A 56722-nucleotide genomic window follows, 5' to 3' on the forward strand; every position below is an offset into this window, starting at 1 on the left:
GAACCCGGTGGCGGGCCGCTCTTCCACTGCCTGGCCGCCCTGCGGCGGGTCGAATTGCGCGGCCCGTTCCGGCCTGATCGTCGCTTTGCGGTCCCGAGGCTGAACCTACAGTGCAACGAGCCGCTTTCCCCTTGCTGGCCCTCGTCGCCCCCCTTCTTCGCTCCGCTCAAGCCGCCCCATGCCGCCCTCCGCTTCGCCGTCCTCCAACGCCCTGGCCCAGCTGCTGACGCGGGCGCAAACCCTGCTGCAGAACAAGCAATGGCGCGACGGCGCCACGCTGCTGCGCCAGGCTCTGCGCCAGCAGCCCGAAGACGGCGGCCTGTGGCTGACGCTGGCGCGCACCCTGCGCGCCGCGCAGCTGACGCGTGAAGCCATGGAGGCCGCCGAACAGGCCATGCGCCATGCCGCCCGCGTGGACCACGCCCAGGCCGCGACGCTGCTCGCCGCCCAGGCGGCGATGGCCCTGAACGAGCATGCACGCGTCGTCGCGTTCGCCAGCGCGCTGCCCGGAGACCTGTGCGCCAGCGAGCTGGAACTGCTGAAGCTGCACGGCGCGGCGCTGAACCGGCTGGGCCGCTCGCAGGAAGCCATTCCCGTGCTGATGCAGGCGCTGGCGCTGAAGATCGACGAACGCGACGCCTACATCGAGCTCGGCTTCGCCTTCTACAACCTGAAGATGCACGCCGAATCGGCCGAGTGCTTCCGCACCGTGACCGTGCTGCATCCCACCCACCTGGGCGCCCAGGCCTATCTGATCCACCTCGAACAACACGCCTGCCAATGGCAGGACTACGAGCCGCGCCGCCAGGCGCTGCTGGACGCGCAGGCGCGCGCCGCGCAGGACCCGCTGCCGCAGTTCAGCGTGCCCTTCACGCTGGTTTCGCTGCCGCACGAGCCGCAACAGATGCTGGAGGCGGCGCGCATGACCTCGCGCTACCTGAGCCAGAACATCGTGCCGCTGCCCCCCGCCGCGCCACGCGCGCCGCGCGCCACGCGCCGGCTGCGCATCGGCTATCTGTCCAACGACCTGCAATCCCATGCCACCGCGACCCTGATCGCGCAGGTGTTGGAAGAGCACGACCGCGAGCGCTTCGAGATCCTGCTCTTCTCGCACGCGCCGGACGATGGCTCGGCGATGCGCCAGCGCCTGATCGCCGCCTGCGACCGCTTCGAGGACGTGCTGCCGCTGGGCCTGCCCGACACCGCGCGCCGCATCCGCGAGCTGGAGGTGGACCTGCTGGTGGACCTGAAAGGCCATACCGCGGGCAGCCGTCTGCCCGTGCTGGCGTATCGGCCGGCCCCGGTCCAGGTGGGCTGGCTGGGCTTCCCGGGCACCTGCGGGCTGGACGCGGTGGACTATGTGATTGGCGACCCGGAGGTCACGCCGCTGGCGCACGCGCCGTTCTACAGCGAGAAGATCGCGCAGATGCCGATCTGCTACCAGCCCAATGACGGCCGGCGCGCACGCGGCACGCCACCGCCCCGCGCGGCGCTGGGCCTGCCCGAGCAGGCCATCGTGCTGCTGGGCGCCAACCAGGTCTACAAGCTCAACCCGCCGCTGTTCGACGCCTGGATGGAGATCCTGCGCCGCGTGCCCGCGGCCGTGCTGTGGCAGCTGGCCGGCAGCGAGCCGGCCAATGCGGCGCTGCGCGACGAGGTCGCCCGGCGCGGCATCGATCCGCGGCGCCTGGTGCTGATGCCCAAGGCCGACCTGGCCGAGCACGCCGCCCGGCTGGGCGCGGCCGACCTGGCGCTGGACACCTGGCCCTGCAACGGCCACACGACCACCAGCGACGCGCTGTGGGCCGGCGTGCCGGTGATCACGCGGCGCGGCGAAGGCTTCGCCGCGCGCGTCGCGGCCAGCCTGCTGCAGGCCAGCGGCCTGCCCGAACTCATCTGCGACAGCAGCGCCGACTATGTGGCGCTGGCCTGCCGGCTGGCCGACGACGCCGTCGCGCGCAACGCGCTGCGCGAGCGGCTGCTGGCCGCGCGCGACAGCGCCGCGCTGTTCAATGCCCAAGGCTTCGCGCGCGACCTGGAAGCGCTGTACGAGCGCATGTGGGCGCGCCACGAGGCAGGCCTGCCCCCCGAGGCGCTGCCGGCCGCCGCCGCAAGCGCGCACGGCGCATCCGCCTGAACGCCGCGGCGCAAGCGGCGACCCACCATGACAAAAGCCCGCCGGAAGGCGGGCTCGCGGTGCGCGGACGACAGCGCGCCCGCGGGGGAATTCAGTGTCCCTGCAGCCGGGCCAGTTCCGCCTGGGCCAGGGGCTCCAGCTCGGGCGCCTCGGCGCGCAGGCTGGCGCGCGCATCGGGCTGCATCAGGCGCAGCAGCGCGGCGACGGCGCCGGACACATCGCCCAGGCCCGCGCGCGCGAAGCCCAGCGTGTAGAGGCTGGGGCCGTGGGCGGGGCGGGCCTGCAGCGCGCGCATCGCGTAGTCGGCGGCCATCTGCAGCTCGCCGGCGGCCAGCAGCAGCGCGGAGATGTCGGCCATCACCTCATGGCATTGAGGATCCAGCGTCAGCGCGTCGCACAGCAGGTGCAGGCCGTCGCCGAGGCGACCTTGCGCGGCCTGTTCGAACGCGGCCTGGCGCGCGCTGGCCAGCAAGGCCTTCGCCTCGGGCGACAGCTGCGGGCGGCCGGTGTCGGTATCGATGGGCATCACGGCCGGCGACGGAGCACCCTGACCGTGGAGGATGGCGGTTTGCGATGACATGGACGTCTACCTTTCCTGGATGGACGGGTTTGCCTGCTCGGCATGAGTGCTGCTGACTTTAGGCCCCGGACCGTGCCGCAATACGCAGAAAAGCGCCGTTGTGCACGGCCTTCTCGGCCCCTGAGGCGGACACCACCGGTCGAAATCAGCGCTGAGGGCCGCACGCCACGGATCCACCGGACCGGACGGTCGCCCCTTCTGCTCCCCCTTATTCAGACACACAGCGAGGCACGCCCAGAACCCACTCCCCAGTTCCAACCGCCCTACCCGGCCGCGATCCGATGACGTCGAACCGATCGCATGAACAAGGCCAGGACCGGGCCGCTAATCCGACGATCAAGCCTCTTGACAAACAGGGCTCAAGTTTTCTTGAGCGCTGTCCGACAACCATTTCAACGGGTCTGAATTCAGACGCGTGGTCCGGTTAGGAGGCCTGGAGTCGGGACACCCCAAGGGGGGTGGGACTGAAACGGTTGACTAGCGTCGGGCGGGGTCCGCGGACGGTTCGCCGCCCCTGGACCCGGCAAGGGTGCCTACCCGGACACCCGTGTGGTTCGGCGCTTAGCCGGGAGTCTTCAACGCTGAAAGGAGCAGAAAATGCCCGCCATCATCAACACCAACCTGCTGTCGCTGAACGCGCAGCGCAACACCTCGACCTCGCAGCTGTCGCTGGCGACCTCGATGCAGCGCCTGTCCTCGGGTCTGCGAGTGAACTCGGCCAAGGACGACGCCGCCGGCCTCGCCATCGCCGAGCGCATGCAAGCCCAGGTGCGCGGCATGAACGTCGCGGTGCGCAACGCCAACGACGGCATCTCGCTGTCGCAGACCGCGGAAGGCGCGCTGTCCAAGGTCAGCGATTCGCTGCAGCGCATGCGTGAGCTGGCCGTGCAGGCGCGCAACGCCACCAACACCACCACCGACCTGGATTCCATCGGCAAGGAATACACGCAGCTGTCGCAGGAAATCGGCCGCGTGCTGGGCGGCACCACCTTCAACGGCAAGAACATCCTGGCCGGCGATGCGGGCACGCAGACCTTCCAGGTCGGCGCCAACACCACCACCAACGACGTGGTGGACGTGGTGACCACCAACATGGCCACCAACACCGACATCACGACGGTGACCAGCGCGACGATCTCCAACACCTCGGACACCGCGGCACTGAAGGACATCATCGACAACGTCGACAAGGCCATCAACACCGTCAGCGGCGAACGCGCGACGCTGGGCGCCTCGCAGAACCGCTTCGAGGCCATCATCTCCAACCTGCAGATCTCGGTGGAGAACCAGAGCGCCGCACGCAGCCGCATCATGGATGCGGACTTCGCGACGGAAACGGCCAACCTGAGCCGCGCGCAGATCCTGCAACAGGCGGGCAACGCGATGATCGCCCAGGCCAACCAGCAACCGCAGCAAGTGCTGTCGCTTCTTCGATGAAGCCGGGCCAGCCCCGCTGGCCCTAGGCGCAATCGCCGCGACCGCCGCCCAGGCGGTCGCGCCGAGGAGCCAGAGTCCCCCAGCACAAGCCCCCTGAGCGCCGCCCGGCCCACGCCCATCCGGGCCCTGCGGCGGCGCTCTTCTCCCCCTCACGGGAACGGGGTGCGCATCGGCAGCCAAGGCCAAAAGATGCGAGGAGCGGATCAATCCAGCGGATCGGGCTCAAGTCCTTCCAGGTGTCGTCGATAACAAGTCCAACGGGTCCTCCTGGACTGCGTGGTCCGGCAGATGTGATGACCGGACGTCCCTGACACCGAAAGGATTGGATCATGCCCCAGATCATCAACACCAACCTGCAGTCCCTGAACGCGCAGCGCAATCTGTCGACCTCGCAGTCGTCGCTGAGCGTGTCCATGCAGCGCCTGTCCTCGGGTCTGCGCGTGAACTCGGCCAAGGACGATGCCGCCGGCCTCGCCATCGCCGAACGCATGCAAGCCCAGGTGCGCGGCATGAACGTCGCCGTGCGCAACGCCAACGACGGCATCTCCCTGGCGCAGACGGCCGAAGGCGCGCTGTCCAAGGTCGGCGACTCGCTGCAGCGCATGCGTGAGCTGGCCGTGCAGGCGCGCAACGCCACCAACACCACCACCGACCTGGATTCCATCGGCAAGGAATACGCGCAGCTGTCGCAGGAAATCGGCCGCGTGCTGGGCGGCACCACCTTCAACGGCAAGGCCATCCTCGCCGGCGATGCGGGCACGCAGACCTTCCAGATCGGCGCCAACACCACGGCCAACGACGTGGTGGACGTGGTGACCACCAACATGGCCACCAACACCGACATCACGACGGTGACCGCGGCCGCCATCACCAACACCTCCGATACCGCGGCGCTGAAGGACATCATCGACAACATCGACAAGGCCATCACCACGGTCAGCGGCGAGCGCGCGACGCTGGGCGCCTCGCAGAACCGCTTCGAGGCCATCATCTCCAACCTGCAGATCTCGGTGGAGAACCAGAGCGCCGCACGCAGCCGCATCATGGATGCGGACTTCGCGACGGAGACGGCCAACCTGAGTCGCGCGCAGATCCTGCAGCAGGCCGGCAACACCATGGTGGCTCAGGCCAACCAGATGCCGCAGCAGGTGCTGTCGCTGCTGCGCGGCGGCTGAGTCCGCGGCCCGCGAACCGCGATCCAGGCTCCATGCGCACCGCTCCGGCGGTGCGCATGGAGCCTTTCTTTTTGGCCGTGGTTTTCCTGCCTTTTCCGCGCTTCATCGCCATTCGGCACTTCGCACAATGGCCCCATCGGATTCGAGTGCTCGGGTCCGACGTCCGGTCCTACCGACATCGCCGCCGCGGCATGCGCCGCAGCGACAACGCCAGGCAGGCCGCGCCGCTTGATGAAGATCGCCGTAGACCGGATTTCGCGCAGGAGTGCTTATGCCGCAGACCATCAACACCAACATCACGTCGCTGAACGCGCAGCGCAATCTGAACATGTCCCAGTCCTCGCTGGGCATCTCGATGCAGCGACTGTCCTCCGGGCTGCGCGTCAACTCCGCCAAGGATGACGCCGCGGGCCTCGCCATCGCCGAACGCATGAACGCGCAAGCGCGCGGCATGAGTGTCGCGATCCGCAACGCCAACGACGGCATCTCGCTGGCGCAGACCGCCGAAGGCGCGCTGGGCAAGGTCGCCGACGCGCTGCAGCGCATGCGCGAACTGGCCATCCAGGCCCGCAACGCGACCAATGCCAATTCCGACAAGGACTCGCTGGACAAGGAGTTCGGCGAACTGGCCAAGGAAATCCAGCGCGTGCTGGGCGGCACCACCTTCAACGGCAAATATGTGCTGGGCTCCGATGCCGGCCAGCCGCAGGTCTTCCAGGTGGGCCCCAACACCACGGCCAACGACGAGATCGCCGTCACCACGCCCAACCTGACCGCCGACGGGGCGATCACGCCGGTGGCGGGCAACGACATTTCCGGCGCAGGCCGTGCCGTGATCGACAACACGGCCGATGCCACCGCCATCGCCGCGGTGGTGACCAACATCGACGGCGCGCTGAACAAGATCAACGAGGAACGCGCGACGCTGGGCGCCACGCAGAACCGCTTCGACGCGGTGATCTCCAACCTGCAGGTCGCCTACGAGAACCAGACCGCAGCCCGCGCGCGTATCATGGACGCCGACTACGCACAGGAGACCTCCAACCTGTCGCGCGCGCAGATCCTGCAGCAGGCCGGCAATGCGATGGTGGCCCAGGCCAACCAGTTGCCGCAGCAGGTGCTGTCGCTGTTGCGCGGCGGTTGATCGATCGACAACGCTTCTTTCCCGGGCCGGCCCGTTTCCAACGCGCCGGCCTCAAGTTCTGAGGCGAGGGGCCGATAAGCCGGGTATCCGGCGCCCCTGGCGACCCGGAGCGCACTCTTTCGGAGCACTGCCATGGCATCCGTCACCCAAGTCGGCATCGGCAACAACACCAGCTACGAGTCCCTGATCCAGGGCCTGGTCAACGCCGAGCGCACGCCCATCACCCAACTGCAGACGCGGGCCAAGACCATGCAGACGCAGCTGTCGGCCTTCGGCAAGCTGCAAAGCGCGATCAGCGCGGTGCGCGATGCCGCCGCCAAGCTGACGCGGCCCGACACCTGGGGGGCACTGACCGCCACCTCCTCCGACACCAGCGCGCTGACCGTCACCGCCGGCACCGGCACGGCGGGCGGCAACTTCTCGGTGGCGGTGACGCAGATCGCCGCGTCGCAGACCCTGGCCTCGCCGGCCGTCAGCGCCGACACCAAGCTGGGCGCCGGCACACTGACCATCCAGCTGGGCAAGTGGAACGCCGACCAGACCGGCTTCACGCCCAAGAGTGGCGCGACCGCCGTCAACGTGAGCATCGGGGCCGACGATTCGCTGACGACCATACGCGACAAGATCAACAGCGCCGGCGCCGGCGTGGTGGCCTCGGTGGTCAACGACTCGTCCGGCTCGCGCCTGGTGATGCGCTCCAGCCTCACCGGCGAAAGCAGTGCCTTCCGCGTCACCGTGGCCGATGGTGACGGCAACAACAGCGACGCCGCGGGGCTGTCGCGCCTGGCCTTTGACCCCAGCGCGGGCATCAGTTCAATGGGCCAGACCCAGGCGGCGCAGAACGCCAAGGCGGTGATCAACGGCCTGCCTGTCAATTCCGAAAGCAACACCATCGAGTCCGCCATCGACGGCCTGAGCATGACCCTGCTCAAGCCCGCGACGACCACGGTCACGATGAACCAGGACAAGGACAGCATCAAGAAGACGATCAACGAATTCGTCACCGCCTACAACGCCTTCGTCCAGCTCACCCGCGACCAGCTCAAGTACGACGACTCGACCAAGACCGCCGGACCGCTGCAGGGCGACTCCACCGCGATCGGCATGCAGTCGCAGCTGCGCCAGATCATGAGCGGCAGCACCACCTTGGCCGGCAACACCTACAACCGGCTGGCGGCGGTCGGACTGGACATCCAGTCCAACGGCACGATCACGGTCAACGACACCAAGCTCAACACCGCGCTGGGCCATGTCACCGACATGAAGCAGCTCTTCATGGGGCTGGACACCGGCAACAAGGAAAACAGCGGCATCGCGCAGCGCCTGCGCGCCGCCGCCGACGAGATGCTGAGCTTCGACGGCAGCCTGAGCACGCGCCAGAAGGGCCTGCAAAGCCGCATCAAGGACAACGGCGAGCGTCAGGACAAACTCGAGGACCGCGTCGCGCTGATCGAGAAGCGGCTGCGCGCGCAGTACACCGCGCTGGACAAGACCATGGGCAAGATGAACCAGCTGTCCAGCTACGTCAGCCAGCAGATGACGCTGCTGGGCCGCTGAGCCGCTCTCTCCTCTTCCCTCGAAAAGCCCCTGATTCAGGGGCTTTTTCTATGGGGCCGCGCTCGCGGGCGCGCGGCCACTGCACCAAGGACGCGCAACGCACAAAGAGGGCGCCACGGAGCCCTCAAGTTCCTCCCGCCGGGGCCGAAGAATGTCTCAACAGACCTTAGCAACCCCGAGCACCATGTACGGCAACACTTCCCCCTTCGCCTCGCGCGGCCAGCGCGCCAGCCAGATGTACAGCCGGGTCGGTGTCGAGACCGATGTGCTCAACGCCAGCCCGCACCGCCTGGTGACCCTGCTGTTCGATGGCGCGATGGACGCCATGACCCAGGCCCTGGGCGCGCTGCAGACCGGCCAGGGCGAGCTGAAGAACCGCAGCCTGACCCGCGCCGTGCGCATCCTGGACGAAGGCCTGAAGGCCGCGCTGAACCTGGAGTCCGGCTCGCTGGCCGGCGATCTGCGCGACCTCTACGCCTATCTGTGCCTGCGCCTGACCCAGGCCAATCTGCACAGCGATGCCGCCGCGATCGAGGAGTGCCAGCGTCTGCTGCAACCGATACGCGAGGCCTGGATCAGCATCGGCACCCGGGTGGATTCCGCCCAGGCCGCCTGACCCACGCCCTGCCCCCGACAAACCGCTTCCGCACGGATCCCGACATGAACACGCAACTCCTCAGCTACTACGAAGCCATCGAGCAAGCCAGCGCCGACATGCTCAACGCCGCCCGTTCGGGCAACTGGGACGAGGTGGTGAAGCTGGAAGGCGCCTGCGTGCTGCTGATCTCGCAGCTCAAGCATGCCGCCAATCGCGAGCAGCTGGCCCCCGAGGAGGCCCAGCTGAAGACCCGCATCATGCAGCGCATCCTGCTCAACGACGCCGAGATCCGTCACCTGGCCGAACCCTGGCTGGAGGACCTGGACCAGATGCTCAAGGGCAAGTCCAAGATCGTCCACTGAAAGGCCTGCGGCCCCGCGTCCGAGGCCGCCCCGGACAACGAGCCCACGAAGCCATCGCCGAGATGCCTGACACCCGCGCCGCCCGCTCCTCGCCGGCCGAGTTCCGCCTGGACAGCCCGGCCGAGATCCAGGGCTGGTTGCGCGAGTTGCTGGCCCGCCAGCAGCGCATCCAGCTCTGCACGCCGGACGGTCTGGGCGTCCACAGCGTGCTGCTGGCGCTGGATGCAACCCATGGCGCGCTGAGCCTGGAAGTTCCGCCCGAGAACGAAGCGCTGGACGAGCTGCTGCAAAGCCAGGAGGTCCAGGCCACCGCCTATCTGGACCGCATCCGTCTGGAGTTCGAACTGCCGGGACTGTGCCGCGTCGACGGCGCGAGCGGCCGCGTGCTGCGCGCCGCGCTGCCGACCGAGCTCTACCGCTTTCAGCGCCGCCAGGCCTACCGCGTCAGCGCCGGCAGCGGGCTCTACCCGGCGCTGTGCCTGGGTGGCGAAGCCCCGCTGCGGCTGCGGGTGATCAACCTGAGCATGGGAGGGCTGGCGCTGCTGTGGCCCGCCACGCTGGAGCTGCCGGCCGAACAGGCGCTGATCGAAGGGGCCGAGCTGGAGCTGGACCTCGACACCCAGATTGCCCTGTGCCTGCGCGTGCAGCATGTCACGCCCGCCGAAGGCCCCCACCCTGCCCAGCTGGGCTGTGGCTTCGAACAGCTCAGCGCAATGGCGGCACGCGCGCTGCAGCGCTACATCGACCAGGCCCAGAAACGCGAGCGGCTGATGCGCCGCACATCCGGCGCCGACTGAGCGTCGGCGGTCGCGGCCGGACCGGCCGCGGCACTCACACCTGCATGTTCATGATCTCGGAATAGGCCGAGACCAGGCGGTTGCGCACCTGCAGCGTGGCCTGGAAGCCGATCTGCGCCTTCTGCATCGCGATCATGGTCTCTTCCAGGCTCACCGTGGGGTTGTCCAGCTGCACCTCGCGCTGCAGGCGCTGCGCCTCCTGCTGGCTGGCGCTGACCGATTTGAGCGCCTGGCTCATCGCGTCCGCAAAGCTGGCCCCGGCGGCGGCGCGCGTCGAGGCCAGCGGCTGCCCCTGCGGGGTCAGCCCGGCACGGGCGGCGGCTTGCGCGAAATCGAAGGGCTTGAGCTTCAGGTCCATGACGCAGACAGTACGGGTGGATACCCGAGTGCTGCGAATCCTACGCAGCCCCGCCGCCGCCCAAGTGCGGAACAGGGGGCCCTTATTCGGCCTGTTCGCGGCTTTCTTGAGGGCCCGGATCCGAATAATTCATCCAGCAGCGGGCATGGTCGCCCGTCCGAAGTCTTCGCACCGCCCAAAGCCGCCCCATGGACAACGCCCTGAGCCCGAGCAACACCGCCCTGGCGGACCCCGACGCGGCGCCGGCCGCGCCCACCGGTCTGGTCCAGCGGCTCACGGCCCTGCCGCTGCGCAACAAGCTGGGCCTGGGGCTGGGCCTGGCCGCACTGGTCGGCGTGCTGCTGGCGATGGCGCTGTACTCCGGCAAGACCGACTTCCGCCCGGTGTTCACCGGCCTGTCCGACAAGGACGGCGGCGCCATCATCGCCCAGCTGGCGCAGATGAACGTGCCCTACCGCAACGAGCCAGGCGGCACCATCCTGGTGCCCGCCGCGCAGGTGTACGACGTGCGCATGAAGCTGGCCTCCGCCGGCCTGCCCAAGGGCAGCGTGGTCGGCTTCGAGCTGATGGACAAGACCTCCATCGGCCAGACCCAGTTCAACGAACGGCTGAACTTCCAGCGCGCGCTGGAAGGCGAGCTGACCCGCACCATCACCGCGATGGCCGACGTGGCCGACGCCCGCGTGCACCTGGCCATGCCGCAGCAGAACGGCTTCTTCCGCGAACAGCAAAAGCCCAGCGCGTCGGTGATGCTGACGCTGCGCGGCGGACGCACGCTGGACCGCGCCCAGGTGGCCGGCATCGTGCACCTGGTCTCGGCCTCGGTGCCGGAGCTGGCGCCCAAGGCCGTCTCGGTGCTGGACCAGACCGGCGCCCTGCTCTCCAACCCCAGCGACAACGGCAACGGGCTGGACAGCCAGCAGCTGCAGTACAAGCAGCAGGTCGAAGCCAACCTGAACAAGCGCATCTACGAGCTGCTGGAGCCGGTGGTGGGCCGCGAGAACCTGCGCGCCACCGTGACCGCCGACGTCGATTTTTCGCAGGTCGAATCCACCGCCGAGGAATACCGCCCCAACCAGGGCCCCAATGCCCAGGTGGCGGTACGCGCCTCGCAGACCCAGGAATCGATCAACAGCACGCCGCAGCCCCCCACCGGCGTGCCCGGCGCGGCGACCAACCAGCCTCCGGTGCCGGCCACCGCGCCCATCAATGGCGCGTCCGCGCCGCTGCAGACCGCGGGCGGCGCCGCCAACTCGCAGAGCAGCCGCCGCGAGGCGGTGACCAACTACGAGCTGGACAAGACCGTGCGCGTGACCCGCAACGCCATTGGCACGGTGCGCCGGCTCAACGCCGCGGTGGTGGTCAACCACCGCAGCATGACCGACCCCAAGGGCAAGACCAGCACCCAGCCGGTGCCGCAGGAAGAGCTGGACAAGCTCAACGACCTGGTCAAGGAAGCGCTGGGCTTCAGCCAGCAGCGCGGCGATTCGGTCAAGGTCATCAGCGCGCCCTTCGTGACCGAGAAGGTCGAGCCGGTGGACGTGCCGCTGTGGAAGCAGCCCTGGCTGCTCGAGCTGGCGCGCACCGCCGCCATCCCGGCCGCCCTGGTGCTGGTGGCGCTGATCGCGGTGTTCGGCATGGTGCGCCCGGCGATCCGCGCGGCCTACCCGCCGCCCGAGCCCCAGCCCGAGGCCGGTGCCGGCACCCAGCTCAACGCGGTCGAGGACGAGCAGCACGCGCTGCCGGGCGCCGGCGGCCTGCCGGCCCTGGAGGCGCCGATCTCCAACGACAAGCTGGAACGCGTCCGCATCATCGCCAAGGACAACCCGCTCGCGGTGGCCAACATCGTGCGCGCCTGGGTCAATGGCGAAGAGCTGGAAGCGGTGAAGAAAGGTTGATGGGCCATGGACGACAAGGGCGTTGAGGACGCAGCCATCCTGCTGATGTCGCTGGGCGAGGAAGAGGCCTCCGAGGTCTTCAAGCACCTGGCCCCCAAGGAAGTGCAGAAGCTGGGCGAGACCATCGCCAAGCTCAAGGTCGTGCCGCGCGAGCGCGTCGAGAACGTGCTGGACAAGTTCGAGGCCGTCGCCGAAACCCAGAGCATGCTGGTGCAGGACACCGACGAATACGTGCGCACGGTGCTGCGCAAGGCCCTGGGCGAGGACAAGGCCAACCTGCTGCTGGACCGCATCCTGCAGGGCTCCGACGTCTCGTCGATCGAGAGCCTGAAGTGGATGGACCCGGCCTCGGTGGCGGAGCTGCTGCGCAACGAGCACCCGCAGATCGTCGCCGCCATCCTCTCCCACCTGGACTTCGACCAGAGCAGCTCGGTGCTGCGCACCTTCAGCGAGCGCCAGCGCAACGAGGTGCTGATCCGCATCGCGACGCTGGACGGCATCCAGCCGATGGCACTCAAGGACCTCAACGAGGTCATGGGCCAGATCCTGGCCGGCGGCGACCGCATGAAGAAGTCCAACCTGGGCGGCGTCAAGACCGCGGCCGAGATCATCAACATGATGGGCTCCAGCGTCGAGGCCTCAGTGCTGGACTACATCCGCGAGGCGGATGCCGACCTGGCCCAGAAGATCATGGACAACATGTTCACCTTCGAAGATCTGGAAAAGATCGACGACCGCGGCATCCAGTCCGTGCTCAAGGAGGTGCAGTCCGAGTCGCTCATCGTCGCCCTCAAGGGCGCCGGCCCCGACCTGCGCGAGAAGATCTTCCGCAACATGTCCAGCCGCGCCGCCGAGACGCTGCGCGAGGACCTGGACTCGCGCGGCCCGGTGCGGCTGTCCGAGGTCGAGTCGGAGCAGAAGGAAATCCTCAAGATCGTGCGCCGCCTGGTCGACGAGGGCCAGATCGTGCTCGCCGGCGGCGGCGACGACCAGTTCCTGTAAGGCGGCCGGACAGCGACCATGGTCACACGCCCGCCCCGTCAGGTGCCGCCGCCGCAACGCCCCGATGGCGAGCAGCGCACCAGCCACTACAGCCGCTTCATTCCGCGCGAGGAGCTGCAGGGCTTTTCGGCCTGGAACCCGGGCGACCTGGGCGGCCCGCCGCCGCAGCGCCCGCCGGTCAGCGCCCCGATGCCCCCTCAGCCTCCGGCCCCGCCGCCCGAGCCCGAACCGGACCTGGACGAGCTGATGCACCAGGCCCGCCAAGCCGGCTACCAGGACGGCTACCGCGACGGCATGGCGGCGCTGGACGCTTTCAAGCAGAGCTTTGCCAAGCAGATCAGCGCCCAGCTCGGCGCGCTGGTGCAGAGCTTCGACGCGGAGTTCGACGCGCTGGAGCAGCAGATGGCCGACGCGCTGGCGCGCAGCGCCGTGGAACTGGCGCGCCAGGTGGTGCGCGGCGAACTGGTGCAGCGCCCCGAGCTGATCGCCGACGTCGCTCACCAGGCCGTCGAGGCCTTGCTCATCAATGCGCGCCATGTGCGCGTGCGCGTCAACCCCGAGGACCTGCCGCTGGTGCTGGACGGCGCCGGCGAGGAACTGCGTGCCCGCGAGGCCCAGGTCCTGCCCGACCCCACCGTCGCGCGCGGCGGCTGCAAGGTCGACGCCGACATCTGCAGCGTCGACGCGACGCTGCCGGCGCGCTGGCAGCAGGCCATGGCCGCGATCGGCCAGGCCTCGCTGTGGGAAGACCGCCGTGGCAACGGCGCCGCCGAGCCGCCCACCGGAGCCGACGCATGAACACTCGCCTGGGCCGCTGGCAGCAATACCTGGACGACCTGGAGTCCTTCGCCGCCAACCCGGTCGGCCTGGAGCCCCAGGGCAAGCTGGTGCGCGTCGCCGGCCTGGTGCTGGAGGCCACCGGCGTCAAGGTGCCGGTGGGCTCGGTCTGCGAGATCCACATGCCCTCCTCCGCCGCCAACCCGCGCCGCGGCCAGCGCCCGGTGCAGGCCGAGGTGGTGGGCTTCTCGGGCGACCGCGCCTACCTGATGCCCACCGACGAGGTGCACGGCCTGGCCAGCGGCGCGATGGTGCTGCCGCGCCCGGCCGCGCTGCACGGGCCGCAGCTGGGCCAGGCGCGCCACCCCTGGCGGCGCGATGAGGACCGCGGCCTGCACCTGCCCATGGGCGACGGCCTGCTGGGCCGCGTCGTCGACCCGCAGGGCCAGCCGCTGGACCGCCGGGGCCCGCTGGAGCTGGTGCATGGCGAGCCCATGGTGCGCCGCCCGATCAACGCCATGGACCGCGACCCGGTGCGCACCCCGCTGGACACCGGCGTGCGCGCGATCAACGCCATGCTCACCGTGGGCCGCGGCCAGCGCCTGGGCCTGTTCGCCGGCACCGGCGTCGGCAAATCGGTGCTGCTGGGCATGATGGCGCGCTACACCCAGGCGGACGTGATCGTCGTCGGGCTGATCGGCGAGCGCGGCCGCGAAGTGAAGGAATTCATCGAAGACATCCTCGGCGAGGATGGCCTGCAACGCTCGGTCGTCGTCGCCGCGCCGGCCGACGCGCCGCCGCTGCTGCGCATGCAGGGCGCCAGCTACGCCACCGCGATCGCCGAGCACTTCCGCGACCGCGGCCAGCATGTGCTGCTGCTGATGGACTCGCTGACCCGCTACGCGATGGCGCAACGCGAGATCGCGCTGGCCATCGGCGAGCCGCCGGCCACCAAGGGCTATCCGCCCAGCTGCTTCGCCAAGCTGCCCCAACTGGTCGAGCGCAGCGGCAACGGCCTGGCCGGCGAAGGCTCCATCACCGCCTTCTACACCGTGCTGTCCGAGGGCGACGACCAGCAGGACCCGATCGCCGACGCGGCGCGCGGCATCCTGGATGGCCACATCGTGCTCTCGCGCGATCTGGCCGAAGCCGGCCATTACCCGGCGATCGACGTAGAACGCTCGATCTCGCGGGTGATGACCAACGTCGCGTCGCAGCGCCATGTCGAGCAGGCGCGGCGCTTCCGCCAGCTGCTCGCCAAATACAACAAGGCCCGCGACCTGATCCAGCTGGGCGCCTACAGCCCGGGCAGCGACCCGGAGCTGGACCTGGCCGTGCGCCTGCATCCGGACATGGTGCGCCTGCTGCAGCAGGACATGCACCAGCCGGCCAGCCTGGGCGACAGCATCAACCAGCTTGCTGCAGTGGTCAATTTCGCCTGAACGCTGCCGATAACACGAACATGAGGTGAGCCCATGATCAACCAATCCCTGCAGACCCTCCAAGTGCTGTTGGAGCGCGCCGAAGCCGAACGCGACGAAGCGCTGCGCCAGCTCCAGGACGCCCAGTCGCGCGCCCAGGCCGCGCGCTCGCAGCACGATCAGCTGTCCCAATACCGCGGGGAATACCAGCAGCGCTGGACCCAGCAGTTTGCCCAGCGCACCACGACCCAGATCCTGGGCTGCTATCAGAACTTCGGGCTGCGCCTGGACCAGGCGATCCAACAGCAGCAGCATGTGGCCAGCTTTGCCGACCAGCGCCTGGAAGGCGCCCGCGAGCGCCTGCGCGAACGCGAGCTGCGCGTGGCCTCGGTGCGCAAGCTGATCGAGCGCCGCCGCGGCGAGGCGCTGCGCAAGCAACTGCGCCAGGAACAAAAGGCCACCGACGAGCAGGCCGCGCGCGCCGCGCTGCTGGCGATGAACCCGCTGACCCGCCTGGTGGCCTGAGGGGTGTGCACGCGATGAATGCCAGCCCGCCCCTGATCACCGCCGCCGCCACCGGGTCGGCCAGTGCCCATCCGCGCCGCAGCGAGGCCCTGAGCCCGCCCGACAACGGCTTCGCGCAGATGCTGCGCAGCGCGGCGCCAGCGCCGGCGCCAGCCGCGCGTACAGCCCCGCCGCCGCCGCCCGTGCGGAGTGCAGCGCCCGCGGCGCCGCATCAGAACACGGCGCCGGAAAACCGCACGGCGCAGAATGCCGCGCCCAAGTCGCCATCGCGCCCGGCCACGGCGCCCGCCGCGCCGCAAGAGGCCAAGGCCTCATCGGCCGCGGCGTCGAAGCCGCAGAGCGCCGAAGCCACGGCGACGGACGGCGCCCACGGCGAAGACAGCGCCGGCAAGAGCGGCGAGCGCGACAAGGACGACGCCACCGCGCCGGACAGCCCCCTGGCCCGCGAGGTGCTGGCCCAACTGGGCGGCGAGACGGCCCGCGCACGGCCCGAACCGCGTGCGGATGGCGACACCGCCACCCCGCAGGGCGACGCCACGGGCGGCCGCAAGACGTCCGCCATCGGCGACGCTGGCGACGATTCGGCCACGCAGCGCACGGGCGAACGCCAGGCTCGCGCGGCCGCCGATGACGCCGGTGCGACCCGGGGCACGCAGCGCGCCGACGCCGACAAGGCCACGCATGAAGGCGCCGCCGCCGCATCCGGCACCGCCGCGTCCGAACAGGCGGCTCCGGCCGCCAAGGGTGCCGGCGAAGCCGCGCCCGGCAGCTTCCAGGCTCAACTGGCCCAGGCGACCCAGGCCCAGCAGCCCGCCACGCACGCCCACGGGGCGGCCAACACCCCGCAGCGCGAGCTGCAGATGGCCCATCCGCTGCACAGCGATCAGTTCGCGCCGGAGGTGGCGGCGTCGCTGAGCCTGCTGATCAAGGACGGCATCCAACAGGCCCAACTGCAGCTCAACCCGCCCGAGATGGGGCCGGTGGCGGTGCAAATCCAGCTGGACGGCACACTGGCCCAGGTGAATTTCGTCGCCGACCAGGCACAGACCCGCGACGCGCTGGAGCGCGGCCTGCCCGAACTCGCCGCAGCGCTACAGGGCCAGGGCCTGACGCTCAGCGGGGGCGGCGTGTTCGGCCAGAACGCCGGCGGCCAGGCCCGCGAGCAGGCGGGCACGCAGGAACGCTCCGCCGCGGGAGCGACCGGCCCGTCCGGCGCCGCCGACCCCGGCGCACAGGCCCTGAGCGCCCCGCTGCCGCGGGCCCGTCCGCGTGGCGTGCTGGACCTGTATGCCTGAACCTGAACCGCAGTGAACGGTGGCGGGCGCGAAGTCCGACGCCTTTTCCCTGCTATTCCATGCTTGAGGCAGGTCGCGGCGGTCCAATAATGAGGGCATGGAAGGCGAGGTCCGCCTTGCCTGCGCAGGACAAGGAGTTCCCATGGCTGGTGCAGCCGCAGAAGCCCCCGCCGCCGGCGGCGGCGGCAAAAAGAAACTGATCCTCATCATCGTGGCCGTGCTGGTCCTGGTGCTGGTCGGCGTGGCCGCGCTGCTGTTGATGAAGAAGAAGTCACATGCCGAGGACGGCGAGGAGGCCGAGGCCCCGGCCGCGCATGCCACGGTCAAGGCCGGAACCCCGCCCACCTTCGTCCCGCTGGACCCCTTCACGGTCAACCTGGCCGACAAGGAAGTGGACCGCTATGCCCAGATCGGCGTCACGCTGGAGGTCGCCGACCCCAAGGTGGCCGACCAGATCAAGGCCTACATGCCCGCCATCCGCAACAACGTGCTGATGGTGCTGTCGCACAAGACCTCGGCCGACCTGCTCACCCAGGAAGGCAAGGAAAAGCTGGCGCGTGAAATCCGCCGCGAATCGGTGCGCCCCATGGGCGTCGAGCTGGACGACGAGGAAGAGGACGCGGACGCGCCCAAGAAGAAGAAAAAGAAGCGCCGCGCCCCCGACAGCCCTGTGACCCAGGTGCTGTTCTCCACCTTCATCGTCCAGTAATCCCGACCGGGAGACCGCGATGAATCAGCAGATCCTGTCGCAAGACGAAGTCGATGCCCTGTTGCAGGGCATCACCGGCGAGAGCCAGAAGCTGGAGGCCGAGGAGGTCCAGCAGGGCGGCATCCGCGAGTACAACCTCGCGAGCCAGGAACGCATCGTGCGTGGGCGCATGCCCACGATGGAAATCATCAACGAGCGCTTCGCCCGCAACATCCGCGTCGGCCTGTTCAACTTCATCCGCAAGAGCCCCGAGGTCGCGATCGGCGGCATCAAGGTGCAGAAGTACAGCGCCTTCCTGCGCGAGATCGTCGTCCCGACCAACTTCAACATCGTCTCGGTGAAGCCGCTGCGCGGCTCGGGGCTGATCGTCTGCGACCCGACCCTGGTGTTCGCGGTGATCGACTCGCTGTTCGGCGGCATCGGCAAGTTCCACACCCGCATCGAGGGGCGCGACTTCTCCGCAACCGAGCAGCGCGTGATCCTGCGCCTGGTCGAGGTCATCACCACCGAATACATGAAGGCCTGGAAGGGCATCTATCCGCTGGAGCTGGAATACCAGCGCTCGGAGATGCAGCCCCAGTTCGCCAACATCGCCACGCCCAGTGAGATCGTCGTCGCGACCTCGTTCACGCTGGAGATCGGCGAAACCAGCGGCACGGTGTACTTCTGCATCCCCTACTCCACGCTGGAACCCATCCGCGACGTGCTGTACAGCACCACGCAGGGCGACTCCGCGGAGCCGGACCGGCGCTGGGTCAACCTGCTCAAGCACCAGATCCAGTCGGCCGAGGTCGAGCTGGTGGCCGAGCTGGGCCATGCGCCGGCGACGGTGGAGCAGCTGCTGGCCTTCAAGCCCGGCGACTTCATCGAGCTGGACCTCGAACAACTGATCAAGGCCAAGATCGACGGCGTGCCGGTGTTCGACTGCCACTACGGCACGTCCAACGGCAAGTACGCCCTCAAGGTAGACAAGATGCTGACCGGCCCGGACTCGGGCTGGCTGGGAGCACGCAATGTCGGCTGACACCCCCATGGACGAACAGGACGCAATGGCGGCCGAATGGGCCGCAGCCCTGGCCGAGGCCAAGGGCGATACCGCGCCCAGCAACGTGGCCGAAGAGGTCCAGCCCGCCGCGGAGCAGGTGGCGCCGGCCGCCTTCACCAACTTCTCGCCCACGCCCACCAACATGCCGGGCAGCGACATCAACATGATCCTGGACATCCCCGTCCAGCTCACGGTTGAACTCGGCCGCACCCGCATCCCGATCAAAAACATCCTGCAGCTGGCGCAGGGCTCGGTGGTGGAGCTCGACGCGCTGGCCGGCGAGCCCATGGACGTGCTGGTCAACGGCTACCTGATCGCCCAGGGCGAGGTGGTGGTGGTCAACGACAAGTTCGGCATCCGCCTGACCGACATCGTCACGCCGTCGGAGCGCATGCGCCGCCTCAGCAAGTCCTGACCCCCGGCGGCACCGGGGGCCTGACCAGGCGCCGCTCGCGCAGCGGCGACAATCTCGCCCCATGAACACCTCCCTCGCCCCCCTGCTCTGGTTCTTCGCGATCCTGGCGCTGATCCCGCTGGCGCTGTGGCTGCTCAAGCGCAGCCCGCTGGGCGGCGCCGCCGCGGCGGGCCAGCTGCGCAGCGTGGCCCAGTTGCCGCTGGGGCCGGGCCAGCGCCTGCTCATCGTCGAGGTGGGCCAGGACGCCGACCGCCAGTGGCTGGTACTGGGCGTCACGGCGCAGCAGATCCGCACCCTGCATGTGATGCCGCCGCAGCCCGACGTGGCCACGGCGGTGGCCCAGCCGGCCTTCGCGCAGCTGCTCAAGAGCCGCCTGGGCGGCCACACGGAGGGCCCCGATGCGCGCTGAACCGGGCCGCGGCGCAAGCGCCCGCGCGCTGTTGCGCATCGCCGCGCTGACGCTGCTCGCGGCCGGCTCCGCCGCCGCGCTGGCGCAGAGCGCGCCGGCGCCGGCCACGCTGCCGCTGGTGATTGGCCAGGGCGCCGGCGGCAACAGCTACTCGGTGCCCATCCAGACCCTGCTGTTCTTCACCGCGCTGGGCTTTCTGCCCGCGGTGCTGCTGATGATGACGGGCTTCACGCGCATCGTCATCGTGCTGTCGCTGCTGCGCCAGGCGCTGGGCACGCAGGCCGCGCCGCCCAACCAGGTGATCGTGGGCCTGTCGCTGTTCCTCACCTTCTTCGTGATGAGCCCGACGCTGGACAAGGTGTACGCCGAGGCCTGGCAGCCCTATTCCAGCGGCCAGATCGCCTTCGACGAGGCGCTGCGCCGTGCCGAAGTGCCGATGCGCGGCTTCATGCTCAAGCAGACGCGCCAGTCCGACGTCGCGCTGTTCGCCAAGCTCGCCAAGCTGGACCCGGCCACCAAGCCCGAGGCCGTGCCCTTCAAGGTGCTGGTGCCGGCCTTCGTCACCAGCGAACTGAAGACGGCCTTCCAGATCGCCTTCATGATCTTCATCCCCTTCCTGGTGATCGACATGATCGTCTCCAGCGTGCTGATGAGCCTGGGCATGATGATGCTGTCGCCGGTGCTGGTGGCCCTGCCCTTCAAGCTGATGCTGTTTGTGCTGGCGGACGGCTGGAACCTGCTGCTGGGTTCGCTGGCGGCCAGCTTCGCCCAATAGCTTTCGAGGAGCGCGCATGGATGCTCAACAGGTCTTCACCTTCGGCCAGCAGGGCCTGTACATGCTGATGCTGGTCGCCGCGCCGGTGCTGCTGACGGTGCTGCTGGTCGGCGTGGTGGTGAGCGTGTTCCAGGCCGCGACGCAGATCAACGAGGCCACGCTGTCCTTCGTGCCCAAGATCGTCGCGGCGGTGCTGGTGATGGCGGTGGCAGGGCCCTGGATGATGACCACGCTGGTCGAGTACATCCAGCGCACGCTGCAGGCCATTCCGTCCGCGGTGGGCTGACCTTGTTCGGCGTCACCGAGGCTCAGCTGCTGGCGTGGCTGAACCCGCTGCTATGGCCCTTCGTGCGCACGCTGGCGCTGTTCGCCGGCATGCCGGTGTTCAGCCAGCGCAACATGCCCATGCGCGTGCGCGTGGGGCTGTCGCTGTTCGTCGCGCTGGCCATGCAGCCCTCGCTGCCGCCCATCCCGCCGCTGCCGCTGGATGCGCCGCCGCTGCTGCTGGGCCTGGTGGGCCAGCAGCTGCTGATCGGGCTGTGCATGGGCTTCGCGGTGCGCCTGGTGTTCGCTGCGCTGGAGTTCGCCGGCGAGCTGATCGGCCTGCAGATGGGCCTGAACTTCGCCGGCTTCTTCGACCCCGCGACCGGCAGCCAGGGCACGGCCAGCAGCCGCTTCTTCGGCAGCATGGTGGCCTTTCTGTTCATCGCGATCAACGGCCACCTGCTGCTGATCGACGCGCTGGCGCAGAGCTTCCACGCCTTCCCGGTCGGCGAGGAGCCCTTCCGCTTCCTGCGCGTGGCCCAGCCGCAGACCTGGGGCGCCGAGATCTTCCGCATCGGGCTGTGGATCGCGCTGCCGCTGATCACGATGCTGATGTTCGTGAACCTGGTGCTGGGCGTGATCTCGCGCGTGGCGCCGCAGCTCAATGTGTTCTCGGTGGGCTTCCCGCTCACCGTCAGCGTGGGCCTGCTGGGCCTGACCGCGACGCTGCCGCTGATGCAGCAGCCCTTCATGGTGGCGCTGGAGCGGCTGCTGGCGGTGTTCGGCTAGCCCCAGGCTAGCCCTGCACCAGCCCGTTGCGGATCGCGTAGACGGTCAGCTCGGAGTTGTTGGACAGCCCCAGCTTCTCCAGCACGCGGGCGCGGTAGACGCTGACGGTCTTGGGGCTCAGCGTCAGCTCCTCGGCGATGTCGGACAGACGCTTGCCCGACGCGATCATCACCAGGGTCTGCAGCTCGCGGTCGGACAGCTTCTGGTGCGCCTGCTCCTGCGTCGGCGCGGTGAGGCTCTCGACCAGCATCTGCGCGATCTCGGGCGTCACGTACTTGCGCCCCTGGGCCACGGTGCGCACCGCCTGCACCAGCAGCTGCGGATCGCCGCCCTTGTTCACATAGCCGAAGGCGCCGGCGCGCAGCGCGCGGATCGCGTACTGGTCCTCGGGGTACATGGAAACGATCAGCACACGCACCGACGCGCCCTCGTCCTTGAGGACGTGCAGCACATCCAGGCCGCTGCGCCCGGGCATGTTGATGTCCAGCACCAGCACGTCGCAGCCGGGCTCCGGGCCCAGCGTGCGCATCAGGCTGCGCAGCTCGCCGTAGTCGCCGGCCTCGCCGACCACCTCGATGTCCGGCGCGTCGGCCAGCGTGTCGCGGATGCCGCGGCGGATCAGCGCGTGGTCATCACAAAGAATCACCTTGATCATGCTTCGCCCCAGGCGGATGGGTCATGTTCCGGTTCGAAGACCGGTTCGTCATCCTCGTCGGCGGCGATCACCGCGCGCAAGGGGACGGACAGAATGAGGCTGGTGCCACGCGGACCGCTGCTGAGGTCCACCCAGCCGCCCACGGTGGCCGCGCGCTCGTGCAGACCGCGGATGCCGAAGCTGCGCGCCTTGCCCAGCGCGCCGGGGGCCAGGCCCTGGCCGTTGTCCTTGACCTCCAGGGTCAGCACGCCGCCATCCACGCTCAGTTCGATGTCCACGCGGCTGGCGCCGGCATGCTTGGAGACATTGGTCAGCGCCTCCTGCGCGGTGCGGTAGGCCACCAGCGGCACGCCGGCCGGCAGCTGCACGGGCTCGCTGCCGGTACGCACCGTGGTCGTGATGCCGGTGCGGCGCTCGAAGCGCGCCGCCATCCACTGCACGGCCGCCACCAGCCCCTGCTCCAGGATGGCCGGACGCAGGTTGTGCATGATGCGCTGGCTGGCCTCGATCGCGCTGGAGACCGTCTCCAGCGCCGACTGCACGCGCTGCAGGATCACCGGGTCCTGGCTGTGGCGCGCCATCCACGCGAGGTCGAACTTGATCGCCGTCAAGGAACCACCCACATCGTCGTGGATTTCCCGCGCGATCGCGGCGCGTTCCATCTCCACGCTGGTCTGCAGATGGCCGGCCAGCTCGTGCAGTTGCTGCTTGGACTTGAGCAGCTCGCGGTCGGCCTCCTCGCGGGCGCGCTGCGCCTCGGCCGATTCGATCGCGTGCAGCAGTGCCGGCGCCAGCCGCGCCAGGTTGTTTTTCAGCAGGTAGTCCGACGCGCCGGTGCGCATGGCCGCGACGGCCGTGTCCTCGCCGATCTCGCCGGACACCAGCACGAAGGGCACCAGCCGCCGTTCCTGCTTGAGCCGGTCCAGCACCACCAGGCCGGAGAAGCCGGGCAGGTTGTAGTCGGAGATGATGGCGTCCCAGGGCTCCAGCAAGGCTCGTTCGATGTCGGCCAGTGAGTCGACGCGCCTGCATTCGAACTCGAGACCGGCGCGTTGCAGCTGGGCAAGGATGAGCTGATGGTCGAGGTCGGAATCTTCGACATGCAGCAGGCGCAGTCGGCGCTCGGCAACAGGGGCGATGGACATGGCCGCGAGTATGCCAAGTTTGTCTCAGCTTTCCGGCCGGACTGGGCGCGGCGCCGAATCGGCCCTGCACAATGACCAACATGAATCGGGATAACCCTGAAGCAGCCAGCGGCTTTGCCCAACGAATCCGTGAATAGCGCGGGGATTGCCCACATAGTCCTGTCGACAGGGGACACAGAATTACCGAAGATGCCGGGTATTGACGCCGATCAGCCATGCCCCCCATGCGCCAGCCAGGTGGCGCGGCGGGGCCCCATCAGCGTGGAGCCATGATGCAAGTACAAGAGTCCATCCAAGACCCGGGCCCCGGCATGTCGCCACTGCTCGCAGCAGCGGAACTGCAGGACCATCTGATGACGGTCACCAACGATCTCGAACGTCTGCAGCGGCTGCTGGACGACGCCGGGGAGTCGCTGTCCGCGCATTTCTTCAGCGCCTCGGGGCTGGTGGAACAGTTGATGCCCAGCGCCAGCGAGCAGGACCGGCAGCGCCTGCAGACCCTGATGCTGCACCTGGCCGGCGCGATCACCGCCCTGCAGTTCCAGGACATGTCCAACCAGCTGATCGCGCATACCAGCCAAAGACTGCGCAATTGTGCCGATCAATTGGCCCGGGACACCTTCGGCGATGACGAGGACGGGGCCGCCGTCGTCGAAACTGCGCCTATCCGACCCAACCCGGTCACCCAGGACGAGATGGACGCCGGCTCCATCGAGTTGTTCTAAAGAATTTCGGCCCGAAACCGAAAACCGTATGTCATCCGGAGAGAAAACAATGCACTCGATTCTCGCTGTGGACGATTCGGCCTCCATGCGCCAGATGGTCTCCTTCACGCTCAAGAATGCGGGATTCAATGTGGTTGAGGCCGTGGACGGCCAGGACGCCTGGGAAAAGTCGGCGACGCGTGACTTCGACCTGATCCTGACGGATCAGAACATGCCGCGCATGGATGGCATCAGCCTGACCAAGAAGCTCCGCGACAACCCCAAATTCAAGACCACCCCCATCCTGATCCTGACCACCGAGTCCAGCGACCAGATGAAGCAGGCCGGCCGCGCCGCGGGCGCCACCGGCTGGCTGGTCAAACCGTTCGACCCGGCCAAGCTGATCGAGGTCATCGGCAAGGTCATTCGTTGAGAAGGTCGGACAGGAGTACAGCATGGGAGAAATGAGCTCCGAGGGCGCCAACCTGGGCGCAGGCATCGACCTTAGCCAGTTCTATCAGGTCTTCTTCGAGGAAGCCGGCGAGAACCTGGACAACATGGAGCAGCTGCTGCTGAACCTGAATGTCGAGGCGCCGGACGACGAGGAATTGAACGCGATCTTCCGCTGCGCCCACTCCATCAAGGGGGGCGCCGCGACCTTCGGCTTCAATGATGTGGCCGAGCTGACGCACCAGATGGAGACGCTGCTGGACAAGCTGCGCCGCCATGAGCTGAGCCCGACCTCGCCGATGGTGGACGTGCTGCTGCAGTCCGGCGACGCGCTGCGCGCCCAGCTGGCGCGCCACCAGGGCTCCGGCGCCGATGCGCTGGACACCACGGACCTGCTCGCCCGCATCAAGTCCTTCGTCGACGGCGGCTCGCCGGCCGCGGCCCCCGCCGCGGCGGCTCCGGCCCCCGCGCCGGCCGCCGCCGCGCCCGCGCCGGCTCCGGCCGCGCCCACCACCTCGGTGCGCCTGCTGGAGCTGCAGGTCGGCCCGCTGACCGATCCGGCGCAGGCCGACAACCTGCTGGAGCTGTTCAAGGAGATCACCGATCTGGGCACCATCGAGCCGCTGGATGCCGGCGTCTCGGCCGACGGCATGCGCCGCTTCAAGGTCATGACCAGCAGCTCGGACAACGAGCTGCTGGACCTGTTCACCTTCCACGTCGCGCGCGAGCAGGTCAAGATCCTGCCGCTGGGCCCCGGCTATGGCTTCCATGAGGGTGCGCCCGGCGCGCCGCCGGTGGTGGAGAACAAGGACCCTGGCTACGGCTTCTTCGACGACGCCCCGGGCCTGCCCGTGCAGGTGGCCGCCGAGGCCCAGCCGGTCGAGGCGCCCAAGCCCGTCGCCACGGTCGCCAAGCCGGTGCCGGCCAAGGCCGAGGCCGGCCGTGCCGGCGCGGCCAGCATGGACCAGTCCACGCTGCGCGTCTCGGTCGAGAAGGTGGACCAGCTGATCAACCTGGTCGGCGAACTGGTCATCACCCAGGCCATGCTGGCGCAGAACAGCCGCAACCTGGATCCGGCGCTGTACCAGCAGCTGTCCTCGGGCCTGGCCGACCTGGAGCGCAACACGCGCGACCTGCAGGAATCGGTCATGTCCATCCGCATGATTCCGATGTCGGTCGTGTTCAACCGCTTCCCGCGCATGCTGCGCGACCTGGCCGCCAAGCTGGGCAAGAAGGTGGAGCTGGTCACGCAGGGCGAGGCCACCGAGCTGGACAAGGGGCTGGTCGAGAAGATCACCGACCCGCTGACCCACCTGGTGCGCAACAGCTGCGACCACGGCATCGAATTGCCCGCGGAGCGCCTCGCCAAGGGCAAGCCCGAGCAGGGCACGATCACGCTGGTGGCCTCCCACCAGGGCGGCTCCATCGTCATCGAGGTGCGCGACGACGGCCGCGGCCTGAACCGCGAGAAGCTGCTGAAGAAGGCGCGCGAGAAAGGCATCGACGCGCCCGACACCATGTCCGACCAGGAGGTCTGGGGCCTGATCTTCGCCCCGGGCTTCTCGACCGCCGAGCAGGTCACCGACGTGTCCGGCCGCGGCGTGGGCATGGACGTCGTGAAGAAGAACATCACCTCGCTGGGCGGCACGGTGGAGATCGACTCCGCCGAAGGCTATGGCATGAAGGTCTCGGTGCGCCTGCCGCTGACGCTGGCCATCATGGACGGCATGAGCGTGGGCGTCGGCGAAGAGGTGTACATCCTGCCGCTGTCCTCGGTGGTCGAGTCCTTCCAGGTGCAGGCGGACACGATCAAGACCGTGGGCGGCACCGGCCGCGTCGTCGAGGTGCGCGACGAATTCATGCCGGTGGTTGAACTGGAACAAGTCTTCCACGTGCCGCGCTTCGATTTCGAGCACGTCAGCTCCATCATGGTCGTCGTCGAGGCCGAAGGCGGCCGCGTCGCGCTGCTGGTGGATGAGTTGCTGGGCCAGCAGCAGGTGGTGGTCAAGAACCTCGAGGCCAACTACCGCAAGGTCACGGACGTGTCCGGCGCCACCATCATGGGAGACGGCCGCGTGGCCCTGATCCTGGATGTGGGCAGCCTGGTGCGCCGCTCCCGGCACTGATCCCAGCACGCTGGGCCCTCAAGACACAGAAAGTTGGTGAATCGGATGAACCTCAGCGCCCTGCTGCGACAGTTCAGCATCCGCATGCGCATGATCGGCGCGATTGGCGTCGTTCTGGTGCTGCTGCTGATCGTCGGCAGCGTCGGTCTGTTCGGCATGAATTCCATGCGAACGCAGACTCAGCAATTCATGGACATCTCGGTGGCGAGCGGCAAGCTCGTCACGCGCATGGTCGCCGCCCAGGGCGACGTGCGTCGCTACGAGAAAGACATGATCATCGGCTACGAAAAGCCCGAGACGGTCAAGCAACGCCGCGCGCAGTGGGACGAGGCGCGCAAGAGCGTGGAGAGCCTGGGCCGCGAACTCGCGGCGATCAGCCCGGCCGAAGACCGCGTCGTTATCGACCGCTTCAAGACCGCGATGGACAGCTATGCCGAACAGGCCAGCAAGGTCATCAACCAGCTCGAGTCGGGCGGCTATGACAACGCCGCGGTGGCCGACCGCCTGCTGGACGCTGCCAAGCAGCGCGCCGGCGAGGCCGAGAAGCTGCTCGCCGACCTGCGCGGCAAGTTGGACGAGGAAGCCCAGGAGGCCAAGGCCCACGCCGAGACCACGCGCTCGCGCGTGCTGTGGATCTTCGTGCTAGTGCTGGCGGTCGCAGCGCTGATCGTCGTGCCGCTGACGCTGCTGAACATGGTCAGCATCTGCAATCCGCTGGCCGAGGCCGAGGCGCTGGCGACCGCGATCGCCGGTGGCGACCTGAGCCGCCACATCAAGGACATCGAGGGCCGCGACGAAGCCTCCAAGCTGATGCAGTCGCTGCAGCGCATGCAGGAGGTGTTGCAGGGTCTGGTCGGCGAGCTGCGCAGTTCGGCCGATTCCATCCGCACCGCGTCCGCCGAGATCGCCACCGGCAACCAGGACCTGTCGGGCCGCACCGAGCAGACCGCATCCAACCTGCAGCAGGCCGCGTCCTCGCTGACCCAGCTGACCGGCACGGTCAAGCAGACCGCCGATTCCGCACGCACCGCCAACCAGCTGGCCTCCTCCGCGTCCGGCGCGGCGGCCAAGGGCGGCGAGGTCGTGAGCCACGTGGTCTCGACCATGGACGAGATCAACACCAGCTCCAAGCGCATCGGCGACATCATCGGCGTGATTGACGGCATCGCCTTCCAAACCAACATCCTGGCGCTCAACGCCGCGGTGGAAGCCGCGCGGGCCGGCGAACAGGGCCGCGGCTTCGCCGTCGTGGCCGGTGAGGTGCGCAGCCTGGCGCAGCGCAGCGCCGAAGCCGCGCGCGAGATCAAGACGCTGATCGGCGCCAGCGTCGAACGCGTCGAGACCGGCGCGCGCCTGGTGCAGGAAGCGGGCAGCACGATGAGCGACATCGTCAGCAGCGTGCAGCGCGTCAACGACATCATCGGCGAGATCACCGCCGCGGCCAGCGAGCAGAGCGACGGCATCACCAACGTGAACCAGAGCGTGGCCCAGCTGGACCAGATGACGCAGCAGAACGCAGCGCTGGTGGAGGAATCCGCCGCGGCCGCCGAAAGCCTGCGCGACCAGGCCGAGCGCCTGGCGTCTGTGGTCGGCCGCTTCCGCATCCGCGAGGGTGCGAGTGCCGCCATCCAGGCCCGCCCCGTCGTCAAGGCGCCGGCCGCCATCGCACCCGCGCCGGCCGTCCGCGCCACGCCCGTCAAGACGGCCGCGGCGGCGCCCCGCCCCGCCGCGACGCCCAAGCGCCCCGCGCCCGCCACTTCCGCCGCCTCGCCGGCACCGCTCAAGCCCGCGCCCAGCAAGCCCGCGGCCAACCCGGTGGCCGAAGGCGAGTGGGAGAGCTTCTAACCCCCTCACCGTGAGGCTTCCATGGAAATCGTCCAGCAACAGACCCCAAGCACCCCGGTGGCCCAGACCGGCGCCCTGACCCTGCCCTCCGGCAGCGTACATGCGCCCACCAGCGGCGAGTACCTGACCTTCCGCCTCGGCGAGGAGGAATACGGCATCGACATCCTGAAGGTCCAGGAAATCCGCTCTTACGAGCAGCCCACCCGCATCGCCAACGCGCCCGAGTTCATCAAGGGTGTGGTCAATCTGCGCGGCGTGATCGTCCCCATCGTCGACCTGCGCCTGAAGCTGGGCTGCGCGACGGCCGAGTACAACAGCTTCACCGTCGTGATCGTGCTGAACGTGAAGAACCGCGTGGTCGGCGCGGTGGTGGACTCGGTGTCGGACGTGCTGGAACTCAACCGCGAGGCCATCCGCCCCGCGCCGGAGCTCAACGCCAGCGCCGTGGACACCAGCTTCATCATGGGCATCGGCGCGGTCAGCGAGCGCATGCTGATCCTGATCGACATCGAAGGCCTGATGAGCAGCGCCGACATGGGGCTGATGGAAGGTCTCTGATCTCGATGCGCGACCGGGCCTTGCCCGGTCGGCCGCCCGGCGGGGGCGGATGGCCCGGGGAGACCCTCGGGCCATGAACACCGCGGCGGCCGGCGCGCCGCCTCAGCAAAGCGCCACGAATCGAATGAGGGGCAGCATAGCCTCGGGAGGGTTACCGTTGTCTTAGAGCAAGGAAGAACCATGTTCGATTCGATCAAGACCCGTTTGATCGCACTGGGCGTTGGCATCGTGGCCGTCACGCTGCTGGCCGTCACGGTCGCCAACTACATGACGGTTCGCGGCCACTCCATACGCCAGGTCAACGCCAGCCTGGACGAACTGGCCGCGGCGCGCGCCGGCGCCATCCACCAATGGGTGAAGGGCCAGCGCAACATCATCACCGCGCTGCAACCGGCCATCGCCGCCGCGGACCCGGTACCCATGCTGCAGCAGGGCGCGAAGTCCGGCCTGCTGGACGCCGCCTACATCGGCTTTGCCGACAAGCGCATCGTCTTCGACAAGCCGCAGAACCTTCCCGCCGGCTACGACCCCACGTCGCGCCCCTGGTACACCCAGGCGGCCGCGGCCAGCGACACCGTGCTGACCCCGCCCTACATGGACGCCAGCAAGGGCCGGCTGGTCGTCACCTTCGCGCAGGCACAGAAGGCCGGCGGATCGGTGCAGGCGGTGATCGCCAGCGATGTCTTCCTGGACGACGTGATCGCCACCGTGAAGGCGATCAAACCCACGCCGTCCGGCTTCGCCTTCCTGTTGTCCAAGGACGGCAAGATCGTCGCCCACCCCGAGGCCGGGCTGTCGCTGAAGCCGGCCAGCACCCTGTCCGACAAGCTCGATGCGGCCGGCCTGGCCCAGGCCACGCAGGCCGGCGGCCCGTGGCTGGAAGCCGCGATCGGCGAAGGCCAGTACCTGGTGCGCGGCGTGGCCATTCCCGACTCGGACTGGCTGCTCTTCGTCGCCGCTGACCGCCGCGAGGCGCTGGGCTCGCTGAGCTCGCTGCTGAGCAGCGCCGCGATCGCGGCGCTGGTGATGATGGTGCTCGCCGGTCTGCTGATGGCGGGCGCGGTCACCGCGCTGCTGCGGGGCGTGGACCGCGTGCGCGCCGCGCTGGACGAGATCAGCGCCGGCGGCGGCGACCTGACCCAGCGCCTGCCCGTGCATGGCCGCGACGAGGTCGCGCGCATCGCCGGCTCGTTCAATGTGTTCGCCGAGAAGATCCAGCACATCCTGCTGGACGTGCGCTCCGCGTCCAACTCCATCACCACGGCCTCCAGCGAGATCGCGATGGGCGCGCAGGACCTGTCGCAGCGCACCGAGCAGACCGCGTCCAACCTGCAGCAGGCCGCGTCGTCGATGGAAGAGCTGACGGGCACCGTGCGCCAGACCGCCGACGCGGCACAGACCGCCAACCAGCTCGCCTCCTCGGCCTCCAGCGCCGCGGCCAAGGGCGGCGAGGTGGTGAGCCAGGTGGTCTCGACCATGGACGAGATCAATGCCGCGTCCAAAAAGATCAACGACATCATCGGCGTGATCGACGGCATCGCCTTCCAGACCAACATCCTGGCGCTGAACGCCGCGGTGGAGGCGGCGCGCGCCGGCGAACAGGGCCGCGGCTTCGCGGTCGTGGCCGGCGAGGTGCGCACGCTGGCGCAGCGCAGCGCCGAGGCCGCCAAGGAAATCAAGTCCCTGATCGGCGCCAGCGTCGACAAGGTCGAGGCCGGTTCGCGCCTGGTGGAGGCGGCCGGCGCGTCGATGAACGACATCGTCAACAGCGTGCAGCGGGTCACCGACATCATCGGCGAGATCACCGCGGCGGCCAGCGAGCAGAGCTCCGGCATCGCCCAGGTCAACGACGCCGTCGTCCATCTGGATCAGATGACGCAGCAGAACGCCGCGCTGGTGGAGGAGTCCGCCGCCGCCGCGGAAAGCCTGAAGGACCAGGCCCACAAGCTCACCGAGGTGGTGTCGGTCTTCCGCCTGGGTCAGGACACGCCGGCCGCGCAGGCCCGGCCGGTCCACAAGTTCGCGGCCACGCCCGCCGCCGCAGCCCCCAAGGCCGCGGCCGCCAGCCCGAAGCCGGCGCCCTCGCCCGCCGCGCGCAGCGCCCCGCCGACCAAAGCGGTCGTCACGGCCAGCCCCGCGCCGGCGCCGGCCGCGGCCTCGCGCACGAGCACACCGGCCCCCGCCGCCGACGGCGACTGGGAGACCTTCTGAAGCGCGCGCCGACGGGTCGCCCCCAAGCAAGAGCCCCGGAACGGGGCTCTTTTTTCATGCCCTTGCCGCGTGGCGGCCCCGCAGGGTGCGCCGCGCGGTTCAGTTCACATCCGCCTCGCGCAGGGTCTGCGCCACCGGCCGCGTGATCACGCCGCGCAGGCCCCACCAGCCCGCCAGCTGGGCCAGCAGTGCGCCGACGACGACGCAGCCCAGCACCGCCAAGGGCTTGGGCTGCCAGTCGAATTCAAAGACATAGTGCGTCAGGCCCCAGCCCAGGCCCTGCGAGACCAGCCCGGCCAGCAGCCCCGCCAGCGCGCCCACGCCCAGCAGCTCCGCGCGCTGCACCGCGGCCAGCAGCGTGGACGGCGCCCCCAGCGCGCGCATCAGCGCATATTCGCGCGTGCGCGCGTCGCGCGAGCTGGTGGCCGCGATCAGCAACACCACCAGCCCCAGCGCCAGCGCGACCAGGAAGAGCAGCTGCACCGCCAGGATCACCTGCTCCAGCACCTGCTGCACCTGGGTCAGCTGTGCCGACACGTCGATCAGCGTCAGGTTGGGAAAGTCGTGCGACAACTGACGGTCCAGGCCCGCCGGCGAGCGGTAGGCGGCGATGTAGGTGGCCGGCAGCTCGGGCATCGCCGCGCGCGGGAAGAGCACGAAGAAGTTGACCCGCATCGACGCCCAGTCCACCTTGCGCAGGCTGGTGATGCGCGCCTCCACCGGCATGCCGGCGACGTCGAAGCGCAGCTTGTCGCCCAGGCGCAGCCCCAGGTCGCGCGCCAGGCCCTGCTCCACGCTGAGCCCGTCGGCCTCGCCGTCTCGCCACTGCCCGCCGACCACCTGGTTGTGCGCCGGCGCCTGCTCGCTGTGGCTGAGGTTGAATTCGCGCTCCACCAGGCGCTGCGCGCGTTCGTCCTGGAACTGCTCGGGCCGGATATCGCGGCCGTTGATCGCGACCAGGCGGCCGCGGATCATCGGATACCAGTCGTGGTCCTGCACGCCAGCCTTCTTCAGCGCCGCCAGGAAGTCCTGCTGCTGCTCCGGCATGATGTTGATCGCGAAACGGTCCGGCGCCTGCGCCGGCGTGGCCATGCGCCAGCTGGCGATCAGGTCGGTACGCATCAGCACCAGCAGCGCCAGCGCCAGCAGGCCCACCGCCAGCGACGCCACCTGCAGCACCGCGAAGGCCGGACGCGCCGCCACCTGACGCGTCGCCAGACGCAGCCAGCGCGGGCCACCGGCCTGCGGCATCAGCCGGCGCAGCAGCCACACCGCGGCATAAGCCACGATGGCGAACAGCGCCAGCGCCGCGGCAAAGCCCAGCGCCGCCATCAAGCCCAGGCGCAGGTCGCTGGCCAGCGCCACCAGCACGCCGGCAAAGCCCAGCAATCCCGCGGCCAGCACGGCCAGCGAGGTGGCGCGCGGCTGGCCCAGCTCGCGCCGGATCACGCGCAGCGGCGGCACCGCCGCCAGTTGCAGCACCGGCGGCAGCCCGAAGCCCACCAGCAGGCACAGACCCAGGCCCAGCCCCAGCAACAGCGGCCACAGGCTGGGCGCCGGCAACTCCACCAGCAGCAGCCCGCCCAACAGGCCGACAAAGCCCAGGTGCAGCAGCCAGCCCAGCAACACGCCCAGCAGGCTGGCCGCCAGGCCCACGCCGATGAACTCCAGCGCATAGGCCCAGGTCAGGCGGCGCTGCGGCTGGCCCAGCACGCGCAGCATCGCGCAATCGTCCAGATGGCGGTTGGCGAAGTCGCGCGCCGCCAGTGCCACCGCCACCGCGGCCAGCAAGGCCGACAACAGGGCGACGAGGTTGAGGAACTTGGTCGCACGGTCCAGGGTCTGGCGCATCTCGGGCCGGCCCGATTCCAGCGATTCCAGGCGCACGCCGCGCAGGCCCTGGGACTTGATCAGCGCCTCGGCGCGCTCCACGAAGGCCTTGGCCTGCTGAGGCTGCGCGGCCAGCACCGCGAAGCGGTAGTTCACCCGGCTCGCGGGCTGGATCAGCGCGGTCGCCGCCAGGTCGGCCTGCGCCAGCATCACGCGCGGCGCGAAGCCCAGGAAGCCGGCCCCGCGGTCGGGCTCGGTGGCGATCACGCCGGCGATGCGCAGTTGGGCGTCGCCCAGCAGCAGCGGCTGGCCCGGCTGCAGCTGCAGCGCGTCCAGCAGCGCCGGGTCCACCCAGACGCTGCCCGGCGGCGGCGCCCCGACATCGCGGCCGTCGCTGAGGCGGACACGGCCGCGCAGCGGATAGGCCTCGCCGACGGCCTTCACCGAGACCAGGCGGCTGGCGCCGCCCTGCGCGTCCGGCGCCCGCGCCATGCTGGCAAAGGAAACGTTGTCCGCCGCGCGCAGCCCCAGCGCCGCGGCCGCCTCGCGCAGCGCGGCCGGCGTGGGTTGGTCGCTGACCACCACCGCGTCGCCGCCCAACAGCTGCCCGGCATCACGGCGCAGGCCCTGGTCCAAACGGTCGGACAGAAAGGCCACCGCGCAGACCGCCGCCACCGCCAGGCACAGCGCCAGCACCAGCAGCTGCAGCTCGCCGGCGCGCGCATCGCGCCAGGTCTGGCGCCAGGCCATGCGCCAGACGGAGGGGGCCTGCCGTGGCAAGGCCGGTGCCGCGGCGGCGGACGAGGAGGCTGCGGGGGCGGAAGCAAGGTCTTGGTGTGCCATGGCGGGACTTTAACGAAGCGCCCATGGCGGCGTCTCGGGTCATGCAATGGCCTTGAATCCTGCGTACAAGCGCACGCGACGGTCGGCGCAGGCGCGGCTGCTTCAATGAGGGCATGAACACGCCCGACACCCTCCGCACCCCAGGCGTCGCCCAGGCCGCCCAGGCCGGCTTCGCGCCGCTGTTCTTCTCCCACGGTTCGCCGATGATCGCGCTGCATCCCGGCGAGGCCGGGCGCTTCATGCAGGCGCTGGGCCGCCGCCTGGACCGCGCGCGGGGCCGTCCCGACGCGGTGCTGGCCATCTCCGCCCACACGACGGCGCGCCAGCCCGTGCTGCTGGGCGCGGCACGGCACGAGACCATCCACGACTTCGGCGGTTTTCCGGCGCCGCTCTACGCGCTGCGCTACGACGCCCCCGGCGCACCCGCGCTGGCGCAGCGGTTGAGCGAGCAACTGGGCCTGCCGCTGCTGGACCGCGGCGGTCTCGACCATGGCATCTGGACCGTGCTGCGCGCCCTCTATCCCGACGCCGACGTGCCGGTGCTGCCGCTGGCGCTGCCCGTCCAGGCCCCCACGGCCGACTTGTTCGAACTCGGTCGCCGGCTGGCGCAGGCCGTGGGCCCGAGGGTGCTGGTGATGGGCACCGGCAGCATCACCCACAACCTCGGACTGGCGCTGCGCGAGGCGCGCGAGGACGCGCCGGAACTCCCCGAATCGGCGGCCTTCCGGCGCTGGTTTGCCGAACGCAGCGCCGCGCGCGACTGGGCCGCGCTGCGGGACTATCGGCGCCAGGCGCCGCACGCGCAGCTGATGCACCCCACCGACGAGCACCTGCTGCCCTGGTATGTGGCCGCCGGAGCCGGGGGCGAGGCGTTCGCGCCGCAGCGCCTGTACGAGGGCGTGACGCTGGGCAGCCTGGGCATGGACCTGTATGCCTTCGGCCCGCAGGCCGACGCGCTCAAAGCCCCGCCCGGCTTGTCCTGATGTGCCCGATGAGCGGCCGCCAGGCGGCAGGCCGCGTCGCGGTCAGATGAAGATGGCGCCCAGGATGCCCAGAATCAGCACCCACTTCAGCACGTAGTAGCCGGTGCGCGAGCGGGCCTTGAAGGCCTTGGCCTTCAGGCGCACCTGGTAGAAGTGGAAGAAGAACTTGTTCAGCCCGCCGATGGGCTCGCTCTCCAGGTTCTGCGTCGCGGCGGCCGTCATCACGGCCTTGCCGAACCAGCGGTTGAGCCAGCGCACCGGCGCGAACCACAGCGGACGCTCCACGTCGCAGAACAGGATCACGCGCTGCTGGTCGGTGCTGTTCTCGGCGTAGTGGATGTAGGTCTCGTCGAACATCACCGCCTCGCCGTCGCGCCAGTGGTAGCGCTCGCCGTCAACCTCGATGAAGCAGCCCTCGGCATTCGGCGTGGCCAGCCCCAGGTGATAGCGCAGCGAACCGGCATAGGGATCGCGATGGCGCACCAGGCGGGCGCCGGGCGGCAGCGACGCGAACATCGCCGCCTTCACCGACGGGATGCGCTGCAGCAGCTCCACCGTCTTGGGGCACAGCGCCTTGGCCGAGGCCATGTCCACGCCATACCACTTCAGGTAGAAGCGCTTCCAGCCGGTGCGGAAGAAGGAATTGAAGCCGATGTCGTTGTAGCCCGACGCGGCCTTGATGTAGCCCTCGTCATTGAGCCTCAGCGCCTCTTCGCGGATGAGCTGCCAGTTCTCGCGCAGCAGCTCCATCTCCTTGAAGTCGTCCGTCTTCAGGTAGGGCGTGGCCGGGGCCCGCGAGAACAGATACATCAGCGCATTGACCGGCGCGATCAGCACGGTGAAATCGAACAGCGCGCGCTGGATGGGAAAACGCACCCGGCCGCGGAAATGGGCATACAACGCCGAAGCCACGAAGACCATCAGCACCCAGTAACGCACCGGCGGCAGCCACTCGGCCATCTCACTCTCCCTGCGCCGACGCGGGCGCGCGAACCGACAAAAGGCGTGATTATCCGTCGTGGCTTTCCACCTGTTTGGGCGCCGCCTTGACTTCGGACAAGCCGGGAGGGTGCTTCTGCGTTTAGGATGCGCACTCTAAATTTGCTCACTCCTCCCTTTCTGCATGAAACCGGACCCGTTCAGCAGCGCCGAGGCGGCGCCCGCCCCGACCACCCCTGCCCAGGTGCCGCCGGGCGCCCCGCTCCCCGCGCGCAAGCACATCCGCGCCTGGATGGCGCCGGTGTCCGCCCAGCGCACAGGCCTCGCCGTCGCCCTGCTCGTGCTGGACTGGGCCATCTTCCTCGCCCTCATCTGCGCCGTCGTCCTGCTCACCCCTTGGTGGGCCAAGGCCCTCGCCGGCACCGTCGCCGGCTTCGTCATCGGCCGCCTCTTCATCATCGGCCACGACGCCTGCCACCAGAGCTACACCCCCCACCGCAGCCTCAACCGCTGGCTCGGCCGCATCGCCTTCCTCCCCTCCCTCACCCCCTACAGCCTCTGGGAGGTCGGCCACAACGTCGTCCACCACGGCTACACCAACCTCAAGGGCAAGGACTTCGTCTGGGCCCCCTACACCCAGGCCGAGTTCGCGGCCCTCTCCCCCTCTCGCCGCCTGCTCGAGCGCATCTACCGCAGCGGATGGGCCCCGGGCCTCTACTACTTCATCGAAATGTGGTGGCTCAAAATGTTCTTCCCCAGCCGCACCCACATGCCCTCGCGCCGGCCCATCTTCTTCGCCGACAGCGCCCTCGCCCTCGCCGCCGCCATCGTCTGGATCTCCGCCCTCGTCGGTGCCGCACACGCCACCCAGCAATCCGCCTGGGCCCTCGTCGGTTGGGGCTTCGTGCTCCCCTTCGTCTTCTGGAACTTCATGATCGGCTTCGTCGTCTACGCCCACCACACCCACACCGCCGTGGTCTGGCACGAGGACAAGAGCGCATGGGGCGCCGCCGACCCCTTCGTCTCCACCACCGTCCACCTCAAGTTCCCGCTCAAGATCGGCGCCCTCATGCACCACATCATGGAGCACACCGCACACCACGTGGACATGAGCGTGCCCCTGTACGGCCTCAAGAAGGCTCAGGCCATCCTCGAGCACGCCCTCCCAGGCCGCATCGTCATCCAGCAGTTCTCCTGGCGCTGGTACTTCGACACCGCACGCCGCTGCAAGCTCTACGACATCGCCGCACAGCACTGGACCGACTTCAAGGGCCGCCCCACCGGCCAGACCTCCCTCGGACGACTCGCGACTTCGGGCTAGAATGCGCCACCGAACGCGGGCGTCGTTCAATGGCAGGACCTGAGCTTCCCAAGCTCAAGACGTGGGTTCGATTCCCATCGCCCGCTCCAGAATGGAGTACAGCAAGGCCCCGGATCCCGATAGATCCGGGGCCTTGTCGCTTTGCGGGCCTGACCAGCGGCGTCCGCCGAGAATGCCGGAGGTGCCCCCCGCCGGCGCATGCGCCATGCTCGCGACAGCCTGCCCGGGTATACCGATGTCCCTGAGCGTGTCAGAGCAGAAAGGCGTGTATGAGAGTGCTCCTGGTGGAAGACGAGCCCGAGATGGCCTCGGCCCTCAGCGACGCGCTGGCCCGTCACAACATCCTCGTGGACCACGCCGCCAACCTTGCGCAGGCCAGCGCCGCGGCCGCGAGCTGCGCCTACAGCATCGTCGTGCTGGATCGCCAGCTGCCCGATGGCGACGGCCTGAGTCTGATCCCCGAGCTGCGCGCGGCGAAGAACACCGTCCCGGTCCTCGTGCTCACCGCCCGGGGCGAACTATCCGACAAAGTCGCCGGACTGGACCATGGCGCGGACGACTACCTGGCCAAGCCCTTCGCGGTCGAGGAACTGCTGGCGCGCCTGCGCGCGCTGGCGCGCCGCCCCGCCCAGGTGGAGCGCGACGTGTTCACCGCGGGCCTGCTCGTCTATGAGCATGTCAGCAGCGAGGCACGCGTCGGCGAAAAGGTGCTGGACCTGACGCGTCGGGAGATCCTTGTGTTGGAGGCGCTGCTGCGGCGCTACGGAAGGATGGTGCCGCGCGCGTTGCTGATGGAGGCCGTGTTCGCGCTGGACGACGAGGTGCAACCCAATGCACTGGACACCCATGTCTCGCGGCTGCGCAGAAAACTCGTGGATGCCGGCAGCGGCCTGGTCATCAGCAGCGTCAGAGGAGTCGGCTACCTGTTGCGGGAGGCGTGATGAGCTTGATCAAGCCCAAGTCCCTGCGCTGGCAGCTCGTGCACCGGCTCATCCTGGCCCAGGCGGCCGTGGCGCTGGCCATCAGCCTGCTCACCTATGCCGCGCTCACGGGGCTTTGGTACAAGGGCGTGCTGCTGGGCGGCAACTACGAGCAGACCACCATCGACGCGCTGAAGGAGGCGCTGGAGCGCACGCCCGACGGCCGGCTGCGCGTCGCCGACACCTTGCAGATCACGCATTGGCGCCAGACCATCCCCGGCTTCTGGTTCATCGTCCGCGACGGCCACGGCGCCGAGCTCAGGGAAGGCACCCCGCCCGCCGACATCGTCAGGGTCATGCCCGACCTGGACCGGATCCTGGAGGCCCGGTTCGGCGTCGACTCCAGCGGCCTGGTGATCGCCGACTCCGTCGTCAAATGGGTGAACACCCCGGCCGGCCGCGTGCAGATGATCACCAGCGGGAAGGGAACCGTGTCCTTCTGGCAGGTCCTCACCAATGTCCGCCCGGCGTCCGACCTGACCTTCTTCCTGATCCTCCACATGACGCTGGCCACCGTGTTGGTGACGCCCTTCATCGTCCGTCGCACCCTGAGGAAGCTGGACGCCGCGGCCGAGGATGCGCGCAAGATCGACATCGACGAAATCGGGGTAAGGCTCAGCGCCGAAGGCGTCCCGCTCGAAGTGCTGCCGCTGGTCAAGGCGGTGAATGAGGCGCTGGACCGGCTGGACAAGGGATACGAAAGCCACAAGCGCTTCCTCACCGACGCTGCCCACGAGCTGCGCACGCCGATCGCGATCCTGACCACGCGGCTGTCGGGCCTGCCGCCGGGCCAGATCAAGAACCGGCTGCTGGAGGACTCCGCGCGGTTGACGGCCCTGACCGGGCAGCTGCTGGACCTGCAACGGCTGGAGCAGCAGGCCATGTCCTTCGCACCGGTCGATCTCGTCACGCTGGCGCAGCGCGTGGTGTCGGACCTGGCGCCGCTGGCGTTTGGCGCCGGCTACGAGCTGGACTTCGACACCGAGGCGGCACAGGTCCTCGTGTCCGGCGACCAGATGGCGATCGAGCGGGCCCTGACCAACCTGATGCAGAACGCCATCAACTATGGGGGTCGCCAGGGAACCATCGCGGTGCGCGTGTCGACGGCGGCCTGGGTCGAGGTGTCCGACCAAGGGCCGGGCATTCCCGCGGACGCGCGCGACACCATCTTCGAGCCCTTTCACCGGCTCAAGCAGGACGGCCGCGGCGTGGGCCTGGGGCTGGACCTGGTGCAGAAAGTCATGCGGCTGCATGGCGGGCGCGTCGAGCTGGTGGACGGCCCCTCGTCCGGGGCCTGCTTCCGGCTGGTGTTTCCGAGGCTGGATTGAACCGCGGGATCAGGGCCGCAGCAGCCAGCCGGGCAAGGCGGTGGACAGCGCTGGCCACATGGCGATGATCACCGTGCCGACAAAGATCGCCAGCATGGCCGGCAGCACCGCGCGGGCCACATCGCGGATCGGCTTGCCGAACATCGCGGACGCGAAGTAGAGGTTCATGCCCGCCGGCGGGCATAGGAAGCCGGCCTCCATCGCGGCCAGGAAGATGATGCCGAAGTGCAGCGGCTCCAGGCCATAGCTGCGTGCCAGCGGCAGCAGCAAGGGCACCAGCACCGCGATGGCGGCGAAGATCTCCATCAGGGCCGCGGCGACGAACAGGAAGGCGCACAGCGCGAGCAGGAACAGGTAGCGGTTGGGAATGGCCGCTTGCACCCAGTCCACCGCGCGCTCGGGAATGCCGGCGTCCACCAGGAAGTTGGTCAGCGCCAGCGCCATGCCCAGGATCACCATCACGCCACCGATGAGCTGGACACATTCCTGCAGGCAGCGCCACAGCAGCGCCGCGCTCAGCTCGCGGTGGACCAGGCTCTGCGTCAGCAGCGCATAGGCGGCGGTCAGCGCCGCGCTCTCGGTGGGCGTGCCCAGGCCACTGACCATGGCCCCGATGGCCACCAGGGGCGCCAGGGCCTCCCACTTGCCGGCCCACAACGCCGCGATGACGCGCCGCTTCGCCGGCAGCGCCGTCACGGCGCGCGCGCCCTCCTGGCGCAGATAGCCGCCCAGCAGCAACAGGCAGGCCACCATCAGCAGCGCCGGCAGCACGCCGGCAAGGAACATGGCCTCGATGGGCACGCGCGCGATCACCGCATACATGATCAGCGGCACCGACGGCGCCAGCAGCACGCCCAGCGCACTGGCACTGGTCACCAGGCCGATGCCGCGCTGCTCCGGATACCCCGCCTGGCGCAGCAGCGGCAGCAGCAGCCCGCCCAGCGCCAGGATGGTCACGCCGCTGCCTCCGGTGAAGGCGGTGAAGGCGGAGCACAGCAAGGCCGCGGCGACCGCCGTGCCGCGCAGCCCGCTGCCGAACAGCTGCACAAAGAGCTCGCCCAGGCGCGCCGCAGCGCCCGTGTGCGCGAAGACCAGGCCGGCCAGGGTGAACAAGGGCAAGGCCGGCAGCGACGCGTTGACGGTGATCTGGTAGTGCGACAACGCAATCGACGCCAGAGGCAGGCCCTCGCTCCAGAACAGCGCCAGCGCCAGCCCGCCCAGGACAGCGAAGACGGGCGCGCCCACCAGCAGCAGCGCCAGCAGCCCCAACAGCGCGGGCCACAATGGCCAAGGCCGCCCCTCGCCCCAGGCCGCGGCCAGCCAGCCTGCCATCGGCAGCAGCAGGGCCAGCAGCGGCCGCCAGGCGCGCCCGCCGGCCGCGCGAAGTCCCAGACGCAGGCCCAGCAGCGCAAAGCCGACGGGCAGGCTCAGCTGCACCCACCAGATCGGCACGCCGTAGGCCAGCATCTGCGCGGCCTCGCGCTCGGCCAGGACCAGCTGCCCGCCGGCCTGCGCCAGCATGCCGCACACCCCCGCCGCGCCGCCGGCGGCGAACGCGCGCATCCGGGCCTGCGTCGTGGCGCTGCCCAGGCGGTCCAGGCTGCTGCCCAGGGTCGCGAGATGGCTGCTGCGCGCGGCGGCCAGCGCGCCAAACATCGCCAGCAGCAGGCCCAGGTGCTGGACGACCACGGGCGCGTTCTCGATGCCCCGGCCCAGCGCCGGCCGCGCCAGCATCTCCGCGACCGGGATGACCACCATCAGCACCAGCGCGACCACGGCCGGCCACGAGTCCAGCATCGCCAGCCGCGCCAGTCCCTGCGCCCACCCGCGTGGTGGGAGCGGCATGGCCCGGCTCATTGGCCGCGCGAGGCCCGGTAGGCCTTGAGGTGCATGAAGACCTCGTCAAAGGTGTCGGCCGGCACCATGCTGCCGCGGATGCGGGGGTACAGGCTTTCGGCCAGCGCGGTCCATTCGCGCCATTGCTCGGGACTGGGCTTGTTGACCTTCAGCCCGCGCTTGCGCATCGCGGCCACTGCGTCGTCCACCTCCTGGCGCGCCTTGGCGCGCATGGTGGCCGAGGCCTTCTCGGCCTCGGTGCGCAAGGCCTGCTGCGCGGCCGGGCTCATCTCGTCCCAGGCCTTGCGCGTGATCACCAGCGCGCCGACGATGGGCGCCCAGTTGATGTCCAGCATGTTCGAGGCCGTGGTGTAGATCTGGCTGGCCAGCGCGAAGTACGGCGTCGATGGGACGACGTCAATCATGCCGGTCTGGATCGCGGGCAGTACGTCCGCCGTCTCCAGCGGCACGGGCGTGTAGCCCAGGCTCTTCATGATCGCCTGCTGCTCGGGCTCCGAGCCCCAGGAGAAGAACTTCATGGGCTTGAAATCGTCCGGCCGGAAGGCCGGATGCCGCGAGAAAAAGCGCACCCAGCCGGCATCGCCCCAGCCCAGGATGACGAAGCCCCGCTCCATGAAGCGCTTCTCGATGCCGGGCCGCATCTTCTCGCGCACATGGTCGACCTCGTCCCAGCTGCGAAACAGCAGCGGCAGGTTCTGCAGCGCATAGATGCTGCGGTCGATCTCGCGCAGGCCCACCACCGACATCAGCGCGCCCTGGAGCTGGCCGATGCGCATGCGCCGCGCCAGCTCGGTTTCGCCGCCCTGGCTCCCGTCGGTGAAGACGACGAAACGGGCATTGCCGCCCTGCACGCTGCGCCAGGCTTCGCCCATCTCCATCAGCTGCTGGTGATAGACGGAATTGCGGGGCACCACCGTGCCGATGCGCAGCTGCACGGTCTGGGCCGACGCGACGCCGCTGAGGCCCAGGGCCGAGGCCAGCACGATCAGGCGGCGCTGAGGGGATTGCAAGGAGGACATCATGGGGTTTCGCTGTGCGAGGCAAGAAGAAGGGGGACTCAGAAGCGTTCGTTCAGGGTCTTGAGCAGCCAGGCCGCGCGCTCATGGACCAGTTGGTTGGCCAGGCTGGCGTGTTGCGAGGACACGCGCAGCGCCTCGCGCAGCAGCCGCTCGGTGCCGTCGCGGTCGGCGTTGTGCAGGGCCTCCGCACGCGCGACATAGAGGCCCGCATTGCGCCCGTCGCCCGCCTTCTCGGCCTCGTCGAAGAGGCGTGCTGCTTCCGCAAGGTTGCCTCCGGGGCGGGCGGCCTCCAGGGTCGCGACCAGGCTGGCCAGCGACCCCTGGGCAAAGCCGGGCTCGAGCGACCAGGCCAGGCGCGCCAGGCGAACGGCCAGCGGCAGGTCCGCGACCACCTCGGGCTTGTCCTTGGACAGCGAGATGTAGGCGCCCCACGAGGCGGCGGCCCAGTACGCCAGCCCCACCTCGTCCGCCGTCAGCGCGGGGCGCGCCTGCGGGTCGGCAAGCGCCTGCAGAAAGCCCGGATGGCGGTGCTCCAGTACCGCCATCGCATGCCCATGCGCGCGCAGGTACAGGCGCGCAGCGCGCTGCCGCATGCGCAGCGCCGCCCCCGCGTCCCGGCCCTCGGTGCGCTCGGCGTCGAAGCTCACGAAGGCATAGGCGTACTGCGTGAACCCGCTGGCGACCGACTCGCCCAGCGCGGCATGCCCGGGGGTCTGCTTGAGCAAGGACTCGGAGAATTTCAGATAGAAGGCACTGGCCTCCCGCGCCAGGATCAAATCGTCTTCCTCCGCCATCGATTGGGAAGACCATTCATCCGCGAGCCGGCTCACCAGATACCGCTTGGGCGAGCAGGCCGCGAGCGCGCCGATGACCAGCAAGGACGCGACCAGGCGAAACAGCGATACCAGGCCATGGCCTGCCGTTGATCGACGGGGAAATACCATCATCACTCCCTTTGGATGATTCGCCCATTTGCCTTTCCCATCGAAATTCGCAAATGGCCGTCCAGGACCCAAACCCATGGACGGCCATTGTTTTCAGCACTCTGTCGCCAACATGGCGACAACCGGATTCCCCCTGCCGGATTCGGGCCAAGCCGGGACGACAGGCTATCGACACCTTCCCGAGCTAAAGGCAGGCAGAGCGGCACAAAGAATTACATCCAGCGCACGTCATCAACGCCATTCGCCCGTTCGAGTCCTGTCTTCATGTTCTCTACATGACGACGTCATAAACAGCCCCGGGGTATTTGCCGGCAGCGACAGATTGCCGACATGAGCCCTGACTAGCATGACCACCCAACAAATGAACGCTCGTTTCGAGAAGCTCATCCATGGAAATTCAGGGAAACTCCACAACAGCCCCCAGCGCTTCCTTGTCCACGCAAGCAAGCCATGGGCAGGCCAATAAAGCCAAGACCGGAATCTCCGGCGGCGGCATATCCGTCAGCTGGGCCCGGCATCTCGACGAAGTTCGCGAAGTACAGCGGCTGCGTTACGAGGTATTTGCAGGGGAAATGGGGGCCCGTCTGGATACCCCGATCGCCGGCCATGATGTGGATGCATTCGACGATTACTGCGAACACCTGATCGTGCGGGAGCCCCAAGGGGGCCGGGTCATCGGGACCTATCGGGTGCTGACGCCGACGCAGGCCCGGCGGCTGGGCAGCACCTACACGGCAACGGAATTCGATATTTCCGCATTGCACCTCTTGCTGCCCCGGACCCTGGAAGTCGGACGCAGCTGCGTGCACCCGGACCATCGGCAGGGCGGTGTGATCATGGCGCTCTGGAGCGCGCTGGGCGCCTTCATGGCCGGCAATGGGCTCGACGCCATGCTGGGCTGCGCCAGCATCCCCATGGTCCAGGACGGCCGCATCAGCGGCGACGCCGCGGCAAGCCTTTGGCGCAAGCTGCGCGTCAGCCACATGGCCCCGGCCGAGCTGCAGGTCACGCCGCGGGTCCGGCTGCCGGTCGAGCGCTTCGACAGTTCACTGGAGATCAAGCCTCCGGCGCTGATCCAGGGTTATCTCCGCCTGGGCGCCCAGGTGCTGGGGCCGCCGGCCTGGGACCCCTGCTTCAACACGGCGGACCTGCCCATCCTGATGCGCACCCAGCATCTGGCAGAGCGCTATCGCAGGCACTTTCTTGGCGAATAGATGAAAAACAAACGTTCAGACGCCTGGGCCGCAAGCTCGGAGGGCGCATGGGATCCGCAATTCCCCCCCGAGGAGCGCCAGCCCGGCTTCAACCGCTACCTGGCCCATGTGGTCGCAAAGACCTGGGCCGACAGGGACACGGCACCGGTCCCCGACCAAGACTTGGCCTCCGTGTCGGAGCCGCCGCCCGCCCCGACCACTCCTGCCCAGGTGCCGCCCGGCGCCCCGCTTCCCGCGCGCAAGCACATCCGCGCCTGGATGGCGCCGGTGTCCGCCCAGCGCACAGGCCTCGCCGTCGCCCTGCTCGTGCTGGACTGGGCCATCTTCCTCGCCCTCATCTGCGCCGTCGTCCTGCTCACCCCTTGGTGGGCCAAGGCCCTCGCCGGCACCGTCGCCGGCTTCGTCATCGGCCGCCTCTTCATCATCGGCCACGACGCCTGCCACCAGAGCTACACCCCCCACCGCAGCCTCAACCGCTGGCTCGGCCGCATCGCCTTCCTCCCCTCCCTCACCCCCTACAGCCTCTGGGAGGTCGGCCACAACGTCGTCCACCACGGCTACACCAACCTCAAGGGCAAGGACTTCGTCTGGGCCCCCTACACCCAGGCCGAGTTCGCCTCCCTCTCCCCCTCTCGCCGCCTGCTCGAGCGCATCTACCGCAGCGGATGGGCCCCGGGCCTCTACTACTTCATCGAAATGTGGTGGCTCAAAATGTTCTTCCCCAGCCGCACCCACATGCCCTCGCGCCGGCCCATCTTCTTCGCCGACAGCGCCCTCGCCCTCGCCGCCGCCATCGTCTGGATCTCCGCCCTCGTCGGTGCCGCACACGCCACCCAGCAATCCGCCTGGGCCCTCGTCGGTTGGGGCTTCGTGCTCCCCTTCGTCTTCTGGAACTTCATGATCGGCTTCGTCGTCTACGCCCACCACACCCACACCGCCGTGGTCTGGCACGAGGACAAGAGCGCATGGGGCGCCGCCGACCCCTTCGTCTCCACCACCGTCCACCTCAAGTTCCCGCTCAAGATCGGCGCCCTCATGCACCACATCATGGAGCACACCGCACACCACGTGGACATGAGCGTGCCCCTGTACGGCCTCAAGAAGGCCCAGGCCATCCTCGAGCACGCCCTCCCAGGCCGCATCGTCATCCAGCAGTTCTCCTGGCGCTGGTACTTCGACACCGCACGCCGCTGCAAGCTCTACGACATCGCCGCACAGCACTGGACCGACTTCAAGGGCCGCCCCACCGGCCAGACCTCCCTCGGACGCCTCGCGGCCTAGCGTGACATGACCGCCGCGGCGCGCGGCGGTCCGGCGACGGTCAGCGCAGGATGTCGCCCAGGCAGAGGTACTTCGTTTCCAGGTATTCGTCCATGCCCTGATGCGCGCCTTCGCGGCCCAGGCCCGACTGCTTGACGCCGCCGAACGGCACCTCGGCGACCGAGATCAGCCCGGTGTTGATGCCCACCATGCCGTACTCCAGCGCCTCGCCGACGCGGAAGATGCGGCCGATGTCGCGGCTGTAGAAGTAGCTGGCCAGGCCGAACTCGGTGGCATTGGCCAGCGCCACGGCCTCGTCCTCGCTGTGGAAGCGGAACACCGGCGCCACCGGGCCGAAGGTCTCCTCGCGCGCGCAGAGCATGTCGCCGGTCACGTCGGCCAGCACGGTGGGCTGGAAGAAGCGCTCGCCCAGCGCGCCGGGCAGGCGCTCGCCGCCCAGCAGCACGCGGGCGCCCTTGGCCTTGGCGTCGACCACGTGGCGCTCGACCTTGCCGACCGCCTGAGCGTCGATCAGCGGCCCCAGGGCCACGCCGGCCTCGAAGCCGTTGCCCACCTGCAGCTGCCCGGCGCGCTCGGCCAGCTTGGCGACGAAGGCATCGTAGATGCCGTCCTGCACATAGAAGCGATTGGCGCAGACGCAGGTCTGGCCCGCGTTGCGGTACTTGCTGACCAGTGCGCCCTCGACCGCGCTGTCGAGGTCGGCGTCGTCGAAGACGATGAAGGGCGCATTGCCGCCCAGCTCCAGCGAGAGCTTCTTGATCGTCGGGGCGCATTGCGCCATCAGGATGCGGCCGACCTCGGTCGAACCGGTGAAGGACAGGTGGCGCACCACCTCGCTGCCGCACAGCGCCTGTCCGACCTCGATGGAACGCTCGGCGTCGGCGCAGACCACGTTCAGCACACCCGAGGGCATGCCCGCGCGCTGCGCCAGTTCGGCCACCGCCAGCGCAGACAGCGGGGTCTGCTCGGCCGGCTTGATCACCACCGGGCAGCCGGCGGCCAGCGCCGGCGCCACCTTGCGCGTGATCATGGCCACCGGGAAGTTCCAGGGCGTGATCGCGGCGCACACGCCGATGGGCTGCTGCATCACCAGGTAGCGCTTGCCCGGATCGGTGGTGGGGATGGTTTCGCCGTAGACGCGCTTGCCCTGCTCGGCGAACCATTCGATGAAGCTCGCGCCGTAGAGAATCTCGCCACGCGCCTCGGCCAGCGGCTTGCCCTGCTCGGCGGTCAGGATGCGCGCCAGGTCGTCGGCGTTCTGCACCAGCAGCTGGTACCAGCGCATCAGGATGGCCGAGCGCTCCTTGGCGGTCTTGGCCCGCCAGGCCGGCCAGGCGGTGTTGGCCGCGCCAATCGCGCCGTGCGCCTCGTCCGCCCCCAGGTTGGCCACCTCGGCCAGCGGCAGCCCGGTGGCCGGGTCGTGCACCGTAAAGCGGCCCTCGCCCGCGATCCACTCCCCATTCACCAGGGCGTCGGTCTTCAGCAGGCTGGGGTCCTTGAGGGTGCTCAGCGGCGAACTCGCGTTGTCCATCTCGTGCTTCTTTCGTGTCTGGGCTGGCCATCCTAGCGGTTTTCGGCTCCGCATCCGTGAGCAATGGCAAGCCCCTCCTATAATCGAAAACTTCGCCGAATCAAGCACTTGGGGCTCGATCCGGCACCGCTTACCGACCTCGATCAAGCCGCGCCGCGCCGCCGCGCCCAGCCATAAGGACAGGCATGAAAGCCGCAGAGATCCGCAACACCTTCCTGAAGTTCTTCGAATCCAAGGGCCACCAGATCGTTGCCTCCAGCCCGGTGGTGCCCGGAGACGACCCCACGCTGCTGTTCACCAACGCGGGGATGAACCAGTTCAAGGATGTGTTCCTGGGCTTCGACAAGCGCCCGTACAGCCGTGCCACCACGGCGCAGAAGTGCATTCGCGCGGGCGGCAAGCACAACGACCTGGACAACGTCGGCTACACCGCGCGCCACCACACCTTCTTCGAGATGCTGGGCAACTTCAGCTTCGGCGACTACTTCAAGAAGGACGCCATCGCCTACGCCTGGGAGCTGCTGACCGTCCACTTCAAGCTGCCCGCCGAGAAGCTCTGGGTCACGGTCTATTCCGAGGACGACGAGGCTTACGACATCTGGAACAAGCAGGTCGGCGTGCCCGCCGAGCGCATCGTGCGCATCGGCGACAACAAGGGCGGCCGCTACATGTCCGACAACTTCTGGATGATGGGCGACACCGGCCCCTGCGGCCCCTGCACCGAGATCTTCTACGACCACGGCCCCGAAGTCGCCGGCGGCCCCCCCGGCAGCCCGGACGAGGACGGCGACCGCTACATCGAGATCTGGAACAACGTCTTCATGCAGTTCAACCGCACCGAAGACGGCGTGATGCACCCGCTGCCCAAGCCCAGCGTGGACACCGGCATGGGGCTGGAGCGCGTCGCGGCGGTGCTGCAGCATGTGCACAGCAACTATGAGATCGACACCTTCGTCGCGCTGCTCGCGGCGGCAAAGGCCGCAGTCGATGGCGCCGGCGCCGGGGACTGCGACAAGGACAGCGCGTCGCTGAAGGTCATCGCCGACCACATCCGGGCCTGCTCGTTCACCATCGTCGACGGCGTGATCCCCGGCAACGAAGGCCGCGGCTATGTGCTTCGCCGCATCGCCCGCCGCGCCATCCGCCACGGCTACAAGCTGGGTGCCCGCACCCCCTTCTTCCACAAGATCGTCGCCGAACTGGTCCAGCAGATGGGCGATGCCTATCCCGAGCTGCGCCAGGCTCAGGCGCGCGTGACCGAGGTGCTGAAGCAGGAAGAGGAGCGCTTCTTCCAGACCATCGCCAACGGCATGGAAATCCTCGAAGCGGCGCTGGCCGGCGGCCCCCAACAGCTCGACGGCGAGACCGCCTTCAAGCTGCACGACACCTACGGCTTCCCCGTCGACCTGACCGCCGATGTCTGCCGCGAGCGCGGCGTGACCGTGGACCAGGCCGGCTTCGATGCCGCGATGGCCAAGCAGCGCGAGCAGGCCCGCGCGGCCGGCAAATTCAAGATGGCGCAGGGGCTGGAGTACAGCGGCGCGCCCACCGCCTTCCACGGCTACGAACACCTGGCCTGCGAGACCAGCAAGGTCACCGCCGTCTATGTCGACGGCGTCTCCGTGCCCGAAGCGCAGGCCGGCGACGACGTCGTCGTGGTGCTGGACCACACCCCCTTCTACGCCGAGAGCGGCGGCCAGGTCGGCGACCGCGGCGAGCTGCGCAACGCGAGCAGCCGCGTCGTCGTCGACGACACGCTGAAGATCCAGGCCGACGTGTTCGGCCACCATGGCCGCGTGCTCGAAGGCGCGGTCAAGGTCGGTGACGTCTTCAAGGCCCAGGTGAATGCCGAGGCGCGCGCCCGCACCGTGCGCAACCACAGCGCCACCCACCTGATGCACAAGGCCCTGCGCGAGGTGCTGGGCGCCCATGTGCAGCAGAAGGGCTCGCTGGTCAACGCCGAGCGCACCCGCTTTGACTTCGCGCACAACGCGCCGCTGACGGCCGAGGAGATTCGCAAAGTCGAAGCCCTCGTCAATGCCGAGATCCTCGCCAACGCCGGCGCCAAGGCCGAGGTGATGGCGCTGGACGACGCGCAAAAGAGCGGCGCGATGATGCTGTTCGGCGAAAAGTACGGCGAGACCGTGCGCGTGCTCTCCATCGGCTCGTCCAAGGAACTCTGCGGCGGCACCCACGTCAAGGCCACCGGTGACATCGGCCTGTTCAAGATCGTCGCCGAAGGCGGCGTGGCCGCCGGCGTTCGCCGCGTCGAAGCCGTCACCGGCGAAAACGCGCTGGCTTATCTGCAGCAGCTGGAGTCGACCGTGCAGGCCGTCGCCGGCACGCTGAAGACCGCGCCCACCGAGCTGGAGCCGCGCATCCATGCGGTGCTGGACCAGGTCAAGGCGCTCGAGAAGGAACTCGCTGCCGCGAAGAGCAAGCTGGCCTCGGCCCAGGGCGACGAGTTGCTGACCCAGGCCGTGGACGTGAAGGGCATCAAGGTTCTGGCCGCCACCCTGGCCGGCGCCGACGCCAAGACCCTGCGCGAGACCATGGACAAGCTCAAGGACAAGCTCAAGAGCGCCGCCATCGTGCTGGCCGCAGTGGACGGCGACAAGGTCCAGCTGGCCGCCGGCGTCACCGCCGACAGCATGGCCAGGATCAAGGCCGGCGAACTGGTCAACTTCGTCGCCCAGCAGGTGGGCGGCAAGGGTGGCGGCAAGCCGGACATGGCCATGGCCGGCGGCACGCAGCCGGCCGCGCTGCCCGCGGCGCTGGCCAGCGTGCAGGGCTGGGTGACCGAGCGCCTCTGATCCACGCCAAGCGGGGGCAAGACCTGACCCCGTTTGAACACTTATCATGAAGGGCCCCGTCGGGCCCTTCTCCATTGAAGGAGATTCCCATGAACGACATGCCGCTGGACGTCGAGAACGCCCAACGCCTGGCCGAGCTGCTGGCCATCGTGGCCGCCGCCGCCGACGAGAACGCCCCGGCCGTCACCATCGACACGCTGGACGGCTACATGACCGCGCTGCAGGCCGGTCCGGTGCCGGCCGCCCCCATCCAAGCCATGGACGCGCTGTTCGGCGAGGACTGGCCCGCCGCGCTGGAGGCCCAGGAGCAGACCGAAGCCTTCATGGACGCGCTGCACCTGCGCTGGAACGAGATCGGCGAGAGCCTGGACCCGCAGGCGCTGATCGAGGCGCCGGAGCAGATGCAGCTGAATCCGCTGATCTCCGAGTTCGACGAGGACACGCGCGACCAGCTGATCGCCCAGGGCCTGATCAGCGCCGAGCAGATGGACAACCTGCCCGCCCCCGGCGTGATGTGGGCCGAGGGCTTTCTGCGCGCGGTGCGCGACAGCGAGGCCTGGATGCTGGACGACAGCGACGCCGGCCAGGACCTGGCACTGATGCTGCAGGCCATCGCGGCCGTGACCCTGCCCGAAGGCAGCGAAGCGCGCCAGGCCTACATCGGCGAGGCCTATGAAGGGCCCGACGAGGTCGACCAGAATGCGTTGATCGACGACGCACTGTTCACCGTGCAGGACCTGCGCCTGTTCTGGCTGCAGCAGGAAGACGGCTCGACCGACGAAGGCGACGAGGCCGCCAACGACGCGGACGGCGGCGCGGCGCACTGAGTGCCACTCGGAGCGGACCGGCGGGGCCGGTCGCTCGCGTCAGCGACGGGCCCTGCGGGGCCCGTCTGTCCATGGCGCAAGGAATCGATGGGGCGCGTCTTGGGTTGCCCGGTCTGCTCGGGCGTTCAGAGCCGGCCCTTGCAGTTGGGCGCGCCGCAACGGCAGCGCAGCCGCCCCTCGTGGTGGCTCTCGCCATAGTCGCAGCTCAACTCCTCGCCGGCCGCGATCTCGCGGATCGCGTAGAACTCCACCCGCCCCTGGCGGATGCGCAGCACCGCATTGGGCGCGCAGCTGTGGTTGATGTGGCGCAGCGCGCCGGGCGTGTCGCTCGCGTCGACGGCCGTGCGGGCCGATACCTCGACCATGTGGATGCGCTGGCGGCCCTGCACGCGGCGGCGCGCCTCGCGCACCGAGATCAGCTCGCCGCGCATCTCGCCGATCTTGCGCCGGGCCGGAATGGGCTCCAGCGCGAACACGCCCAGGCCGTCGATCGCGCTGTCCCCCACGCGCAATGCAAAGCGCTCGGCGGGCCCGGGCTGCCCCCGCGGCGTCGCGGCAGGCTCGGCCGGGGTGACATTCGAGATGGGAAGCGAGGTGAGGCGTGGCATGGGAACAGGCGGGCGGCTGATGGACGGCGACAGCCCCGCATTGTCGCGCCACCCCCACGCGCCCGCATGACGATTGACGTCGGCCGATCACGGTCCGCATACTGGCCCTCATGTCACCCCGCCCTCACCACTGCGACCTAAGCACCGTCGTGCAAGCCGCCGCCCCCGTCCAGATGGACCGGGTGGGCCAGGTAGTTGGCATGCAGTGTGAGGATCGGTGTCCAGCGCGGTAGACACCCGATTCCAGCCCTCCCCCTGAACAAGGCCCGCGCACCCCGCGGGCCTTGTTCGTTTCCGCCCCGCTCGACCGAGCGACTCTTGCCAAAACCCCGGAGATCCTGATGGAACTGAGCCTGCGCCGCCCCCGCCCCGACGATGCCGCCGCCCTGGCGGAACTGCTCGCCCATCCCGGCGTGCAGCCGGGGCTGCTGCAGCTGCCTTACGCCAATGAAGCCCTGTGGCGCCAGCGTCTGGCCGCGCCGGTGGACCCGGCCAGCACCGAGCTGCAGCTGCTGGCGTTCGATGGCGAACGTCTGGTCGGCAGCGCCGGCCTGCATGCGGTGGGGCCGGCGGTCCGGCGCCGGCATGCGATGACCCTCGGCCTGAGCGTGCACCCCGACGCGCAGGGCCGGGGCGTGGGCCACACGCTGCTGGGCGCTCTGGTGGAGCAGGCGGACCAATGGCTGGGGGTGCTGCGCCTGGAGCTGACGGTGTATGTCGACAACGAGCGCGCCATCCGGCTCTACCGCCGCCATGGCTTCGAGGAGGAAGGCCGGCTGCGCGCCTATGCGCTGCGGGCGGGCCGCTATGTGGATTGTTTCAGCATGGCCCGACTCAACCCGCAGCCGCCGAGCTGGGCATGAGCCAGAACGAGAGGTTCCGGGCCCGTCAGAGGGCCCGGGGCCAGTAACCGCTGCGACGCGCCTCGCCGCCGGCGTCCGGCCCGGCGGCGAGCTGGTCGCCCTCGGCCTCCGAGGCGCGCCGGCCGTGCACCACCACCGGCGGCAGCCGCTGCATCTGGACGTCGCTGCTGATGCGCTTGCCGGTCACGATCAGGCGCGCCAGCTTGACGACTTCGCTGGCCTGCACCGGCGCGGTCGGAATCAGCAGCAGGGCGGCCAGGACGCCGGACGCCAGGCCTTGGACGATGTTGGCAGACATGTTGTTCTCCCCTTGCGGCGTCCATCCCGACTCTCCCGGGAACGGGACAGGCCCGCCCGGCCCCGAAGGGCCACGGAACGCTGCGGGAACCCGCGCATCCGTGAGAGGCTGACGCCACGATGACGGGAGTATCGAAAGCCATGGCTGGAAACACCAGCCGGACGCGACGAACTGCGGTCTTGCCGGTGCCACCTGCTGCAATTCCGGGCGAATCGCGACGTGCGTCCTGCGCCCACGGCACGGACGGCTGCCGCCCCCTGCGCAAAGGCTAAGATCGTCAACCTTTCGCTTTGCCTGGATGCGAGGCCCGCCCGCCTCCATGCTGCCGCCCTGATGCCGACCCTGTCGCCCTTGCTCAGCGAACGGCTGATGCTGTGCCCGCCCTCCCCCACGCTGACGCCGGCGGTGCTGGACTTCTTCGTGCGCAACCAGGCCCACCTGGCGCCCTGGGATCCGCCGCAGCCGGCCGACGTGCTCACGCTGCAAGGCCAGGCGCGGCGCATGGCGCAGGCCCTGCAGGCCTTCGGGGACGGACAAGGCTTGCGCTACTGGCTGTGCATGCGCGCCCAGCCCGAGCGCGTGGTCGGCACCCTGCACTTTTCGGCAATCGCGCGCGGGCCCTTTCAGAACACCTTGCTGGGCTATTCGCTGGACCAGGGCTGCCAGGGGCAAGGCCTGATGGGCGAGGCGCTGGCCCGCGGGCTCCAGGAGGTGTTCTCGGGCCCACTGCGGCTGCACCGTGTGCAGGCCGCGGTGCAGCCGGTGAACCGCCGCAGCAGCGCGCTGCTGCAGCGCCTGGGGTTCCGGCGCGAAGGCCTGGCGCCGCGCTACCTGTTCATCGCCGGCGCCTGGCGCGACCACGAGATCTGGTCGCTGCTCAACCCGGACTGGCCGGACGGGCTGCCGCCCGTGGGCTGAGCGCCGGCGCGGGCTTGGTGGCACCGGCGGGCTCGCGCAGCTGCGCGCCGCGCACCTCGAAACCCAGCTCCTGACGCACCTGGCCGCGCGCGTCGACCAGCGCCAACCGGTGACGCCCGGGCATGGGCAGCCAGTCCAGCGAGCCTTCGCGGCTCACCGCGGCGATGCGCCGCCCGTTGAGCCGCCAGCTCATGCCCGGTTCGGCGCGGCCCTGCAGCGCGAAGCGCAGCCGCTGCGCCTGCGGCGGGATGTCGGGGTCCAGCGCATAGATCGCGCCGTCGCGCGGATTGGCGATGGCCAGCAGGGGCTCCTGCGCCCGTACCAGCGACAGCTCGGTGCCGGCGAGGAAGAGCTCGCGCCGTGCCGGCTCGGCCACGCCGGCGGGATTCTCAAAGCGGACTTCGCGCTCCACGACGCCGACGGGCCGCAGGAACCCCGCGCCGGCTGCCGCCGAGGGCTGCGGCGCGCGCCCGCCGTGCAACGCCAGCATCAGCTCGTGCCAGATCGGCGCGGCGCCGCTGACACCCAGCACGTTATGCATGGGCTCGCCACTGGCATTGCCCACCCACACCCCCACGGTGTAGCGGGCGCTGTAGCCCAGGCACCAGTTGTCGCGCATGTCCTTGCTGGTGCCGGTCTTGGCCGCGGCGGCAAAGGGCAGCGCCAGCGCGTTGTCCAGCCCGAAGCTCAGCGCACGCGCGTTGTTGTCGGCCAGCATCTCGGTGACGATGTGCGTGGCCCCGGCCTGGGTCACGCGCCGCGGCGCGCCGGCGCGCGCGGCCGAGCTCGGTAGCCGGACCTCGCCATACAGCCCGCCATTGGCCAGCGCGCGATAGGCATTGGTCAGCGCCAGCAGGCTCACATCCGCGCTGCCCAGCGCCAGCGAATGGCCGTAGTAGCCGCCGGTCTCCGGCAGCGCCAGGCCCAGTTGGTTGAGCCGCTCGAACAAGGCCTCCGGCCCCAGCTGCAGCGACAGCCGCACCACGGGAATGTTCAGGCTGTTGCCCAGCGCGGCGCGCGCGCTGACCCAGCCACGGTAGCGCTTGTCGTAGTTCTGCGGCAGGTAGACGCCGCTGCCGGTCTGCACCTGGGCCGGGCTGTCGTCCAGCAAGCTGGCTGCGGTGATCAGCCGGCGCTCCAGCGCCAGCTCGTAGACGAAGGGCTTGAGCGTGGAGCCCGGCTGGCGCCGCGCCAGCACGCCGTCCACCTCGGCGGCCGACGAGAGCTGGCTGCCGCTGGAGCCCACCCAGGCCAGCACCTCGCCGCTGGCGTTGTCCAGCACGACGATGGCGCCGTCCTCGACGTTGCGCCCCGAGAGCTCGGCCAGATGGCGGCGCAGCGCCTGCACGGCAAAACGCTGCAGGCGCCCGTCCAGGCTGCTGCGCTGTTCGGCGCCGGTCGGCTGCCCGGCGTCGCCGCGCAAGGCCAGGCGCGCGTAATGCGGCGCCCATTGCAGCGCGGCCGGCGGCGGCGCGGGCCGGCGCTGCAGCACGGCGCCGATCTCCATCTCCAGCCCGCTGCAGTTCACCGACTCAGGCGCGCTCATCAGGCGCAGCACCTGACAGGCGCGCGGCGCCAGCTGGGCCGGCTTGGCATTGGGCGCACGCAGCATCGCCGCCAGCAGCGCCGATTCGCGCGCGTCCAGCCCGGCGGGCGACTTGCCGAACAGCGTCTGCGCCGCGGCCGGCACGCCGACCAGCTCGCCGCGCAGCGGCACGCGGTTCAGATAGGCCTCCAGGATCTCCGCCTTGCTCCAGCGCCGCTCCAGCCGGGACGCGACCCAGGCCTGGCTGAGCTTCTGTCCCCAGCTGCGCCCGCCCCCGCGCTGGGCCAGATCCTCGTGCAGCAGGCCAGCCAGCTGCATGGTGACGGTCGACGCACCGCGCGTGCGCTGGTTCCACAGATTCCCCCACGCGCTCGCGGCCACCGCGGACCAGTCCACGCCGCTGTGCTCGTAGAAGCGCTGATCCTCGGACAGCAGCATCGCGCGCAGCAGCGCGGGCGACATGCGCGCCAGCGGCTCCCAGGGCAGCACGCGCTGGTCCAGGCGCACGCGCAGCATCTGCAGCGCTTCGCCGCGGCGGTCCAGCAGCACGCGGTCGGAGACCGGATGCGCGACCTTCACGCTGGCGAAGGATGGCAGCTCCTCCGCCCGCGCAAGACCTGGCCCCAGCGCGCCCGCCAGGAGCAGCGCGGCCCGGGCCCACCATGCCCGAGACATCAGGGCCCCACCTCCAGCGCCGCGTTGGGCAGCTCGCCAAAGCGGTCGGGTGCATACATGGCTTCGGCCCGCGTCACCGGCATCTGGAAGCGGCCGGCGTTGTTCAGGCGCAGGGTGTACTCGACCACATGGCGGCCCTTGGGCAGGTAGTCCCAATAGCCGCGCCAGGCGGACGCGCCATGCTCCTGGAAGGCCATCCAGGCGCTGCCCTCGCGGCGCTCGCCCTCGTTGTCCAGCGTGCCGGCCAGCACCATCGCGCCGGTGGGCAGCGGGTCGCTCAGCGCCACCCAGCTCATGTCGGCGGCCGCCTCGATCTCCAGGCGCACGCGCATCACGTCGCCGCGGCTCCAGCGGCCGGCGTGCTGCTGGCTGACCGCCTGCACGCTGCGCTTGATGCGGTAGCCCGAGTCCAGCGGCGCGCGCAGCGGAACGGCCGCCAGCGCCTGCACCGTGGCCCAGGGCTTGCCGCCCCCCTCGTGGCGCAGGCTGAGCTCGGACGCGGCTGCGGGCCAGGGCAGGCTCAAGCTGCCGCCCTGGGCCTGCTTGCCCCAATCCAGGCTGGCGCTGGCGCCCGCCTTCAGCGCCGCCGTGCTGCGGCCGGCCACGGGCTGGGATTCGAAGCGCGCGGAGAATTTTTCCAACGCCATCGTGCCCCAGAAGTTGGCCGTGGTGTTGTACCAGGCCCCCTGCTGCTGGCGCGCCAGCGCGCCGGTGACCATGCGCGGCAGGTCCTCGCGCCAGGACGGGTCGTCCAGCAGGGCCAGGATCAGGCGGGCGGCATTGCCGTCGCTGCTGTCCATCAGCCACCACCAGGCGTCCTGCTCCTCGTCGGCGAAGCGCAAGGTGGTGCCGGCGAAGCTCAGCCGCGAGCGCAGCTGCTGCTGTGCGGCCGCGATGCGCGCTTCGCGCTGCGGCGCGTTGGCCATGCGCTGGTGCAGCTG

At 69.4% G+C, this 56722-nt stretch carries 51 protein-coding genes and 1 tRNA gene (1 of these 52 cut by a window edge); 38 read left to right on the top strand and 14 right to left on the bottom strand.

Annotated features, from left to right (window positions below; genetic code table 11):
* The first annotated feature begins 178 nt into the window (after nt 1–178).
* A complete protein-coding gene (locus LZ017_RS20870) occupies nt 179–2137 on the top strand; it encodes a tetratricopeptide repeat protein (protein WP_241398863.1) in 1959 nt (652 codons plus the stop codon).
* Between the two features lie 91 nt (nt 2138–2228).
* Here the strand turns inward: LZ017_RS20870 and LZ017_RS20875 are convergent, their stop codons facing one another.
* The gene (locus LZ017_RS20875; protein WP_241398864.1) at nt 2229–2717 is read right to left on the bottom strand and encodes a hypothetical protein; all 489 of its coding nucleotides are present in this window, start codon (nt 2715–2717) and stop codon (nt 2229–2231) included.
* Nucleotides 2718–3314: 597 nt separating this feature from the next.
* Between LZ017_RS20875 and LZ017_RS20880 the strand changes: the two genes are divergently transcribed.
* The 7 genes from LZ017_RS20880 (at nt 3315) to LZ017_RS20910 (ending at nt 9787) form a co-directional block, all read left to right on the top strand.
* Nucleotides 3315–4154, top strand: a complete 840-nt coding sequence (locus tag LZ017_RS20880; RefSeq protein WP_241398865.1) for a flagellin — start codon at nt 3315–3317, stop codon at nt 4152–4154.
* Between the two features lie 329 nt (nt 4155–4483).
* Complete coding sequence (locus LZ017_RS20885; protein ID WP_241398866.1) at nt 4484–5329, top strand: flagellin; 846 nt, start codon at nt 4484–4486, stop codon at nt 5327–5329.
* Nucleotides 5330–5600: 271 nt separating this feature from the next.
* A complete protein-coding gene (locus LZ017_RS20890) occupies nt 5601–6473 on the top strand; it encodes a flagellin (RefSeq protein ID WP_241398867.1) in 873 nt (290 codons plus the stop codon).
* Between the two features lie 132 nt (nt 6474–6605).
* Nucleotides 6606–8030, top strand: coding sequence for a flagellar filament capping protein FliD (fliD, locus tag LZ017_RS20895; protein ID WP_241398868.1), 1425 nt, complete (start codon nt 6606–6608; stop codon nt 8028–8030).
* 184 nt (nt 8031–8214) lie between these two features.
* Nucleotides 8215–8646, top strand: a complete 432-nt coding sequence (gene fliS, locus LZ017_RS20900) for a flagellar export chaperone FliS (protein WP_241398869.1) — start codon at nt 8215–8217, stop codon at nt 8644–8646.
* Between the two features lie 44 nt (nt 8647–8690).
* A complete protein-coding gene (locus tag LZ017_RS20905) occupies nt 8691–8990 on the top strand; it encodes a flagellar protein FliT (RefSeq protein ID WP_241398870.1) in 300 nt (99 codons plus the stop codon).
* Nucleotides 8991–9052: 62 nt separating this feature from the next.
* The gene (locus tag LZ017_RS20910) at nt 9053–9787 is read left to right on the top strand and encodes a flagellar brake protein (RefSeq protein WP_241398871.1); all 735 of its coding nucleotides are present in this window, start codon (nt 9053–9055) and stop codon (nt 9785–9787) included.
* Nucleotides 9788–9821: 34 nt separating this feature from the next.
* Here LZ017_RS20910 and fliE read toward each other — a convergent pair whose 3' ends face one another.
* The gene (gene fliE, locus LZ017_RS20915) at nt 9822–10145 is read right to left on the bottom strand and encodes a flagellar hook-basal body complex protein FliE (protein WP_241398872.1); all 324 of its coding nucleotides are present in this window, start codon (nt 10143–10145) and stop codon (nt 9822–9824) included.
* Nucleotides 10146–10333: 188 nt separating this feature from the next.
* Between fliE and fliF the strand changes: the two genes are divergently transcribed.
* From fliF to fliR, 13 genes are all read left to right on the top strand, one after another.
* Nucleotides 10334–12043 (top strand): flagellar basal-body MS-ring/collar protein FliF, encoded by a 1710-nt coding sequence (fliF, locus tag LZ017_RS20920; RefSeq protein ID WP_241398873.1) that lies wholly within the window; start codon nt 10334–10336, stop codon nt 12041–12043.
* Nucleotides 12044–12049: 6 nt separating this feature from the next.
* Nucleotides 12050–13045 (top strand): flagellar motor switch protein FliG, encoded by a 996-nt coding sequence (fliG, locus tag LZ017_RS20925; RefSeq protein WP_241398874.1) that lies wholly within the window; start codon nt 12050–12052, stop codon nt 13043–13045.
* Between the two features lie 18 nt (nt 13046–13063).
* Nucleotides 13064–13843, top strand: a complete 780-nt coding sequence (locus tag LZ017_RS20930; RefSeq protein WP_241398875.1) for a FliH/SctL family protein — start codon at nt 13064–13066, stop codon at nt 13841–13843.
* Entirely contained in the window at nt 13840–15264 is a 1425-nt protein-coding gene (gene fliI, locus LZ017_RS20935; RefSeq protein ID WP_241398876.1) for a flagellar protein export ATPase FliI, read from the top strand. Before LZ017_RS20930 ends, fliI begins: the two co-directional genes overlap by 4 nt.
* 33 nt (nt 15265–15297) lie before the next feature.
* On the top strand, nt 15298–15768 hold the full coding sequence (gene fliJ / locus LZ017_RS20940) for a flagellar export protein FliJ (protein ID WP_241398877.1): 471 nt from the start codon (nt 15298–15300) through the stop codon (nt 15766–15768).
* Between the two features lie 14 nt (nt 15769–15782).
* On the top strand, nt 15783–17063 hold the full coding sequence (locus LZ017_RS20945; protein ID WP_241398878.1) for a flagellar hook-length control protein FliK: 1281 nt from the start codon (nt 15783–15785) through the stop codon (nt 17061–17063).
* Nucleotides 17064–17205: 142 nt separating this feature from the next.
* A complete protein-coding gene (gene fliL, locus LZ017_RS20950; RefSeq protein ID WP_241398879.1) occupies nt 17206–17772 on the top strand; it encodes a flagellar basal body-associated protein FliL in 567 nt (188 codons plus the stop codon).
* 19 nt (nt 17773–17791) lie between these two features.
* Nucleotides 17792–18796: a flagellar motor switch protein FliM gene (fliM, locus tag LZ017_RS20955; RefSeq protein WP_241398880.1), complete on the top strand. Its 1005-nt coding sequence runs from the start codon at nt 17792–17794 to the stop codon at nt 18794–18796.
* Complete coding sequence (gene fliN / locus LZ017_RS20960; RefSeq protein ID WP_241398881.1) at nt 18786–19232, top strand: flagellar motor switch protein FliN; 447 nt, start codon at nt 18786–18788, stop codon at nt 19230–19232. Before fliM ends, fliN begins: the two co-directional genes overlap by 11 nt.
* A 61-nt stretch (nt 19233–19293) precedes the next feature.
* Nucleotides 19294–19641 (top strand): flagellar biosynthetic protein FliO, encoded by a 348-nt coding sequence (fliO, locus tag LZ017_RS20965; protein ID WP_241398882.1) that lies wholly within the window; start codon nt 19294–19296, stop codon nt 19639–19641.
* Entirely contained in the window at nt 19631–20416 is a 786-nt protein-coding gene (fliP, locus tag LZ017_RS20970) for a flagellar type III secretion system pore protein FliP (protein ID WP_241398883.1), read from the top strand. The genes fliO and fliP overlap by 11 nt, the downstream gene beginning before the upstream one ends.
* Before the next feature lie 16 nt (nt 20417–20432).
* Nucleotides 20433–20702, top strand: a complete 270-nt coding sequence (fliQ, locus tag LZ017_RS20975) for a flagellar biosynthesis protein FliQ (RefSeq protein WP_241398884.1) — start codon at nt 20433–20435, stop codon at nt 20700–20702.
* Nucleotides 20703–20704: 2 nt separating this feature from the next.
* Nucleotides 20705–21469, top strand: a complete 765-nt coding sequence (fliR, locus tag LZ017_RS20980; protein WP_241398885.1) for a flagellar biosynthetic protein FliR — start codon at nt 20705–20707, stop codon at nt 21467–21469.
* A 7-nt stretch (nt 21470–21476) separates the two neighbouring features.
* Here fliR and LZ017_RS20985 read toward each other — a convergent pair whose 3' ends face one another.
* Together LZ017_RS20985 and LZ017_RS20990 are read right to left on the bottom strand one after the other, a co-directional pair.
* Nucleotides 21477–22124, bottom strand: coding sequence for a response regulator transcription factor (locus LZ017_RS20985; RefSeq protein ID WP_241398886.1), 648 nt, complete (start codon nt 22122–22124; stop codon nt 21477–21479).
* On the bottom strand, nt 22121–23269 hold the full coding sequence (locus tag LZ017_RS20990) for a histidine kinase (protein WP_241398887.1): 1149 nt from the start codon (nt 23267–23269) through the stop codon (nt 22121–22123). Before LZ017_RS20990 ends, LZ017_RS20985 begins: the two co-directional genes overlap by 4 nt.
* Before the next feature lie 269 nt (nt 23270–23538).
* Between LZ017_RS20990 and LZ017_RS20995 the strand changes: the two genes are divergently transcribed.
* From LZ017_RS20995 to LZ017_RS21025, 6 genes are all read left to right on the top strand, one after another.
* Nucleotides 23539–23994 carry a hypothetical protein gene (locus tag LZ017_RS20995; RefSeq protein ID WP_241398888.1) on the top strand — a complete coding sequence of 152 codons (456 nt, stop codon included), beginning with the start codon at nt 23539–23541 and terminating at the stop codon, nt 23992–23994.
* Between the two features lie 49 nt (nt 23995–24043).
* The gene (locus LZ017_RS21000) at nt 24044–24406 is read left to right on the top strand and encodes a response regulator (protein WP_241398889.1); all 363 of its coding nucleotides are present in this window, start codon (nt 24044–24046) and stop codon (nt 24404–24406) included.
* Between the two features lie 22 nt (nt 24407–24428).
* Complete coding sequence (locus tag LZ017_RS21005; RefSeq protein ID WP_241398890.1) at nt 24429–26549, top strand: chemotaxis protein CheA; 2121 nt, start codon at nt 24429–24431, stop codon at nt 26547–26549.
* Nucleotides 26550–26594: 45 nt separating this feature from the next.
* Nucleotides 26595–28394 (top strand): methyl-accepting chemotaxis protein, encoded by a 1800-nt coding sequence (locus LZ017_RS22190; RefSeq protein ID WP_277604834.1) that lies wholly within the window; start codon nt 26595–26597, stop codon nt 28392–28394.
* Nucleotides 28395–28415: 21 nt separating this feature from the next.
* Complete coding sequence (locus LZ017_RS21020) at nt 28416–28952, top strand: chemotaxis protein CheW (RefSeq protein ID WP_241398891.1); 537 nt, start codon at nt 28416–28418, stop codon at nt 28950–28952.
* Nucleotides 28953–29132: 180 nt separating this feature from the next.
* On the top strand, nt 29133–31163 hold the full coding sequence (locus tag LZ017_RS21025; protein ID WP_241398892.1) for a methyl-accepting chemotaxis protein: 2031 nt from the start codon (nt 29133–29135) through the stop codon (nt 31161–31163).
* Nucleotides 31164–31262: 99 nt separating this feature from the next.
* Here LZ017_RS21025 and LZ017_RS21030 read toward each other — a convergent pair whose 3' ends face one another.
* Nucleotides 31263–33836: an ABC transporter permease gene (locus LZ017_RS21030; RefSeq protein WP_241398893.1), complete on the bottom strand. Its 2574-nt coding sequence runs from the start codon at nt 33834–33836 to the stop codon at nt 31263–31265.
* A gap of 113 nt (nt 33837–33949) precedes the next feature.
* Here LZ017_RS21030 and LZ017_RS21035 point away from each other — a divergent pair, with 113 nt between their 5' ends.
* Nucleotides 33950–34819, top strand: a complete 870-nt coding sequence (locus tag LZ017_RS21035) for a dioxygenase (RefSeq protein WP_241398894.1) — start codon at nt 33950–33952, stop codon at nt 34817–34819.
* A gap of 42 nt (nt 34820–34861) precedes the next feature.
* On the opposite strand, the gene LZ017_RS21040 is transcribed toward LZ017_RS21035, so the two are convergent.
* Nucleotides 34862–35758 (bottom strand): aspartyl/asparaginyl beta-hydroxylase domain-containing protein, encoded by an 897-nt coding sequence (locus LZ017_RS21040; protein WP_241398912.1) that lies wholly within the window; start codon nt 35756–35758, stop codon nt 34862–34864.
* A 184-nt stretch (nt 35759–35942) separates the two neighbouring features.
* Here LZ017_RS21040 and LZ017_RS21045 point away from each other — a divergent pair, with 184 nt between their 5' ends.
* From LZ017_RS21045 to LZ017_RS21060, 4 genes are all read left to right on the top strand, one after another.
* Nucleotides 35943–37079 carry a fatty acid desaturase gene (locus LZ017_RS21045; RefSeq protein ID WP_241398895.1) on the top strand — a complete coding sequence of 379 codons (1137 nt, stop codon included), beginning with the start codon at nt 35943–35945 and terminating at the stop codon, nt 37077–37079.
* Between the two features lie 15 nt (nt 37080–37094).
* A tRNA-Gly gene (locus LZ017_RS21050) sits at nt 37095–37168 on the top strand.
* Between the two features lie 180 nt (nt 37169–37348).
* Nucleotides 37349–38020 carry a response regulator transcription factor gene (locus tag LZ017_RS21055; RefSeq protein WP_241398896.1) on the top strand — a complete coding sequence of 224 codons (672 nt, stop codon included), beginning with the start codon at nt 37349–37351 and terminating at the stop codon, nt 38018–38020.
* A complete protein-coding gene (locus tag LZ017_RS21060) occupies nt 38020–39387 on the top strand; it encodes a HAMP domain-containing sensor histidine kinase (RefSeq protein ID WP_241398897.1) in 1368 nt (455 codons plus the stop codon). Before LZ017_RS21055 ends, LZ017_RS21060 begins: the two co-directional genes overlap by 1 nt.
* 9 nt (nt 39388–39396) lie before the next feature.
* Here the strand turns inward: LZ017_RS21060 and LZ017_RS21065 are convergent, their stop codons facing one another.
* The 3 genes from LZ017_RS21065 to LZ017_RS21075 are packed head-to-tail and all read right to left on the bottom strand — an operon-like array spanning nt 39397 to nt 43210.
* Nucleotides 39397–41232 carry a TRAP transporter large permease subunit gene (locus LZ017_RS21065; protein ID WP_241398898.1) on the bottom strand — a complete coding sequence of 612 codons (1836 nt, stop codon included), beginning with the start codon at nt 41230–41232 and terminating at the stop codon, nt 39397–39399.
* Between the two features lie 8 nt (nt 41233–41240).
* Complete coding sequence (gene dctP, locus LZ017_RS21070) at nt 41241–42266, bottom strand: TRAP transporter substrate-binding protein DctP (protein ID WP_241398899.1); 1026 nt, start codon at nt 42264–42266, stop codon at nt 41241–41243.
* Between the two features lie 35 nt (nt 42267–42301).
* Complete coding sequence (locus LZ017_RS21075; RefSeq protein ID WP_241398900.1) at nt 42302–43210, bottom strand: TRAP transporter TatT component family protein; 909 nt, start codon at nt 43208–43210, stop codon at nt 42302–42304.
* Nucleotides 43211–43596: 386 nt separating this feature from the next.
* Between LZ017_RS21075 and LZ017_RS21080 the strand changes: the two genes are divergently transcribed.
* Together LZ017_RS21080 and LZ017_RS21085 are read left to right on the top strand one after the other, a co-directional pair.
* Nucleotides 43597–44421, top strand: a complete 825-nt coding sequence (locus LZ017_RS21080) for a GNAT family N-acetyltransferase (RefSeq protein WP_241398901.1) — start codon at nt 43597–43599, stop codon at nt 44419–44421.
* Nucleotides 44422–45702 (top strand): fatty acid desaturase, encoded by a 1281-nt coding sequence (locus LZ017_RS21085; protein WP_374109968.1) that lies wholly within the window; start codon nt 44422–44424, stop codon nt 45700–45702.
* Between the two features lie 40 nt (nt 45703–45742).
* Here the strand turns inward: LZ017_RS21085 and LZ017_RS21090 are convergent, their stop codons facing one another.
* Nucleotides 45743–47233 (bottom strand): NAD-dependent succinate-semialdehyde dehydrogenase, encoded by a 1491-nt coding sequence (locus LZ017_RS21090; protein ID WP_241398902.1) that lies wholly within the window; start codon nt 47231–47233, stop codon nt 45743–45745.
* A 185-nt stretch (nt 47234–47418) separates the two neighbouring features.
* Here LZ017_RS21090 and alaS point away from each other — a divergent pair, with 185 nt between their 5' ends.
* Together alaS and LZ017_RS21100 are read left to right on the top strand one after the other, a co-directional pair.
* Nucleotides 47419–50046: an alanine--tRNA ligase gene (gene alaS, locus LZ017_RS21095; protein WP_241398903.1), complete on the top strand. Its 2628-nt coding sequence runs from the start codon at nt 47419–47421 to the stop codon at nt 50044–50046.
* An 89-nt stretch (nt 50047–50135) separates the two neighbouring features.
* Nucleotides 50136–50873, top strand: a complete 738-nt coding sequence (locus tag LZ017_RS21100) for a UPF0149 family protein (protein WP_241398904.1) — start codon at nt 50136–50138, stop codon at nt 50871–50873.
* A gap of 125 nt (nt 50874–50998) precedes the next feature.
* On the opposite strand, the gene LZ017_RS21105 is transcribed toward LZ017_RS21100, so the two are convergent.
* Nucleotides 50999–51379, bottom strand: a complete 381-nt coding sequence (locus LZ017_RS21105) for an SET domain-containing protein (protein ID WP_241398905.1) — start codon at nt 51377–51379, stop codon at nt 50999–51001.
* 443 nt (nt 51380–51822) lie between these two features.
* Here LZ017_RS21105 and LZ017_RS21110 point away from each other — a divergent pair, with 443 nt between their 5' ends.
* Complete coding sequence (locus LZ017_RS21110) at nt 51823–52344, top strand: GNAT family N-acetyltransferase (RefSeq protein WP_241398906.1); 522 nt, start codon at nt 51823–51825, stop codon at nt 52342–52344.
* Between the two features lie 25 nt (nt 52345–52369).
* Here the strand turns inward: LZ017_RS21110 and LZ017_RS21115 are convergent, their stop codons facing one another.
* Nucleotides 52370–52642, bottom strand: a complete 273-nt coding sequence (locus LZ017_RS21115; RefSeq protein WP_241398907.1) for a hypothetical protein — start codon at nt 52640–52642, stop codon at nt 52370–52372.
* Nucleotides 52643–52975: 333 nt separating this feature from the next.
* On the opposite strand from LZ017_RS21115, the gene LZ017_RS21120 reads away from it, so the two are divergent.
* Nucleotides 52976–53560 carry a GNAT family N-acetyltransferase gene (locus tag LZ017_RS21120; protein ID WP_241398908.1) on the top strand — a complete coding sequence of 195 codons (585 nt, stop codon included), beginning with the start codon at nt 52976–52978 and terminating at the stop codon, nt 53558–53560.
* Here LZ017_RS21120 and pbpC read toward each other — a convergent pair.
* Together pbpC and LZ017_RS21130 are read right to left on the bottom strand one after the other, a co-directional pair.
* The gene (pbpC, locus tag LZ017_RS21125; protein ID WP_241398909.1) at nt 53520–55781 is read right to left on the bottom strand and encodes a penicillin-binding protein 1C; all 2262 of its coding nucleotides are present in this window, start codon (nt 55779–55781) and stop codon (nt 53520–53522) included. The two genes, LZ017_RS21120 and pbpC, sit on opposite strands and share 41 nt — an antisense overlap.
* Nucleotides 55781–56722 carry the end of an alpha-2-macroglobulin gene (locus tag LZ017_RS21130; protein WP_241398910.1) on the bottom strand. Its footprint extends 4791 nt past the window's final position, so 942 of the gene's 5733 nt are visible here — the last part of the coding sequence; its start codon lies off the right edge, out of view; its stop codon occupies nt 55781–55783. The genes pbpC and LZ017_RS21130 overlap by 1 nt, the downstream gene beginning before the upstream one ends.

Origin of the sequence: Pelomonas sp. CA6 (assembly GCF_022549225.1) — a bacterium.
GTDB lineage: Bacteria > Pseudomonadota > Gammaproteobacteria > Burkholderiales > Burkholderiaceae_C > Roseateles.

Coding starts and splice junctions, on each gene's coding strand:
- LZ017_RS20870 (WP_241398863.1), top strand. CDS start 179: ATGCCGCCCTCCGCTTCGCCGTCCTCCAACGCCCTGGCCCAGCTGCTG.
- LZ017_RS20875 (WP_241398864.1), bottom strand. CDS start 2,717: ATGTCATCGCAAACCGCCATCCTCCACGGTCAGGGTGCTCCGTCGCCG.
- LZ017_RS20880 (WP_241398865.1), top strand. CDS start 3,315: ATGCCCGCCATCATCAACACCAACCTGCTGTCGCTGAACGCGCAGCGC.
- LZ017_RS20885 (WP_241398866.1), top strand. CDS start 4,484: ATGCCCCAGATCATCAACACCAACCTGCAGTCCCTGAACGCGCAGCGC.
- LZ017_RS20890 (WP_241398867.1), top strand. CDS start 5,601: ATGCCGCAGACCATCAACACCAACATCACGTCGCTGAACGCGCAGCGC.
- fliD (WP_241398868.1), top strand. CDS start 6,606: ATGGCATCCGTCACCCAAGTCGGCATCGGCAACAACACCAGCTACGAG.
- fliS (WP_241398869.1), top strand. CDS start 8,215: ATGTACGGCAACACTTCCCCCTTCGCCTCGCGCGGCCAGCGCGCCAGC.
- LZ017_RS20905 (WP_241398870.1), top strand. CDS start 8,691: ATGAACACGCAACTCCTCAGCTACTACGAAGCCATCGAGCAAGCCAGC.
- LZ017_RS20910 (WP_241398871.1), top strand. CDS start 9,053: ATGCCTGACACCCGCGCCGCCCGCTCCTCGCCGGCCGAGTTCCGCCTG.
- fliE (WP_241398872.1), bottom strand. CDS start 10,145: ATGGACCTGAAGCTCAAGCCCTTCGATTTCGCGCAAGCCGCCGCCCGT.
- fliF (WP_241398873.1), top strand. CDS start 10,334: ATGGACAACGCCCTGAGCCCGAGCAACACCGCCCTGGCGGACCCCGAC.
- fliG (WP_241398874.1), top strand. CDS start 12,050: ATGGACGACAAGGGCGTTGAGGACGCAGCCATCCTGCTGATGTCGCTG.
- LZ017_RS20930 (WP_241398875.1), top strand. CDS start 13,064: ATGGTCACACGCCCGCCCCGTCAGGTGCCGCCGCCGCAACGCCCCGAT.
- fliI (WP_241398876.1), top strand. CDS start 13,840: ATGAACACTCGCCTGGGCCGCTGGCAGCAATACCTGGACGACCTGGAG.
- fliJ (WP_241398877.1), top strand. CDS start 15,298: ATGATCAACCAATCCCTGCAGACCCTCCAAGTGCTGTTGGAGCGCGCC.
- LZ017_RS20945 (WP_241398878.1), top strand. CDS start 15,783: ATGAATGCCAGCCCGCCCCTGATCACCGCCGCCGCCACCGGGTCGGCC.
- fliL (WP_241398879.1), top strand. CDS start 17,206: ATGGCTGGTGCAGCCGCAGAAGCCCCCGCCGCCGGCGGCGGCGGCAAA.
- fliM (WP_241398880.1), top strand. CDS start 17,792: ATGAATCAGCAGATCCTGTCGCAAGACGAAGTCGATGCCCTGTTGCAG.
- fliN (WP_241398881.1), top strand. CDS start 18,786: ATGTCGGCTGACACCCCCATGGACGAACAGGACGCAATGGCGGCCGAA.
- fliO (WP_241398882.1), top strand. CDS start 19,294: ATGAACACCTCCCTCGCCCCCCTGCTCTGGTTCTTCGCGATCCTGGCG.
- fliP (WP_241398883.1), top strand. CDS start 19,631: ATGCGCGCTGAACCGGGCCGCGGCGCAAGCGCCCGCGCGCTGTTGCGC.
- fliQ (WP_241398884.1), top strand. CDS start 20,433: ATGGATGCTCAACAGGTCTTCACCTTCGGCCAGCAGGGCCTGTACATG.
- LZ017_RS20985 (WP_241398886.1), bottom strand. CDS start 22,124: ATGATCAAGGTGATTCTTTGTGATGACCACGCGCTGATCCGCCGCGGC.
- LZ017_RS20990 (WP_241398887.1), bottom strand. CDS start 23,269: ATGTCCATCGCCCCTGTTGCCGAGCGCCGACTGCGCCTGCTGCATGTC.
- LZ017_RS20995 (WP_241398888.1), top strand. CDS start 23,539: ATGATGCAAGTACAAGAGTCCATCCAAGACCCGGGCCCCGGCATGTCG.
- LZ017_RS21000 (WP_241398889.1), top strand. CDS start 24,044: ATGCACTCGATTCTCGCTGTGGACGATTCGGCCTCCATGCGCCAGATG.
- LZ017_RS21005 (WP_241398890.1), top strand. CDS start 24,429: ATGGGAGAAATGAGCTCCGAGGGCGCCAACCTGGGCGCAGGCATCGAC.
- LZ017_RS22190 (WP_277604834.1), top strand. CDS start 26,595: ATGAACCTCAGCGCCCTGCTGCGACAGTTCAGCATCCGCATGCGCATG.
- LZ017_RS21020 (WP_241398891.1), top strand. CDS start 28,416: ATGGAAATCGTCCAGCAACAGACCCCAAGCACCCCGGTGGCCCAGACC.
- LZ017_RS21025 (WP_241398892.1), top strand. CDS start 29,133: ATGTTCGATTCGATCAAGACCCGTTTGATCGCACTGGGCGTTGGCATC.
- LZ017_RS21030 (WP_241398893.1), bottom strand. CDS start 33,836: ATGGCACACCAAGACCTTGCTTCCGCCCCCGCAGCCTCCTCGTCCGCC.
- LZ017_RS21035 (WP_241398894.1), top strand. CDS start 33,950: ATGAACACGCCCGACACCCTCCGCACCCCAGGCGTCGCCCAGGCCGCC.
- LZ017_RS21045 (WP_241398895.1), top strand. CDS start 35,943: ATGAAACCGGACCCGTTCAGCAGCGCCGAGGCGGCGCCCGCCCCGACC.
- LZ017_RS21055 (WP_241398896.1), top strand. CDS start 37,349: ATGAGAGTGCTCCTGGTGGAAGACGAGCCCGAGATGGCCTCGGCCCTC.
- LZ017_RS21060 (WP_241398897.1), top strand. CDS start 38,020: ATGAGCTTGATCAAGCCCAAGTCCCTGCGCTGGCAGCTCGTGCACCGG.
- LZ017_RS21065 (WP_241398898.1), bottom strand. CDS start 41,232: ATGCCGCTCCCACCACGCGGGTGGGCGCAGGGACTGGCGCGGCTGGCG.
- dctP (WP_241398899.1), bottom strand. CDS start 42,266: ATGATGTCCTCCTTGCAATCCCCTCAGCGCCGCCTGATCGTGCTGGCC.
- LZ017_RS21075 (WP_241398900.1), bottom strand. CDS start 43,210: ATGATGGTATTTCCCCGTCGATCAACGGCAGGCCATGGCCTGGTATCG.
- LZ017_RS21080 (WP_241398901.1), top strand. CDS start 43,597: ATGGAAATTCAGGGAAACTCCACAACAGCCCCCAGCGCTTCCTTGTCC.
- LZ017_RS21085 (WP_374109968.1), top strand. CDS start 44,422: ATGAAAAACAAACGTTCAGACGCCTGGGCCGCAAGCTCGGAGGGCGCA.
- LZ017_RS21090 (WP_241398902.1), bottom strand. CDS start 47,233: ATGGACAACGCGAGTTCGCCGCTGAGCACCCTCAAGGACCCCAGCCTG.
- alaS (WP_241398903.1), top strand. CDS start 47,419: ATGAAAGCCGCAGAGATCCGCAACACCTTCCTGAAGTTCTTCGAATCC.
- LZ017_RS21100 (WP_241398904.1), top strand. CDS start 50,136: ATGAACGACATGCCGCTGGACGTCGAGAACGCCCAACGCCTGGCCGAG.
- LZ017_RS21110 (WP_241398906.1), top strand. CDS start 51,823: ATGGAACTGAGCCTGCGCCGCCCCCGCCCCGACGATGCCGCCGCCCTG.
- LZ017_RS21115 (WP_241398907.1), bottom strand. CDS start 52,642: ATGTCTGCCAACATCGTCCAAGGCCTGGCGTCCGGCGTCCTGGCCGCC.
- LZ017_RS21120 (WP_241398908.1), top strand. CDS start 52,976: ATGCCGACCCTGTCGCCCTTGCTCAGCGAACGGCTGATGCTGTGCCCG.
- pbpC (WP_241398909.1), bottom strand. CDS start 55,781: ATGTCTCGGGCATGGTGGGCCCGGGCCGCGCTGCTCCTGGCGGGCGCG.